The following is a 44696-nucleotide window of genomic DNA, read 5'->3' as shown; positions in this document are numbered from 1 at the left end:
ACTCTTCAATTAAAAGTGTTTGATGCTCAAAGAATCGTTACTGTTAGTTCGTAATGAATTAACTGTTTCAGTCACTCTTCAAGACTTTAATCTTTTTTTTGCCTTTCGGCATGTCGATAGTGTCTTGCGAGTGCCCACACAGATTGTCTGATTAATTTGTTAAAGAGCATGGCAACCGAATCTTTCGTTCCGGGTTGCGAGGCTGCGTATCTTACGCTTTTTGCCTCCGGAGTCAAGCGATTATTTTCGCTTTCCTTCCGCTGGCCTGCGTGGCTGTGTTCAGCTCAGCGTCGGTCAGTGGTGGCGCATTATAGGGAGTTTTTCGGCCCTGACAATAGTTTTTTTGCATTTTCTTTTCGTTCGTTTCTTTTTTCCTCAAAACGCCGTAATAATCAACAAAAAGATGACTTTTAGGTCTCTTTTTGAGGCTCTAGCTGTAAAAATGTCTGAGAAAAATGATCCACTTGGGCCCAGTCGGTGTATTCAATCTCTTTTGTTGTATCTGTTTCCCCTCCGGTCATACGCATAATGAGCTGAATCATTATGCGATCAAACCAACGGTAGCGAGGATAAAGTAGTGCTCCGGCAAAAACATCGCACAAATCTGGCTGCCAAGGGCTTTTTACCAAAAACTTATGAACATACGCATTCGTCTCGGGCGTTCTTTTTTCTGGTTTTCTTGCTGTTAAATTGACACTGAAGAAAGCTGTCGGTAGTTGATTCAATTGCTTTTGATGACGAACAACAAACTTATGTAATGCCGAATTAAAGTTCCCGTAGCGTATTGAAGCCCCGATCATCACCTTATTATAAGGAAGCAAATTCATATGATTGACTGTCGCAAGATCTCTCAAGTCACAATTGATACCTGTCCGGCGAATATTTTCTGCAATACGCATGATTATTTTCTTAGTCTGTCCATCCTGTGTGGAATAGAGCAATAGGTAATTCATAAATACGCCCTTTTATCTTCTTAGATTAATCGCGCCAGAAAGTTGGCGTAAATAAGACTAATAAAGTGAAAACTTCCAAACGCCCGAACAACATTGTCACCACTAAAACCCATTTCGCTGTCGGGTTCATTGTAGTGAAGTTATCAGCTACCGTACCCAATCCCGGCCCAAGATTATTCAGTGTTGCGGCAATAGCAGAGAACGCAGAAAACTCATCCACTCCTGTAGCGATCAGTAACAACATGCTAATAATGAAAACCAATGCATAAGCGGAGAAAAACCCCCAAACTGCTTCAATAATTTTTTCAGGTAATGCCCTACGCCCCAATTTAATTGTGTATACCGCATTAGGATGAACTAAACGCTTCAATTCGCGGGAGCCTTGTAGAAACAACAACAAGATGCGGATGACTTTCAAACCACCACCAGTCGATCCGGCACATCCGCCAACAAATGCAGAGCACAGTAGCAGAAATGGCAGAAACAGTGGCCACTTAGCAAAACTGTCCGTCGTAAACCCTGCTGTAGTTGCCATCGATACAACCTGAAAGAAGGCATGATTCAGTGCATTTAATTTTGATTCATAAACGGAGTGCTGCCACAAAACCAGCATACATATGACGACCAATGCCAGCTGGATACTGATAAACATACGAAATTCAGGATCACGCCAATAGACTTTTAGGCTTCTTCCTGAAAGCACTGCGAAGTGCAAACCAAAGTTACAGCCAGAGATCAGTAGAAAAATTGCAATAATAGTATTAATCGTTGGGCTATTAAAAAAACCTACGCTGGCATCATGGGTCGAGAACCCCCCTATCGCAATAGTAGAAAAGCTATGAGAAATGGCATCAAAAACTGACATCCCGGCAGCCCATAAGGCAACCGCACAGGCAATGGTTAACAAAACATAAATCAGCCAGAGAGTCTTTGCCGTTTCAGCAATACGAGGACGCATTTTATTATCTTTCAGTGGCCCCGGCATTTCAGCACGATAAAGCTGCATTCCCCCGACCCCCAGCAAAGGCAGGATCGCAACCGCCAGTACGATGATTCCCATTCCTCCCAACCATTGCAGCATTTGCCGATAAAAGAGAATGGCTTTAGGGAGGGAATCAAGACCAACGAGTGTCGTTGCTCCTGTCGTCGTCAATCCTGAGAAAGATTCGAAAAAAGCATCAGTAATAGAAAGATTAGGTTTTTCTGAGAAAATAAAAGGCAAAGCACCGACACTACCCAGTACAGTCCAGAACAGTACAACGATCAAGAAACCTTCCTTAGGCTTCAATTCATATTTTTGTTCCCGATTGGGTACCCAAAGTACCAAACCAATCAGAAGTGCAAAGATGAATGTCTGACTGAAAGCTCTGCCGGCACCATCTCGGTAAATCAATGCCACTAACCCCGGAATAATCATTGTGACAGAGAAAATAATGACAAGTAGCCCGACAATACGGGTTATGGTGCGAAAATGCATTCAGCAGGTTCCTTCGAAATCCGGTATGACAAAATAATCATTCTTTTGATGTTAAAAATAGCGCACCGCGACTTAAATCACGTAATTTATTACCTATTTCATCTGCAAGGGTAGCAGGTAATGAGACTTGCAATGTAACATTTTCCGTATATTCGCTGGCAAGTACTTGCCCTGAAAATTGCTGTAATAACTGTTCTACCATTGAGATTTGTGCATATTCACATTGTATCTGGTACTGTTTTTGTGGAATTTTATACTCTGTTTCCAATAGCTTGAGCGCCTGCTGAACGCCATTACCGTAGGCTTTCACTAACCCGCCAGTACCTAGTTTAATCCCCCCAAAATAACGGACGGATATTGCAGTGATCTCCCCTAAACCGCTTCCTATCAATTGTGCAATCATCGGCTTACCCGCGGTTCCGGTAGGCTCTCCATCATCTGAAAAACCTAACTGCTGAGAATCATCGGGAGCGCCAGCAACAAAAGCCCAGCAGTGATGCCGGGCATCAGGGTATTGCTGTTTGATACGTTGAATAAACGATTTTGCTTCATCAACCCCGCTGGTATGCTCCAGCAGGGTAATAAAACAGCTTTTCTTTATTTCTTCAGTAAAGCTGACTGAAGCCGCTGGAATTAAATAAGGCTTCATTACGGCAACTGTAAATCTCTGGTCATATTTTCAATTTTTCCATCATGGATAACGATATTATCTTCAATACGAATACCGCCATATGGCTTAAGCGCCTCGATCTTCTTCCAGTCAAAGTGTTTGCTGTATTCGCTGACACGCCACGGCGCCAATAAGGTTTCAATAAAATAAAGCCCCGGCTCAATGGTCAAAACCATTCTTGGCTCCAGAACACGTGTGCAACGCAAATAAGGATACATTTCCGGCGCAGCCAGATGAGTTCCGGTATCATCCTGCATAAATCCGGCAGAATCATGTACCTGCAAGCCAAGCGGGTGACCAAGCCCGTGAGGGAAAAACGGCGATGTCAGCCCTTTTTCAACCATAGCCTCTTCACTAATTCCATTAATGATATCGTGCTTTTTCAGCAACCTGGCTATGCGATAGTGCATATTGACATGATAATCGGTATACCGAGTGCCCGCTTTGATCGTGGTTATAATTGCCTGCTGTTCGTCATTCAGTCCTTTAATCAGATAAGCAAACTCACTGTTTGATTTTGCTGCATAAGTTCTGGTGATATCTGCCGCATAGCCATTATATTCTGCACCCGCATCAATCAAAAAACTGCGAATTTCAGCAGGTACAGTTTGCTGCAACTTTGTATAGTGCAAAACAGCAGTATTTTCATTCAAAGCGATAATATTGTCATAAGGAACATCAGTATCACGGTGGCCTGTTGCGATCAGATAGAACATATTGATTTCGAACTCGCTGACACCTGACAAAAACGCATCATGTGCCGCCATATGGCCATTCACTGCTGTCTTCTGCGCTTCACGCATACAGGCCAGTTCGTAATCTGTCTTATAGGAACGATGGTAACTTAAATAATCTAAAACGGCTTTGGGGTTAAGATTATGCTCGGAGATCCCCAGCAATTTAGCACGTTCAACTTGTTCGCCGATGTAGGCCGTATGTTGTTTTGAAAAACCATTCAGTGCTGCGTTGATATCTTCGGCGCTAGCCAGATGGAACATTTCCACTTCTTCCGTCCAGTATCCGTGAGGAAGTGGTTCCACACTGTGCCAATAGTCCACTGGGGAATAAAACCATAATTTGGGCTTATTGACACCATCGATCCATAACCAGCAATTCGGTACTTTGGTTACAGGAACCCATGCCTTGAAATGTGCATTTGCCTTGAACGGGTAATGGCTATCATCGAGAAATACTCGTAATAATTCACCAGAGTGAATAAGCAGGGCGTCAAGCTGACTGCGTGCTAATATTTCTTTAGCGCGCTTTTGCAAAATTTTAATATGTTCTTGATACAGAGATGCCAACTTTTCCATTTTATGAACCTTTGGGTTATCTGGCCGGAATTTGAATTTTACCACAATACATTATTTTTCGTGTCATCACTGAAAATCAACTTAATAAGAATTAACTGATAATATTTATATTTTTCAAAGCAATAATAAAAAATAGCACTTCCCATCATAAATCTTACCTGTGATCCGCCCTACAAAAAATTAATCATTGGTTTGCATTCACTTAACACACTAATCACAATCAACTGCATCTGGTCATACCAGATGGTATGCACTCATTGAGGAGAATGACATGCTCTACCTAAGTGAAACTATTCAAGTAAACTGGCTGAAAGATGGCATTGCAGAACTGATCTTCAATGCGTCAGCCGCAATTAATAAACTGGATACCAAGACTGTTGCATCACTGGATAAGGCAATTGCTACCCTTGAACAACAATCTGAGTTAAAAGGGCTACTAATCCGTTCTGAAAAACAAGCCTTTATCGTCGGTGCTGATATCACAGAATTTTTATCTTTATTCAGCGCTCCGGCAGAAAAACTGCATGAATTACTGAATCTCGCTAATAACATTTTCAACCGAATTGAAGACCTCGCGGTTCCTACAGTCTCCGCAATCAATGGGTATGCGCTTGGTGGTGGTTGCGAATTGGTACTTGCCACTGATTTTCGCGTAGCATCCCCCGATCTTCGTATCGGTTTACCAGAAACTAAACTAGGTATCATGCCGGGTTTTGGTGGCTCAGTTCGTATGCCACGCTTGATCGGAACTGATAATGCCCTTGAAATTATTACAGCCGGCAAAGATATCGGTGCAGAAGAAGCGTTGAAAAATGGCTTGGTTGATGCCGTTGTACCTGCTGAAAAACTGGTTAACTCTGCTGTTTCTATTCTGGAACAGGCTATTAAAGGTGATTTAGACTGGAAAGCCGCCCGCCAACCGAAACTAGTCCCACTTAGCCTTAATACGATTGAACGCACCATGAGCTTCACAGTGGCTAAGGGCATGGTAATGAAAGTCGCAGGGCCTCATTATCCGGCTCCAATTACTGCGGTAAAAACCATTGAAAAAGCAGCGACTCTGAATCGCGATGAAGCATTAAAACTGGAAAGTGATAGCTTCGTTATGCTGGCGCATACTTCAGTTGCCCGTGCTTTAGTCGGGATCTTCCTGAATGATCAGTATGTAAAAAGTCTGGCAAAAAAACATCTGAAAGAAGTTTCAACACCTCAACATGCCGCTGTTCTGGGCGCGGGTATTATGGGTGGCGGTATCGCTTACCAATCAGCACGTAAAGGTGTGCCGGTTCTGATGAAAGATATTAATCAGAAAGCGCTGGATCTCGGCATGAACGAAGCGGCTAAATTGCTGAACAAACAGTTTGAGCGCGGACGTCTGGATGCGATGAAGATGGCTAAGATTTTGTCATCAATCCAACCAACACTGAATTATGCCGGTATTGAGCAATCTCAGATTGTAGTCGAAGCCGTTGTTGAAAATCCGAAAATTAAAGCGGCAGTTCTGGCAGAAGCAGAATCTCATATTAATGATGATTGCATTCTTGCATCCAACACTTCCACTATTCCCATCACTGAATTAGCCAAATCACTGCAGCGACCAGAAAACTTCTGTGGTATGCACTTCTTTAACCCGGTTCACCGCATGCCGCTGGTTGAAGTCATTCGTGGAGAAAAAACATCAGAAAAAACAATTTCTGCTGTTGTTGCCTATGCCAGCAAAATGGGCAAAACCCCGATTGTTGTGAATGATTGCCCCGGCTTTTTCGTAAACCGTGTTCTATTCCCATATCTGGCCGGCTTTGGCATGTTATTGCGAGATGGTGGTGATTTCCGTCAAATCGACAAAATCATGGAAAAAGAATTTGGCTGGCCGATGGGCCCTGCTTATCTGATTGATGTAGTTGGGATTGATACTGCCCATCACGCACAAAGTGTTATGGCCCAAGGTTTTCCTGAGCGTATGAGCCGTGATTATCAGGATGCCATTGATGTCTTGTTTGAAAACGAGCGTTACGGCCAGAAAAATGGTGTTGGTTTCTATAAATACACTCAGGATAGAAAAGGTAAACCGAAAAAAGAGCAGGACGAGATCACCGATCAGTTACTGGCAGGTGTAAGCCAGCCTAAACAGACTTTCTCTGGCGAAGATATCATTGCACGTACCATGATCCCAATGATTAACGAAGTTGTTCGTTGTCTGGAAGAAGGTGTGATTGCCAGCCCTGCAGAGGCAGACATGGCGCTGGTTTATGGTTTAGGTTTCCCTCCATTCCACGGTGGCGTTTTCCGTTATCTGGATACAATGGGAACAGCAGCCTATGTGAAATTGGCTGAAAGCTATGCCCATTTAGGTGCACTTTATCAGGTTCCAGCCGGCCTGAAAGCGAAAGCTGAGAGCAATGAAAGTTACTATCCTGCGGCAGCAAAACTTGCTGTTAATTCAGGTGAAACAGCGTGAGGTCTGAAAACATGGAAAACGTAGTCATTATTGATGGTATCCGTACCCCGATGGGGCGCTCAAAAGGTGGAGTATTCCGTCAGACCCGTGCCGAAGATCTCTCAGCACATTTGATGAAGTCACTCCTTAAACGTAACCCATCAGTACAACCTGAGCAGATTGATGATATCTCTTGGGGGTGTGTACAACAAACACTGGAACAAGGGTTTAATATTGCCCGTAATGCAGCCTTACTGGCCGGGCTTCCGCATTCAGTACCCGCGGTTACCGTTAACCGCCTGTGTGGTTCTTCGATGCAATCATTGCATGATGCTACCCGCATGATCATGACGGGAGATGCCAATATCGCCATGATTGGTGGTGTTGAGCACATGGGCCACGTTCCGATGACTCATGGCGTCGATTTCCACCCTAAATTAAGCCGTAATGTAGCAAAAGCAGCAGGTGTAATGGGCCTGACGGCTGAAATGCTGGCAAAAATGCATGGTATCAGCCGTGAAATGCAGGATGAATTTGCTATGCGTTCACATCAGCGCGCTGCACAGGCGACAGAGTCAAAAGCCTTTGCCAGTGAGATTGCCCCTCTGCACGGGCACGATGCTGACGGAAACATTCAGCTTATTAATTTTGATGAGGTTATCCGCCCGGATACTAATCTGAAAGATTTAGCTGGTCTTCGCCCTGTCTTTGACCCAGTCACGGGTAGTGTAACCGCCGGTAACTCTTCAGCTCTTTCAGACGGTGCATCAGCAATGCTGGTCATGAGTGAAAGTAAAGCACGTGAACTGGGATTGAAGCCTCGTGCCCGTATCCGCTCAATGGCGGTTGTTGGCTGCGATCCTTCTATCATGGGTTATGGTCCTGTTTCGGCAACACAAATGGCATTGAAAAAAGCCGGTCTGACTCTTTCGGATATTGACCTGTTTGAATTAAACGAAGCGTTTGCTGCCCAATCGCTGGCATGTATGAAGGGTCTGAATCTGCTGGATAGTATGGATGACAAAATTAACCTGAATGGTGGTGCTATTGCACTTGGTCATCCATTGGGCTGTTCTGGTACCAGGATCACAACAACCTTGCTGAATCTGATGGAGCGTAAAGATGTCCAGTTCGGATTAGCAACCATGTGTATCGGGCTGGGTCAGGGCATTGCCACGATTATTGAAAGAGTTTAGCTATCGGAGTATCTGACGATTATTTGTGAGTATTTTCCCCTTGTCTGTCTTATCTATTGCATCACTCGAATAAGTTGTTGCCGTAGTTTCCCGCCTGTCAGGGGCGGGTTTTTTTATTATTGCTCACCAGATGGTAGGTATATACACAATGGATTTCAAGATGCGTCGCGGCGGCAAGGGAGTAAATCCCCAAGAGCATAGCTAACTATGTGACTGGGGTGAGCGAGCGCAGCCAACAAAGAGGCAACTTGAAAGACGAAGTGTATAAATCAGATAAACTCGAACGCATCACCATACATACGCTCAAGAGAAGCATCACGCTCACTGCAAAACCGTTCACGGGCAATTTTAGCCATCTCAAAACGGCCGGCGATATAAATATCATACGGAGCTAAATTGCCAAAATCCTCCAGAACAGCACTTAATACAGTTCCCGTTCTTCCCCGCCAATTACCATCAGCCTGCTCAACCACAGGAACGACGGTTAAATTAGAGTAACGTTCACTTAAAGACTGCAATTCACCCAAATCATAGAGATGTTGCAGCTCACGCCCACCCCAATAAATTGCAATTTCGCGTTCAGGATCGTTCTCTAAGGCAGACAGTAAAATAGAACGGGTATATGAAAACCCGGTTCCTCCTGCAATTAATAGCATCGGGCTTTTACTGTCTTCACGAAACCACGCTTGCCCGTGTGGAATATCGATATCAATAACTTTCTGATCCAGGATCCTATCCATCACCGCCATTGCATACAGGTTCAATTCAGAAGCCCCTATATGCAATTCAATCGTCTGGTGTTCTGATGGCGATGATGCCATAGAGAAGGGGCGTTTATCCCTCTCATCCATCACGACCATAAGGTATTGCCCTGCACGAAAAGAAAAAGGCGAATCAGGTAATAAACGAACCCGATAAACTGTATCTGTAATGGAGTCAACCGATGTTACTTTACAGCTTAGTGTTGTCATGCGTTCCCTCTTATCGCTTCAAAATATCTAATTGATCCCAAATTTCATCGACACGGGCCCGGACCTCATCACTCATGACAATCGGACGCCCCCATTCCCTTTGTGTCTCTCCCGGCCATTTATTGGTTGCATCTAATCCCATTTTTGAGCCAAGCCCGGAAACAGGTGATGCAAAATCGAGATAGTCAATTGGTGTATTTTCCATTAAGACAGTATCCCGTTGCGGATCCATCCGCGTTGTTATTGCCCAGATAACATCATTCCAGTCTCGGGCATTAATGTCATCATCACAGACAATCACAAATTTTGTGTACATAAATTGCCGCAGATATGACCAAACACCCATCATGACCCGTTTGGCATGCCCTGCATATTGTTTTTTCATCGTAACGACGGCAAGCCGATAAGAACAACCCTCAGGAGGTAGATAAAAATCGACAATTTCAGGAAATTGTTTTTGCAGGATCGGTACCAGTACTTCATTCAGTGCAACACCCAATACAGCCGGTTCATCCGGCGGACGCCCTGTATAAGTAGAGTGGTAGATAGCATCACGGCGCTGGGTAATGTGGGTAATGGTAAATACAGGAAACATATCGATTTCATTATAATAACCAGTATGGTCACCATATGGCCCTTCCGGTGCCATTTCACCCGGTTCAATATACCCTTCGAGGATAATCTCAGCACTGGCTGGCACTTCTAATTCATTGGACAAACATTTCACAACTTCCGTTTTATGCCCACGCAACAATCCGGCAAAAGCATATTCAGACAGGGTATCAGGCACTGGCGTAACAGCACCTAAAATTGTGGCAGGATCAGCACCCAGAGCGACAGAAACAGGAAAACGCTCCCCCGGATGAGCCTGACACCATTCCTGAAAATCGAGCGCCCCACCGCGATGTGACAGCCAGCGCATAATAAGCTTATTTTTACCCAAAACTTGCTGACGATAGATACCCAGATTCTGGCGTTCTTTATTTGGCCCTCTGGTTACAGTCAGACCCCATGTAATCAAAGGAGCAGCATCTTCAGGCCAACAATGCATCACCGGGATTCGGGTCAAATCAACATCCCCCCCTTCCCAGACCAGCTCCTGACAAGGCGCAGAACTAAGACGCTTGGTTGGCATATTTAAAACTTGTTTGAATTTAGGCAACTTACCAACCAAATCACGAAAACCTTTTGGTGGCTCCGGCTCTTTGAGAAAAGCCAGTAATTTGCCAACATCATGCAGAGCTTTAACATCATCCTGCCCCATCCCCATCGCAACCCGCTTAGGCGTCCCAAACAGATTGCACAAAACCGGCATCGAATATCCTTTTGGGTTTTCAAACAACAAAGCAGGCCCACCGGCACGAAGAGTACGATCCGCGATTTCGGTCATTTCCAGATAGGGGTCAACTTCCATACTAATTCGTTTTAATTCACCAGATTGTTCCAGCAAGGAAAGAAAGTCTCTTAGATCGCGGTATTTCATATTATTCAATTATGCCGATTTTTAAGGGGGAAGGACATTATAAGCTCTCGAATGCAGGTTACAAGGTAAACCCATAACTTACTAAAAATCAATGAATTTATTGTATTTTTGCTAAGACACAGAGAAACGTTGTTCAGCCTCCATTCCTGCTTACCCAATTGCATGAAAAACGTCTGATTACGTAGATAAATTTTAAGCTATTCATTTACACCAATAAAATAGTGCTATCCTCTTAATATGCATTTATTCAAAAAATAAACCATTCTGCAATTTTATCTAAAAAATCATTTTAATTCATAATCATAAGTAAAATGAAACTATTATCGGTTTAATAATGATACACAATGGATTTCAAAATTCACCGTGGCGGCAAGAGAGCATCAAATTTGTCGGGAATGAATTTGCTCAGCCAACAAAGAGGCAACTTGAAAGATAAGGTGTACAAGATGTGGATTTTGGCCCGTAAAACGCTTTACTGCCTATAAAAACATGTCATTTTCTTTAAACACATTTTGCACTTTATATATGATTTGCTTATATCGGTTTTGTTATGCTTCATTTTATAGGTGATTCTGGTATATCGCTTTTGTTATGCTTAGTACATTGTGTAATGGAGTCGGAATATTATGGGAAATTGGTATCTTCTTTATTGTAAACGCGGGCAAATCTCTCGGGCGATAGAAAACCTGGAGAGACAGGATGTCATTTGCCTGACACCCACAGCCAAAATTGAAAAAATTATAAGGGGCAGAAGAACGACCGTAACCGAACCTCTTTTTCCGAACTACCTTTTTGTGAACTTTGATCCAGAAGTGATTCATACCACCACAGTTAATTCAACGCGGGGGGTTAATCACTTTATCCGTTTCAGTACATACCCAGCGGTTGTCCCACAACAATTAATCGATGAATTAATGAATGCGACTGAACAGGAATTCACTGCACCAGAAACTCCTGTTTCCGGTGATACTGTTCTGATAACTGAAGGGATTTTTGAAGGGATTCAGGCAATTTATAATGAACCAGATGGAGAAACTCGTTCAATTCTTCTGCTGAATATTTTAAATAAAGAAGTTTCCAAGGTATTAGATAATAAACAATTTACAAAACTCTAATTCAACCTAATTATAATTAAACCGTCATTAATATCTTTTATTTATAACAAAAGATATTAATGACGGTTTTTTGCTGTTTTAACTATTTTTCCAACTGCTATTTGGGGTCAGTAGCCTTTCTCGGCGGCCCAAGCCTGTCTAGTTCCGCTAAGATTGCCGAAATCTGTTGTTCCCAGTCGGTTGGTTTTATTTGTTTACGAAACCACGGCAATCTCTCTTGGCGTTTAAAATCAACTGAACTGACTGCTTCTTTCCCCTGTAACAAATATTTTGACATAAATGCCAAGATATAAATCTTATCCTCATCCGAGTTGAAAAGACTGAGATAAGGAATGAAAAATTGGTATGTCAATTCATTTTTTTCATTTAGCCCATAACATTTGAAATGCAAAATATTATTAGTAAACGCCACTTCTAATTCTTTATAACGCGATACATACATTTTCCCTTTTTTCCAGGTATAAAAAAGTTTCCTTTCATGATCAATAATGAAATTTGCAGGCTTACGTAATCGTAATAATATGCTAATAAAAAGAATATTGGTGATAAGAAAAAACAACCCAAAGCTTGCATCTATAATCAGGTATCGTCTAGCCCTTTCTTCACCATAATAACTACCCTTAGAATATTTTATATGGAAATAATCCAATAATGATACTTTTTCATCATCTGATATTATCTGTAATGATTTAACATATTCAGGTGCATTGGGATTTAAATAAAATTTCTCTCCATAACGTTTTTTGGCATTCTGTACAGACCAAAGATAACCTTCTTCATTAGCTTTCCATACTGTAACAAAACTATTAATAAAAAAACCAAGACATAACATAAATCCAATCATCAAAGGTATTATAACTTCTTTTCTGGCTCTTATGATATTATGACGAAATTGACATTCCTTGTCATTTATTACGTCCAAAAAACCTGCACGTTTTACAGTTTTATCATTCAACAAAATTATTTTTCCCTCTAGAACAGGATCACCAAATGTAGACAATGGTTCTGTTGGAGGTTTTTTCACTCTAAACATTTTTTTAAGTGTTTTTTTAATTAACTTACTCATTTAATGTAATACCTTATCTTCATATCCATAAGTAGCATTCCAAAATATAATGTTAACAATACACTTAATCGTCAATCATAAAATGATTACAGAGCGTTGGTAGACGCTCTGCTGAAAAAGTCAATATTAGTGAAATATTCTTTAAAACTATTTTCACTCAATGTTTTTTTCTTTGACTTTTTTTATAGATACTAAAACACCTAGAGGACCAAATTTATCCAATTCTGCCAAAATATTTTTAGATTGAAATTCCCAATTTATAGGTTTTGGATTTTTTCTCTGCCAAAGTAACGAAGCTTGTTTTTTAAAATCCACAGAACTAACTGATGATTTACCCTTCAACAAATACATGGAAATGAATTTTAGCATATAGAGTTTTTCAGATTCTGAACTCATCTGAGCAAAACTCAACATAGAAACACTCGGTACAAAAATATGAGAGATTAAATTGTTACTTTCATCCAATCCATACAGTTTTAAATAAAGAATATTGGAAGAGTGAATAATACCAATTTCTTCATAACGAGCTACATACATCTTTCTTTTATACCACGTATAAAATAGGTTTCTATCTCGATCAATAACCAAAGGAGCAGGTCTTCTTTTAAAGAAGAGTTGTCTGATACAGATCAAGTTAAAAATTATAAAAAAAACAAAAATCCTCCATCCGTTATTAGCTTATGTTTCGACCTATCTTCTCTATATAAACTATTCTTTGAATATCTAATATAAAGATATTTTAAAAAAGAAATCTCCTTATCATCTGCTATTATTTTTAGTAAATTAGTATACTCCGGTGCTTTTGGATTTAAAAAAAATTTTTCGCCATATTTTTCTTTTGAATATTCAACAAATTTAAGAAGCGTTTTTGCATTTGCACTCCATGCCTTTAAAAAATCATTAATAAAAAAACAGAGCCCTAACATGAGGCCAAGAGTCACAGGGAGTAAAACTAATAATCTTGCAACATTCATAGCATGGCGTATCTGACATTTTTTATCATTGATACTTTCCAGAAATGAGGTCCATCTAATATTCTCCTGATCTAAAGTATCTGATTTTTCTACTGGTTGTGAGATATTTAATTCGGATAAACATACAGCAGGTAGATCGCGAACCCTGATCTTATTGAATTTATTATAGAACCATTTTTTTATTACATTCTTCATTTAACGTAATTCCTCATCAATATATCCATAAATAGCATTTTCTATTAATGGTTCCTCTCCCCATTTATAACGAATGAGTAATCCACTATCCAGTGCTCAGAACAATCGGGTAACCAAGACATTATTCAGATGACTCCTTGAGCTTTTTGGCTTTTTCCCTGCAATCCTCCGCCATTGCCAAACCTTCATTGGCTGAGCCATCTAAAGATGGAACCGAACCCGGGCTACCTCCCATTACAGAGACATTTCCCTGTAAGGTGATTTTTCCGGTAATTGTGACTCCTTGCCCATCCAGCAGAATCGAACCCGCTTTGCCCTTAATTAGTACGGATTCACTGGCCTGTAACGAGTGCATCTTGGTCAGAGTCTGAATGTTATTAACCACATTCAGCGTATAATTGTTATTGACCTTAGCAGTTTTATCCCTGCCGATTTCTTGCAGGTGATCTGCGAATATCTTCTCCTCCCAGCTATTATTAATGCGGGTTTTGCGATCCTTAGTGATAGTTTCAAACTGATTAAGATCAATCTGAACATGCTGTTCATGCATGATCCGGATGAATTCATCGTTGCCGACTTCATGTTTACGGTTATTCAGTACATGGTGACTTTCATCGTGACCCACACGTTGGGTTTTATCGTGATTTATCTGGATAAGCTGATCTTTCTGAGCGTGGATATAGATCTCTTCACTGCCTTTAGCATCTTCAAAACGCAGTTCATTAAACCCTTCCCCTTTGTGAGTATGTGTTTTAAATGTCGTACGTGTCTTTTCTGCCGGCAGATCCAATGGCGGTCGATTACGTCCGTTGTAGGTACATCCAGTGACTATAGGGCGATCAATATCACCATTAAGGTAGGAAATAATCACTTCCTGACCGATGCGCGGAATTGCCATAAAACCGTAGCCATCACCGTTCCAGCCTTGTGCTACCCGCACCCAGCAGGAAGCTCGGTCATCTGCTTCATCATAACGGTTCCAATGGAAATGGACTTTAATCGCACCATGTTTATCAACATAGATTTCTTCACCTTCCGGCCCCACGACTGTTGCCACTTCATCCCCGTCTGCCAGCGGCTTATGGCGGAATGGTGGACGCCAGTCCTGTCTTCCGGGAATAAACGTAACATTGTTGGTTAAGGTTGTTCCTTCCCCTGCATCACCAGAAGCCTGTGGTTGATGACCATGATGTGTGACAGTAATAACCTGCCAGCGATCATTCATCGACATAATCGGATGGGATTGCAGAACGAAGATCCGACCGGGCCTTAGTTTGATACAGTTAGTACTCGCTTTACCGACTTTGCTCTGGTTCTGTAGCTGCTCCAGACGCAATTGAGTGAAAGGGCGACCTTCTGCATCCATCTGAAAACGCCCATAACTTTCAAAGACAGAGTGGTTGCCACCATTGTCCAACGCTGCCATATGTTGTAGAGGATAAGAAGGCCGGAGGAAGTTATTATCTTTATGGATCGTTTCATCCGGGCACAGATATTCGCCATAATTCCACTGCCATGCAGTTGAATCACTGTTATCCGTGTTTGCCTGTACGTTGTAGGTCAGAGTCAGCGCTGCCAACATGCCAAGATGGGAGTTACTGTAAAACAGTTTGTCTTCCTCGAACCAGAACATGATGCCTTCTTCCGCCGCCAGTCGGCACCAGAATTCATAGGCAGATTCTCGTTTCTGGGTGGTATATTCCCGTATCGAATGCTGTTGATGATCTTTGTAAAATTTGCTGTCTGCTTTAATGCGGTGCTCTTTCAGCAACTGGCTGAGAATATCCGGCACAGATTGATGATGAAAAATCCGGCTATCCTGATTGAGGGTCATTAGCCACATTTCCGGTCGAATAATAAAAGTATAATAAGTACGTCGTCCGTCGGTATTTCCCTGTTCTGCTCCCGCCACAACGCCATTAACGGTTCGCTCAATCACACCATCCCGAATAACTGTCAAAGCGGCGCTGGCGCCTAATTTTCACTGAGTCCAACATTGTCAAAAGAACTGACGACAGTCATCGACAAGTGAAAGAGTTGTGATAACCCTTCCTGTAAGCTGAAATCTACAACCTGAAATGTAGTGAGTGGTAGTGAACCTATCTGACATGTAAAAACTAATCCATCCATTGTGAAAACTCCTTACATAATTGGGCGATAACCCTGAATCATTGAAGGTGACAGATACCATTCCGTCCCTGAAGGTTGACTGAGCACTCGCATCCGCAACCATGTCCCCTGAGCGAGACAGAATGGGAAAAATTGGTAGAGTGAATTGGCAAATCGATACATTTCTCCGGCGTCAGTATAAACAGTTTCATCCAGCATCAGAGTAATCAGCAGGCAACGCACGGGCCTATCTCGGATTATTCGATCTCCCCATTTTGCTTCTATATTGACAACCCCTCCGATCATTCGCTGGATATTTCGGCTAGATGAGCGATTAGCATCTGGGTATAAATCAAAATCCAGTAATAACTGTTTGACGGATACAACCGTCTCCAATAAATGACTGCCGACTGAATAATGTGACAACAAATCCCAGTGACGATGGCTATCAACAACCGGAGGATAAGTTTGTGAAGTTGATGTGATATTTTTTAATTGAAAAACTTCGGGAATATTTTCACCAGACTGACAGATTTCACCTATCGCAAGAGGTTCCTGATATTGTTCAAAACCATAAAAATGGCAGATAAATTCACGCTCAGGAGGTCTACGCATCAGCTCTGCTTTGCTGTCATAAAAAATCAGTTCGTACTGTATTCTGCCTAATGCATCTTTAATGACTTCAAGCGAATAGAACCAAGCCCTATCATATTCAGGATGATAACGCTCCATGCCAGTAAGCAGACCGACCGGATAAAACAAATATTCATCGCCACGTTTTTCTTCTTCTGTATTCGGCTCGTTTTTCAGTTCAATACCTGTAATATGCAGAACTCCCTGATTCGGTATTAGAGGTAAACGATAACGAGCTGTTTCAGGTGTAAAAGGGAGAGTGACCTGACTGTTACGTGCCATATTAACGACAGGAACACAATTCAGTAAAAATGCAGATTCAACCTGAGCGGCTGATAGTGGCAATACTGTATTCAACGATAAAACAACACTGAATTCACGCTGTTCAGCCAGTTTTAGTCGTTTTACCATTGTCGGCAGAGGCAAACTCAGGAATTGGTTAATATGTGGCAGATAAAGTGATTCAACCAGTAGCTGTGGTGCCCAGTTATCCCCTACCGCAGATGACAGTGCCAATCGAGAAGCTCCTGAGCGTGGTTCAAACCGATCGCCACGGGCTTGATAAACCTGCCCATTGTGATGTAATTCAGCTCCATCATAATATTGTGTCAGCCCCAGCATCAAAGTATCAGCCACCTGCTCATCACTACTCAGGAACAAATTAATCGGTTGGGTCAACCACTCTTCTTCCCGGCCGTTATAACGAAATTTTAAAGTGATTTTAGTTGACTGTACCTGATGAGTAATTTCACGTGACACTAATACCAAAGGCTCAATAGAGCATTCACGGCACATTACAAATGGTTGTTGATGATGAGTATAAACTTCAGTTCCTGCTGGTATAGAAAAAGCAAAATCACCCTGTGTTCCACTATCAAATTGCACAATACTGGTTGCAGGAATACCTTTTATTGGTTGTGCCTGTAGTTTTTGTAGTAACGGTTGCGTCAGTTCAGGAAAAGCATCATTCACTTTCTGACTCAAACGAGCCATTAAAGCAGCAAAACCTTCATTAACTCTTTCGGCATCAGGGTCCCTGCCACTGAGTACATCACCAAGATGCGATTTTTCTTCACGTGCAGTTTTTGCAAGTTGCCTTAGGTAATCAAGTTCCCACTGATAATAATATTCAAACGGATTCACCACTAACTCCTTTTGCCTTAAAGCTGCACATCATGAGCATTACCATTTTTGGCTTAGGTAAAATAAAAAGTGCAATAAAAAACATAACCATTCACCTTGCAAGATGATTAGCTTGTTAATTTTAGATAAGGACAATTTAATGTTTCAGTTTATTGAAATAATATTTTCAAGATAAAATAAAGCGCCCTATCATGATTTATTAAAAGAGAAACACGCCTCGAATAATAAACTGTAGTAGGAATATATCAAAAGAAAAAATAGCCTGTTTTTTTATTGATGATTAAAGGTGATTTAAAAATGAGATATAAGTCACATAAGATTATCTTTTATCTTATTACTTACTCAAAGAATATTACCTATTTCCTCCCTGTATTCCTTCAATAAACTAATTCAATAAAATTAATCACCTATGTGAAGTTAAATTATGGGGGGGATAACCTCACCTCAATAAGCAAGTTATTTATAAAAAATCACTTATTCAATAAAAAATATATTTAATCTTAAAAAAATCAGGTTGAAAGCAATCAGTTGATTTTCCGAAAAAAATAATCATATGACACTCTGAATTAATTTACCTGACAAACACCGAGAAAAAATGTTACACAGATCACATTTTAGCACTCCATGAAACCCATTACATGAACAGCAATCCGCCCTCACATTCTCTATAAAAGAAATTGGTTACTCTCCTATAACCATAAACTCTGACTTACTAATTACTAATATATTTTAGTATATTCTCCCAACTATTATTGAAGGTTATATATGAGTCAAATCACCCCTCAGTTAACAAATATGTGGGATAAAAGTCATGAGCCGTGGTTCGTAAAAGATAAGGAACTCCGTTTTATATATGCAAACAAAGCATTTTTTAAACTAAGCAGACTATCTGAAAATTTTGACATTATAGGTTATACAGAGAAAGAGTTAATCACTCCCTTTAGTGGACTTGCTCAATTATTTGAAGATCATGACAAGAAGGTTTTGCAATCTATGCAACGGATATCATCCATCGGATCTTATTTTCAGCATAATACAGAAAAATTAACACCATATTTTTGTGAAAAATACCCATTAATGAGCGAGAGAAATACATGTATGGGTATCATTTGCCATATCAAAAAAGCAAACCATTTCTCAGTGCATAATTATATTAAAAATGATATTTCTGTATCCATCAATCTAACTCCTCCTAGTAACATCTTGACAGAAAAAGAGTGGTTAATAATTTTTTTATTCTGCCGAGGAGTTAATAATAAAAATATGGCTAACGAACTAAAAATATCAGGAAGAACATTAGAGCGATATTTTAAAATTATCTATGAAAAACTATCGATTAACTCAATGATGGAATTGAAAACACTTTGTGAAAGAGATCACTATGATTTATATATTCCTCCCCAATATATCAAATCAATAGGTCACACTCTTCTATATTAAAAACGGTTATTCATTTGGATATAAATCCCTCAAAGGCATTTATGATTATATGAATAAATTGGTATATGATTCGGCTTCATATTTACATTACAGAACTACTGGGGAAAAACATGGCAACTATGAAAGACGTAGCACATCAGGCAGGAGTATCTGTAGCAACTGTCAGCCGGGTTATTAACAATACAACTTATGTTGAGCCGGGTACTCGTGAACGTGTAGAAAAAGCTATGCGTGCATTGAATTATCGTCGAAATTTAACTGCTCTGGCGTTAACAAAAAGGTGTGGAAATATGTTGGGATTACTAACTGGTAATTGGGCTGACCCATTTTTTTCCCTTTTAGCTCGTGGTGTGGAAAAGGTTGCCCGCCAAAATGAAACTAAGCTGATGGTCTGTAATGGCAGACATCAAGCGGAACTCGAAAAAGCAGCCCTAGATTTTTTAATTAATCAGGGATGTGAAGCCATAGTCGCGTATGTCAGCAGAATGAGTGAGGCAGATATATTACGCTATGCCGCCCATACTCCAGGATTAGTCATTATAAATCGCTATGTTCCGGCTATCGCTAACCGCTGTGTTTGGTTAGATAATATAAGTGCTTCTCAGATTGCCACCAATTACCTGATTGAAAATGGTCATCGAAAAATTGCTTATATAACAGCTGATCTGCCTATTGATGATCGAAAACTCCGACTGGAAGGATATTATAACGCAATGGCTCATGCTGGTATTACAATAGATAATGATTGGATTATTAGTGCTCCATTTAACGAAAAAGGTGGAGAACAAGCAGCGGAAAAGCTTTTAAATCGCCGTACCAATTTTACTGCCGCTCTAACATTTAATGATGTAATGGCAGCAGGCATGATGAGGTTTTTACATCGGAGAAAAATTAATTTACCTGAACAGCTTTCAATTGTTGGATTTGATAATATTGTCACAGCCCAATATCTCTATCCTCCTTTAACTACTATACATAACCCAATTGAAAAAATGGCTCAACGGGCCGCCAACATGGCATTACATCTCAGTGCTAAAAAAGAATTACCACCACAAATGAATATGTTCTCAGGAGAACTGATCATCAGAGAATCAGTCTCTTTGATAGAATAGTTTTTGTTGCAATACCCTGCCGTCAATTGGGATATTTATAATGGATAACAAGAAAAAACTGAGTTTGGGACTGGCTATATTGCCCATTGTAGCCATGCTTCTGCTGCTAATTATTGGTTATGGTCAATTAAGCCTCCGAATAGAGTCTTTATTACTAGTCTCAGCAGTAATCGCTGCATTACTGGCTTATTGGCAAGGCTATCGTTGGGATGACATTATTAATGCCATCGTGGCAAAATTAGTCAAAGCAATGCCGGTAATTATGATACTGATTTGCGTTGGTGGATTAATTGGCACCTGGATGCTAAGCGGAACAATCCCTTATATGGTTTATTGGGGATTAAAGCTAATCAGCCCTCAATATATCCTTATTGCTACATTCTTTATTACAAGTGTTATTTCTGTTTGTACCGGAACATCTTGGGGCTCTGCCGGAACAGTAGGCGTTGCTTTAATGGGAATAGCTGCCAGTCTCGATGTTTCATTAGCAGCTACAGCAGGTGCGGTGGTTTCAGGAGCATATTTCGGTGATAAAATTTCACCATTATCTGATTCAACAAATTTTGCAGCTATTGTTGCCGATACTGATCTTTACAGCCATATTCAACATTTACTGTACACCACTATTCCGGGCTTCCTTTTAGCAACCATCGTTTACTTTATCGCTGGTCATACAAGCTTGACAGACAGCTCAGCAACCCCTGAAAAAATAACAGCAATTACTCAAGTTCTTGAAAGCCTCTATCACTTCAACATATTGCTAATTTTGCCACCAGCACTAGTTGCATGGGGAGCCATAACAAAACGTCCGGTGATACCAATCATGCTTGCTGCTTCTGTTCTAGCTATCGCGCTCGGTATAGGGATTCAGGGATTTACAATCAAGCAAGGCCTCAATTCATTAATTGATGGTTTCAATCTCTCCATGTTCCCTGAACAAGAAAGTCATATTATCGGGAATGTGAGTGATATCCCTCTCCTGCTTAATCGCGGAGGCATGTCTTCCATGATGGGAACTATATTACTTATTTTTTGTGCATTCGCATTTGCCGGATCATTAACTCTTACTGGTGCTCTGACCATCATCATTAACTGGCTACTACAAGCTGTTCACACTACAGGACAGCTCATCGCTGCAACCTTAGCTACGACTATTCTGGTCACAGCTACAACTTGTGATGGCAAACTGGCACTGCTTATTCCGGCAGAGCTGTTCAAAGGGGCTTATCAACAGATGGGGCTGGATAATAAAAATCTATCCCGAACAATAGAAGATGGTTGTACTGTCATCGAACCACTATTTCCCTGGACTTCTGCCGGTATTTATATGGCGACAACATTAGGTGTCAGTACTCTTGATTTACTACCGTGGGCAATTCAGTGCTATACCGCTGTATTTTTAGTACTCATCTATGGTTTTACTGGTTTCAGTATTGCAAAAGTAGCACCGAAAAATTCATTGAAGAATAATGAAGCTCAACGTGACACCGTCTGACACTACAAACATACCTGAAACTTTCCGTGAAAAGTTTCAGGTAATAGATTCACTTTGATTACTTTTATATTATTAAAAATTCCCTGGAGCTGGCGACGAAACAAGATAATTAATGATTTTATTCATTTTTGGAAACGTTGAAAGCGTATAAAATACTTTGATAAACATCATTTACGTGGTTCAAATTAAAGCCAGCCATAATTTAATAACAAGTAGTTAATATTTCAAAAGATGTAAATATAAAAACTTTGATCTTTATATCCCTGAAAGATTTATCACCGTTAGTAGCAAAAATTTAACTGGTTATATTAATCAGACATAAAAAAGGAATATTGATATGAGTAAGAAGTCGATCATTTCACCTCAAATAATTAATACGCTTGCAATAAGCAACGAGCCATGGGGTATCAAGGATAAAAATTCATGCTTTATCTATGGTAACAACGCATTGAACAAGATTAAGGGATTTTCAGATTCATTTGATTTTGAGGGGCTCTACGATCATGAACTTCCCTGGGATGGTGCAGAGTTTGCTGAAGCGTATATTCATCATGACCAAAAGGTAATGACAGAAGAAAAATCATACGTTTCACTAGAAACCCATGTTTGGGGAGAAACTCAAACTTTATCATCTTACTTTTGTGAAAAGTCACCTATTTATCATGACAATGGTGACTGTATAGGAATCATCTATCATTTATGGAAAGCTCAGGATTTTTCACTGACCCGCTTATATCATGGGAAACTGCCTGCTTCTATTATGTTCCAGCCCCCAACTAATTTGTTTACTCAACGAGAATGGGATGTGATTTTCCTCTCTTTACATAAATACACTAGCAAACAGATCGGAAAGATACTAAATATCTCCTACCGCACCGTTGAAAACTATACCGCACAAATATATAAAAAAGTTGGTGTCAGCTCTGCTCAACAATTGGAAGAATACTGCCGATTGAATAATTTCGATCTTTACGTACCCGAAAAATTCTTACAACCCGGAAGTCGTATCTTGATTTGATTATCAATAAATAACAATATCAACAAAAAATTGTTCAATTGAATTATAGTTTCAAATCACAGTAAAAATATCTTGAATCAATACCGATAGTTAACACCATATAATGCTACAAATGGCGTTAAAAATATCGGTTTAATCCTTTTTTAACTTCCAATGACTCCGATAAGAAATCCATCCAATCAGTGATCTACCTTCCATTTTTACAACCCAATGCAGATTTACATTGATCATTCTTTGAACGCAATATATTTATTGTTCAACAATAAAAAACAATTAGCCAACAATGAATACAAATTAAATCAACAATAAAACAACGTTCCATTTATGCAGAGGGAAGTAAAATATGCAGCATACTGTCAATTTTTGGCCCCTAATCGGGATTGCAGTCATCATCATTGGTTTTATTATCAGGTTTAATCCTGTTCTGGTTGTAACAATTGCAGGGCTGGTCACAGGGTTAGCGGCCAATATGCCGCTTCTCGATATTCTGGAAAAGCTCGGATCTGGCTTTCTTAATACAATGAACCTATCGCTGACTATTCTATTACCTTTGGTCATCATCGGATTGCTGGAAAGGCATGGTTTAAAAGAGCAGGCTCAACGCGCCATTGCTCATATTAAAAGTGCCACAACCGGGCGTTTATTGATTGTCTATCTGTTTATACGTGAAATTTCTGCCGCTCTGGGTTTAACCAGCCTGGGTGGGCATCCACAAATGGTTCGTCCATTATTGGCACCAATGGCTGAAGGGGCTGCCGAAAATCAATATGGTGATTTACCCAAAAGTGTCCGCTATCGGATCCGCGCTATGTCCGCCGCAACAGATAATACCGGATTGTTTTTTGGCGAAGATATTTTTGTCGCATTCGGCGCCATTATTTTTATGCACAATTTTATGTTGAACTCCGCAGGTATCGAGACAGAACCCCTGCATATTGCCCTATGGGGAATTCCGACGGCGGTTTGTGCGTTCTTCATCCATTCAGTTAGGCTATATCGGCTGGATAACAAACTTGCCAAAGAAATTGCCTCCCTAAGCCATAAAAAACACGCCAGCAAGGAGGCTATATAATGTTTCAGTTACAGTATCTCTATTATCTGGCAGGCGCTATTTTGCTTATTGTGACGGTGATGTCCTGGCGTGATAAAGCCAATCCCCGTCGTTTGACTACAGGACTGTTCTGGGGGCTTTATGGTTTTATTTTTCTGCTAGGAAACTGGAGCTATCGTTTGGCCGAGCTCTGGCTCGATAATGAAGTTCTGGCAACAAGAATCGTACATATCGGAGTAGGGATTTTAGTGGTTGTGATGGCACTGCTGGCTGGATTTGGCGGGGTTCGTTTAGGTAATTATCATCAGCCAACGCCAGAGCAACGGCAGGAAAGTGCAACCCGCCTCGGTAATCGGTTATTTTTACCCGCCTTACTTATTCCGGTTATCACTATGGTGGGGGTTCTTGCGTTTAACCATATTCCCGGATTAGAACGTGCAATTTTTGGCGAAGGCAATCATACAACGCTGGCAACCCTCTTCTCTATCACTCTCGGTTGTCTTATCGCACTGATAATTGCTATCCGTATCACTCGCGAGAAAATTATACAACCTATGCAGGAGACTCGCCGCTTACTGGACTCTATAGGCTGTGTATTCATTCTGCCACAAATTCTGGCTACGCTCGGTTTACTGTTTACAGCAGCCGGAGTGGGAACAATTATCTCTTACCTGACAGAGAGTTATCTGGCAGTTGATAATCGGTTTATCGCGGTCATGGCTTATGTCTTTTGCATGGCACTCTTGACCATGATTATGGGAAATGCTTTTGCCGCCTTCCCTATCGTAACAGCCGGAATTGGGATCCCTATTCTTGTACTTCAACATGGTGGTAATCCGGCCGTAATGGCAGCAATCGGCATGTTTTCTGGTTACTGCGGTACATTGATGACACCAATGGCAGCAAATTTTAATCTTGTTCCCGCAGCGCTATTAGAGTTACCTGATCGAAATGCTGTCATCAAGGCACAGATCCCTACGGGATCTACTTTGCTGATTGCTAATGTGTTTTTACTCTATTTTCTGATGTTCTGACAACAAATGACAGGAAACAGCTATGAAAACAATTTTAGTGACTGCCTTTGAGCCTTTTGGAGGCGATACCACCAACCCTTCATGGGAAGCGATTAAGCGACTACAAGGCAGCCGAGTTACTGATGCAAACATTGAAGTTCATCAGCTTCCCTGTATCTTTGATACATCACTGGCGCAGCTTTATACCATGATTGATAATTATCAGCCGGAATTGGTAATTTCCGTTGGATTAGCGGGAGGCCGGCCTGATATTACAGTCGAACGGATTGCCATTAATATTAACGATGCAAGAATTGCCGATAATGCGGGTAATCAGCCGGTTGATACACCTATTATTGTCGGTGGTCCTGCCGCGTATTTTTCCAGTTTACCTATCAAGGCGATGGTCAGGGCGTTAAATATGTCTGGTATCCCTGCTACTGTTTCCCAAACAGCCGGTACGTTTGTCTGTAACCATGTAATGTATGGCTTATTACATTACCTTACACAAAAATACCCTGCCGCACGTGGAGGATTTATCCATGTTCCTTATTTGCCAGAGCAAGCCACTGAATATACAAATATGCCCAGCATGTCTTTAGAAATAATAACGTCAGCATTAAAAACGGCTATTGAAGTGGCCTGGGAAAATAAATCAGATATTGCTGTGGCGGGTGGAGCGACACATTAACAACTAGCTGGCGTTTTATTTCTGATATCTCACAGCACCATCGCCTTTGCATTGGTGGTATCAGAATTTTTCATATTTTGTACATCAACAATTAAAAAGGGTTCTGTCTTTTGACAGAACCCTTTTTAATTGTTTCCTGTTAGTTAACGTATGCTTTCCTAGAATCTTGTTCATTGCTCATAGCCATTCGTTTATCATCATAAACGTTTAATTATCATATTAATAACATTTCGTTATCATATTAATGTGGCTGAGTTTGGATGTTATATGCCTTTTCTTATCCTTTTATTTTCCGAGCTCCATTTCGGACGGATAATGATTCGAAAGAAAGGCTGCGAATATACCAATCCATATTTATATCGTGGAGGAGTTAAATGTCACAGCCTATTCAAAAATTAGGGAACTCTTCAATCCGTCAAGCAAAATGCCAAGCAGCATTCTTTGACTTAGATAGTACCATTCTTGATATGCATACGATGATTCTCTTCGCCCAATATCTGGGAAAAAAGAAAGTAGTCAAGGAGCAACAAGTTATTGAAATGCTGAGTGCAGTTAAGAATGCGGAAAAAAATGGAGCATCCCGAGAAAAAACAAACGGTTTATTTTTCACTATATTATCTGGAATTAAACAGGATAATTATCTTGAACTTGGGTTTCAATGGTGGAATTCGGCAGAAAAGAAGCTCTTATCCCCGGTTTATCAAGAATATGAAAAACTCAAAATAAATGGTGATCATGTAGTCGCTATTTCCGGCTCGTACTCTTGTTGTGTACAGGCAATCGGAGAATCCCTTGGCATGACTGCCTGGTATGGTTCTGAGCCAGAAATTAACAATCGTATTTTAACTGGAGCCGTTCGCGTTGCTATGGTTGGCGATTGTAAAAGGCGAAAAGTGCTCGAATACCTCTCTACCCATTCAGAAAACATCATATCGTCACTGGCTTTTGGCGATCATCCATCCGACTTTCCAATGCTTTCAGCAGTGAATTCAGCCTGCTATGTACATAGCTATCCGATAGACGCGGCAAGCCTGTCATATGCCAAAACCCAAGGCTGGCGGTTGATTGATGTCAGCGGGAATACTGTTACCACAAATTTTGCTTCAACTAGTAGCTGAGAGCATAGGCGAAGCAGCTTCTAACGAAGTGTAGAGGAAGACCCTCATGACTGAAAATAACAATACACTAATGAACCTGGATTTTGAAAGGACTCTACCCATTTCCCTAGTTCATAAGCCCTCTAATGATTCCGTTCTTTTAACTGATTATGTAGCAATCTCTCCTAATGAGACGATATTAGGTGCTCAAATTCCGAGATCTCATTGTCTCTATCAAGAAAATATCCTTGAATCGAGAGGCTATGATATCGCGGCTCTGGTCGAAATATGCAGACAAGCATGTTTTGCAATAGCTCATAATCAGTTTGGCTTGTCATTGGCAGAAAACCGATACCAGTTTTTGTTCCGAGAACTTAAGGTGACTGTCAACCCTGAGGCACTAGATATACGCCATCCAATCGGTCGGTTTATTAGAGTTGTCGTGAATAGCAAAGTGGAGAAAGAAACCCGCAATGCAGGTCGAACAGCGGGTCTGCAATGGCGATATGTTCTCACCGATCCCACATCTTCAACCGAGATTGCAGTCATTCAGATAAGGCAAAACTTCGTAGACAGAGTACAGTGGAAACGAATTCGCGTTGATATGTGTAAGCAACGCGGAGTTCAGTTTCAGGCTCCTATCGAAGTCCCTGAAGATAGTGAGCTAAAACCAGCTGAAGTTGCTCGCTGGAATCCCCAAAATATTGCATTGCTACGCGTCACTCATAAAGATGGTGGCTATATTGCGCTTGCTAGATTTGATCCGAGGCATCCCGTCTTATTTGACCGACCAACTGCCGATCACATATTTGCTATGACTCAACTGGAAGCGAGCCGACAATTAGCTATATACGCAACAGCCAAAATAAAGAATATCGATGCATTTAGATTGAAAATAATTAAATGTGATGCGCTTTTTATCTCAATGTGCGAACTAAACACCCCAACTGAACTACACGCAAAATTATCAAAGAATGAACAAAATAGCAGTGTAATGACTGTCTCTATACAACTTATTCAGTCGGGCAGAACTGTTTCTGATTTTTCCATAGATGTACAAGAAATTATCTGATTTTTAATAAATCAAACATAAACTCGTCATTTTTTACTAATAGCCATACTTGTAATAGCGTTCTAAACCGGGGCCGATTATGAAAGATTTCAATATAAAAGAACTAATAGAATTTTTGAAACAATCAGGTGAACAAGACGAATTCTCTGAGGTTGAGCTGACAGAACTACATGCAGATACTGAATTTAGTGATATGGGATTTGATTCGTTGGCACTTCTGAATGTAGTAGAACATCTTAAACAAAAGTTTGGGATCGAAATTCCTTATGATATTGCGGTTACCGCAAAAACGCCGAAGGAACTCCTAGCCTTAATTCAGAAAAATACAATTAGCCATACGTAATTGCCAATTAGACTAATTATCTTGCGAGAATAATATGTGTGGAATTGCTGGGTGGGTGGATTTCAAAATAAATATTAAAGAGCAGCTTCCTGAAGTTGCTCAAATGACTCGTACTCTGATTAATCGTGGTCCAGATGCTGAAGGGATCTGGCATTCTGACCACGTTGCGTTTGGGCATCGTAGGCTTGCTATTATCGACCTAGAAGGTGGAAAACAGCCTATGGAAGCTGAGGTTATGACCAGCAACTCTGCTGTCGTTACTTTTTGTGGAGAAATATATAACTACCGTGAACTGCGAGACGAACTGAAGAGCCTGGGACATGATTTTCGCACCAGTAGTGATACAGAGGTTCTGCTTAAGGCATTCTTGCAATGGAATGTAGGAGCAGTAAATAAGCTGAATGGTATGTTTGCGTTTGGTATTTGGGATAGATACAGGCAAGAGCTTATTCTTGCCCGAGACCGAGTAGGAGTGAAGCCTCTCTACTACTTTCCCACAGAGCATGGAATAATTTTTGGCTCGGAGCCTAAAGCTATTCTTGCAAATAAACACGTTCCTCGGCGCGTCACATTAGATGGTCTGCGTGAATTGTTAGATATGGTCAAAACCCCTGGAAAGACCATTTATGAGGGTATGTATGAAGTACGACCCGGAGAAATTATAAAATTCAGCCGACAGGGGTTATTTAAAACAACATATTGGAAACTGGAAGCATCCCCTCATACAGATAGCTACGATGCCACAGTCCAAACAGTAAGGTCGTTGTTAGAAGATACGGTACGTCGACAAATAATTTCAGATGTCCCTATTTGTACGCTACTGTCTGGAGGGCTGGATTCGTCTACAGTGACCGCTATGGTTGCGAAAGAATTAGGATCAACTAAGGTACGATCTTTTTCTGTAGACTTCTCTAAAAACCAAGGTAATTTCGCTGCGGATTCAGTACGTGGCTCACCGGATGCTCCATTCGCTCGAGCTTTATCTGAACACGTTAAGTCTGAGCATTCGGAAATATTACTTGATAGCAAAGAATTACTGGATCCCTCAGTGCGAGCAAGTGTCTTAAAAGCCACAGATATTCCTCCAGCGTACTGGGGAGATATGTGGCCTTCTCTGTACCTCCTGTTCAGAGAAATTCGGCGCTACTCTACCGTCGCACTTTCTGGCGAGGCAGCAGATGAAATATTTGGTGGATATCAATGGTTTCGCAACCCTGCTGCAGTTCAGGCGGATACCTTCCCTTGGCTCACATCCGGCTCATCCCGTTATTTTGGTGGTACTCAGCTCTTTGCTCCAGATTTTCTTCGTCAGCTAGATCAGCAAGCATATCGGCAAGAAGCTTATCAAGATGCGCTAAGGGAAGTTCCCGTATTACCTGGCGAGTCCCCTGAAAATCGACGCATGCGAGAAATCACCTATCTGAATATGACTAGATTTTTACAAACGCTTCTCGATAGAAAAGATCGTATGAGCATGGCGGTTGGTTTAGAGGTACGAGTTCCATTCTGTGATCACCGCCTTATTGAGTATGTCTTCAATACACCATGGCAGATGAAAGTAGCTGACGGACGAGAGAAAAGCCTGTTGCGAGCTGCTGTAGCCGACCTTCTTCCCGATTCCATTCTGAATCGCGTTAAAACGCCGTATCCAGCCACACAGGACCCAAGGTATGAAAACGGGTTGAGGCAAGAGCTAAGAGAAGTGATAGAAGACCATAATAATCCGGTCTTACCTTTGCTAAATTTAAATAAAACCAAAACCCAACTTGAACGAGCGGGTCAGGATACGAGTCAACCCTATAATCGCGGTAGTTTGGAGGTTGTTCTATGGATTAATCGCTGGTTGAAAGAATACAACATTGAACTGGCTATTTGAACGGAGTTCGCCAAAGGTTTCGATTCCCGAATAATATCGTAAATACGCCATTTATTCGGGATCAATATTTCATCTGGAGTAATGTATGAGTGCCGATAACTCTGAATTGCTGATTCCAAAAATTATCCTCACCGATGACAAGAATTCAAATATTGCAGTAAATAAAAACATCCTGGCTGTAAGAAAGTTCATCACTTTTTGGCAAAATGGCAATGAATCTCTTGCTCGTGCAGTGATAGCTGAAAACTACCGTGACGGTTCTCTTCCTGTTGGACGCCCTACCGGAATAGAAGGAATATTAGGTGCTGCAAGAGTATTACATACCGCGATCCCAGAGATTAGTTGTGAAATTGAGCAACTCCTGACTCTGGGGGATCGCGTTATTACACATCTTCGTTTTAGAGGTCATTTTACTGGGACGTTTAACTCTACCCAAGGTCAGAACCAACCAGTGGAATATATAGCCATTGATATTTATAGATTAATAGATGGCCTTATAGTGGAAAGCTGGCATCTGGAAGACAACCTATCCCTGTACACTCAACTAGGGGTTATCAATGCAATCCAATGAAATGAGCCGCTCATCCTCAAAAACTGAGCTACCGCGCTTACCTATATTGGCACTTTTGGCGCTTGCCGCCTCGATTTTTATAACTATCTTAACGGAAACACTGCCTGCTGGTCTGCTATTGCCGATTAGTGCTGGCCTCAAAATATCTGAGGCGATGGCTGGGCAGTTAGTTACAGCCTATGCAATTGGCTCTCTTATTGCTGCCATACCGTTAAGCATAGCAACACGGAGCTGGGATCGGCGTCCATTGCTGATACTGACAATGGTAAGTTTCGCAATTATCAATTTGGTCACTGCATTATCGTCTAATTACTGGTTAATACTGGCAGCACGCTTTCTTGCTGGTATGAGTGCCGGCCTCCTGTGGAGCATTATTGCTGGCTATGCTGCTCGTATGGTTCCAGACGAATTAAAAGGGCGGGCAATCGCTATTGCGATGGTAGGAACGCCTCTGGCACTGTCTTTAGGGTTACCTGCGGGTACATTTCTGGGAGAAGTTTTAAACTGGCGCACTGTATTTGCTGTGATGTCAGCAGCCAGTATATTGCTGATCATCTGGATCCGATGGAAAATGCCTAATTTACCCGGTCAAGATATCAGAACAAAATTGACCCTGAGGAAGGTATTCGTGCTGCCAGGAATGCGATCAATCTTGCTGGTGCTAATTTGTTTCATTCTTGCTCACAATATCCTTTACACCTATATTGGCCCATTTGTTGTCCCATCTGGGTTGAGTGATGAACTCAGCAGAGTCTTACTCGTATTTGGCATTACCTCTTTAATTGGTATTACATTCGTTGGTAGTCAAGTCGACAAACATCTACGGAAGCTCACTTTCGCTAGTATCTTATTATTCATTTTATCAGCAGCCAGTCTCGCTATTGGCTACGAAAGCCAAGTAGTCATTTATGTCGCTATCGCTTTATGGGGATTGGGATATGGCGGATCATCAACGATTTTTCAGACTGCAACAGCGCATACAGCAGGAGCAGATATTGATGTTGCTCAAGCGATGACAGTTGTGGCATGGAACCTATCAATAAGCGCAGGGGGGATATTGGGCGGCTTACTTTTATCCTTCGGCCCACATGCGTTGCCGATAACCATCTTACCACTTCTTTTTGTTGCACTACTGACGGTTTGGAATGCATCTAATCACGGCTTCAAATGAGAATATCTCATTACTATGCGCACGATGTTGACTTCAAGCCAGCTACTGGTGTTAGTTGTCTGACTAATATTGAATTTACCGTGGCGATAGATAGCATCTATCGCCACAGCTAACAGCTTTAATTGTATACCATTCACGAATAAGCTCTACTGCATAGTCTTAGCAATCGCAATGGAGAAGTATGATGGATACACTCAAGAGTCTGAAAGTGTTCTGCGAAGTTGTAGAAATGAACTCCTTCAGCGGTGCAGCAAAGCAACTCGGCATCTCTACTGTCATGGTAAGCAAGCACATAGCACATCTAGAAGTAACCCAGCAAACAAGGCTTCTTAATCGAACAAGCCGTAGTATTAGTCTGACAGATTCAGGCAGACTCTACTACAAAAGTTGTCGTGAAGCTCTGGACATTCTTGAAGAAGCTGAAGTCATGCTGGGGCACCACAATGGATCCGTCAGTGGAACTCTCCGTGTCACAGCTCCTCAATGGTTTTCTAATCCCCAGTTTGCGCATCTGATTATAGATTTTCAGGACGCCTATCCCAAGGTTAATTTCGAGTTGATATTGGACAATCAAAGACTGGACTTAGTTGCCGGGCGATATGATCTTGCTCTTCGTGTCACTGATAAGCTATCGCCTACACTAATAGTACGCCCACTGACAAAAATAGATTTTATGTTGGTCGGCTCACCTTCTTACTTTGCCAAGATGGGACACCCTCAATCAATGCAAGATTTAAACTTGCATAGTTTAATTCTGCCTATTTTGTCTGAAATTGACGGTCTCGAAGTTCGTAAAGATCAGGAAGTGAGTAATATCGGCGGTATTCGTCCACTACGAACCAATGACACAACATTATCACTGCAATTAGCTTTAACTGGCTCCAGATTAGCTTATTTACCTTACTGGATAATTGCAGATGAACTGAAAACAGGAAGATTACAGTTAGCAATTAATAATGTTTCTTTCTCTCGAACTCTTTATGCTGCATACAAAAATCGCAGCTTTCTAGCCCCCAAAATTCGGGCGTTCATTGATTTCTTGGCAGTGAGATTAGCTGACCTTGAGCTCACTAATTGTAGCGATCTGTAAACGAAAAATACAAAACCTGTAAGACACGTTAGCACTGACTTTTATCATTTATAGCTACCGATATTAATTGAGTAAATAATGAACTCAAAACGTCAACAGTCTCAGCATATTAAGGAGATTGCAGATGAAATTAGCCACTGTTTACAGTGGCTAATCAGTCAGTGATGCGGGTAATAGTAAGAGATTCAGAAAGGTAACAACTGGTAAAAATTAAACAGCCAAATAACAATTACCGCAAAAATTGCAGCGATAATATCATCCAGCATGATACCAACCCCGCCTTTAACGTAGCGGTCAAACCAGCGGATTGGCCAAGGTTTCCACATATCAAAAATACGGAATACCACAAAAGCGACTAAAACCCATTGCCAGTTGAGAACAGGGATCGCCATTAAGGTAATCCACATTCCGATAAACTCATCCCAAACCACACAGCCCGGATCATCTACTTTCATGGCATCGGCTGCTTTCTGACAAATCACACAACCGATTATTGTACCCAACAGAATAGCCAGCCAGATCCCCCATTGCGGTAACTGTACCAAGAGTAACCAGAATGGAATAGCCGCCACGGAACCCATTGTGCCCGGCATTATCGGCGATAATCCGCTACCGAATCCGGTAGCCAGCAAATGCCACGGATTGCTCATCTTCAGGTGGCGTTTTGCGTCATCCATGCGTTCCCTCCGTCTGGTCATCCTCTGCATGTTCTGATGGATAGTGAGCTTCCTGCGGTTTTTTGTCAGTTCTGAAATGGTCAAACCCTTTCAGATCCAGCTCAACTTCTTCGTTATTGTTAAAGTAGCGGATACCTTCTGATTCTGGCCTGATTTGCCCGATACAACAAAAACTCGCGCCTGTATGTGCCAATGCCATATTTAATGCACCACGATTCAGTTCCGGTACAGTAAAGCACAACTCATAATCTTCCCCACCACTCAAAGCCCAGTTTAAGGCTTGCTCTGGCGTTGCATATTTCTGCACTGCTTCAGAATAAGGCAGAGCATCAAGATTAATGCGTGCACCACACTGGCTGGCGGTCAGGATATGATTCAAATCAGAAATCAGCCCATCAGACAGATCAATCGCTGATGAAGCTAAATCACGCAGTGCCTGCCCTTGCAAGACTCGCGGTTGTGGACGAAGATGGCGTTTAACCAACCAGTTGTGGATCGATATTTCTTCGATTTTCAGACGATCCTGCAACAAAGCCAGCCCTGCCGCACTATCGCCCAACGTTCCGGTGACATAAATCCAGTCACCGTTTTTAGCACCCGTACGACGTAATGCTCTACCAGCGGGAACCAGACCATGTACAGTCAACGTCAGACTCATCGGGCCTTTGGTTGTGTCTCCGCCAATTAACTGCATTCCGTAATAGTTCAGTTGTTCAAACAGACTATCACTAAACCGCTTTAACCACTCCTCATCGACAGAAGGCAAGGTTAAAGCCAATGATGCCCAGGCGGGGTCTGCCCCTACAGCAGCTAAATCACTGATATTGACAGCCAGTACTTTATACGCCAAATCTTCTGGAGCAATATCAGGCAGAAAATGAACACCAGAAACTAATGTATCTGTTGTCACTGCCAGTTCTTGTTTTTCTGCAACGGTCATCAGCGCACAATCATCACCAATCCCTAGATTTACATCACGTCGGCGGATAACATGGCGATTGAAATAACGTGCAATGAGGTCAAATTCACCACATGCCATAATAGAATTCCAAAAAGTGACTGACGATAAGAACATGAGGCCGGGAAACCGGCCTCATGTTTAAAATCATCGAGTTATAATAGGGGCTATTGGCAGGCAATCACTTTTTTTTACGTGCTACCGGGCCAGCTTTGTCCAATACCCCGTTCACGAATTTATGGCTGTCTTCAGCACCGAAGGTTTTCGCCAGTTCGATACCTTCATTGATAGCCACTTTGTAGGGGACATCATCACGAAAGCTTAGTTCAAACATCGCAACGCGCAAGATAGCCTTTTCCACCTGACCCAACTCTTCGAGCTGGCGGGAAAGATAAGGAGCCATCAAGGCATCCAATTTTGTCGCATTGACCGCTACCCCGGACAGCAATTCACGGAAATAGGTGACATCAACACCGTTTACGTCCTGCTCTGACAGAAACTGCAATTCAACATCCGCGATGCTGTTTTTAGATAATTGCCATGAATAAATTGCCTGAACAGCACACTCACGAGCACGACGACGAGCAGCAGGTTTCACAAAATTCCCCTTAATTAAAACTAAAACTTAAGCCTTAATGGCTTTAATTACATTGATCATTTCCAATGCGGTCAAGGCAGCTTCTGCGCCCTTATTACCCGCTTTAGTACCCGCGCGTTCAATTGCCTGTTCAATATTTTCGGTTGTCAGCACACCAAATGTGACAGGAATATTGCTGGACATTGCCACGCTAGACAGGCCAGAGCTACACTCGCCGGCAACATATTCAAAGTGGGCCGTACCGCCACGGATAACAGTACCCAAAGCGATCACCGCATCATATTTTTTGGACTCAGCCAGTGCCTTAACGGTCAACGGCAATTCATAAGCCCCCGGAACCCATACTACGGTGATATTGTCCGAAGAAACCTGACCGATGCGTTCCAGCGCATCCACGGCCCCTTCCAACAGGCTGTCATTAATGAAGTTGTTAAAGCGGGCGATCGCAATAGCGATGCGGGCTTCAGGAGCTGCAACAACACCTTTGATTACGTTCATAGCCTTCCTTATATCTTATTCATATCCGCAGGGGCGCGGATCTTATCACATTCTTTTTCTCTGCGTCTTGATTTATGTTCAAACTTAAATCAGAGCGGTTTTAAACGAAGACGGACATCAGGCCCAATCTGTTGGACATCTATCAGCGTGAATTCAGGCGCATCCGATAACTTTTGCAGTTCAGGGATGGCGAACAGCCCACGGGCACTATTTCCTAATACCTTGGGAGCAATATAGAGGATAAGCTCATCCACCAGCCCCAGAGACAGTAATGCACCAGCCAGCGTTGGACCACATTCCGCCCAGACAGAGTTTACCTGACGTTTACCAAGCTGCATCATCAACAGCACTAAATCAACACCTGTACCGTGTACCGGCAGTAATATTTTTTCTATATTATCAGTCCATTGCTGTTCATTTTTATCAGCACTATCTGCTCTATCTGAACCATCTAAGTCAGTGTGTGCTAACCAACATTGACCGGTTTGCTGAACTACCTGATGCTGCGGAGTGACTCGATTTTTACTATCGACAATGATACGAACAGGCTGACGCAAAGATTCCTGCGGATAGACGGCCTGTGTTTCTGCGTCCAGTTCATTCCAGCGGACTGTCAGTGACGGATCGTCTGCCAGTACCGTTGCACTGGTACTCAGGATTGCACTGCATTGTGCTCGCAGTTTCTGTACATCCTGCCGGGCGGCTGGTGAAGTGATCCACTTACTTTCACCCGACGCCAGTGCGGTACGCCCATCCAGTGATGCTCCCAGCTTCAATTGCAGATAAGGAAACCCGGTGCGCATACGCTTGAGGAACCCTTTATTCAGCATTTCGGCCTGTTCCATCATCAAGCCATGTTCAACCGCAATACCTGCCTGCTGCAATTTATATAAACCGCGTCCCGCTACCTGTGGATTCGGATCCTGCATTGCCACTACAACGCGGCTGATGCCTGCTGCAATCAGGGCATCAGAACAGGGAGGGGTTTTACCGTGGTGGCTGCATGGCTCAAGAGTCACATAAGCGGTTGCACCTTTTGCTTTTTCACCGGCCATACGAAGCGCATGGACTTCGGCATGGGGCTCACCCGCACGTAAATGAAAACCTTCCCCGACAATCTGATCATCTTTAACGATCACACAACCTACATTCGGATTCGGGGATGTGGTAAAACGCCCCTGATACGCCAATTCCAGCGCATGGGACATATATGTTTCATCAAGAGTCATATAGCAGCCTCTAGTCTTGTAGTCTGGCGATCTCTTCGCCAAATTCCCGGATATCTTCAAAACTACGGTAGACAGATGCAAAACGGATATAAGCTACTTTATCGAGCTTTTTCAGTGCATCCATCACAAAATTTCCAATCATTTTAGAGGGGATTTCACGTTCTCCCGTTGCTCTAACCTGAGATTTAATGTGGCTAATTGCTGTTTCCACATCATCGGAGCTGACAGGGCGCTTTTCCAGTGCTTTCTGCATACCACGACGCAATTTTTCTTCGTCGAAAGGCTCCCGAACATCATCACTTTTAATCACTCTGGGCATGACCAGTTCTGCAATTTCAAACGTGGTGAATCGTTCATGACATTCGAGACACTGACGGCGGCGGCGCACTTGTGAGCCATCCCCTACCAGACGGGAATCAATAACTTTTGTATCAACGGCTGCGCAAAATGGGCAATGCATATTGTTTCCTGACAGTTAACCGAACAGGAAGACAGTTTACCCTGAAGTGATAATGAAAAACACCCTGTAAGTGAGCACTCACAGGGTGTTTAAATTAGACGGTTTATGTTATTAAAAGCTATGCAATTACATACAGAAACATAATTAAGGAAGAATGGAAGGCTGATCTGCCCCTTCTTTCTCTACTTTCTGCACAATCATATGCTCACGCTTCATGCCCAGTTTTAACGCCAATGCAGAAGCAACATAAATGGAAGATGCCGTACCAATGGAAACCCCGATTAACATCGCCAGTGAGAAGCCTTTCAGCATTTCGCCACCGAAGATATAAAGCATTACCACTACCAGCAATGTTGTTGCAGAAGTCATGATCGTACGGCTCAGGGTTTGAGTCAGAGAAACATTCGTAATTTCATACGACGTACCACGACGTATCTTACGGAAGTTCTCACGAATACGATCCGAAACCACAATACTGTCATTCAGTGAATAACCGATAACAGACATCAACGATGCGACGATAGTCAGGTCAATTTCAATGTGGAATAACGACAATACGCCCAATGTAATGATAACGTCATGCGCCAGTGCGATAACAGCACCTAGCGCCAGACGCCATTCGAAACGGAATCCGACATAAATCAGGATACAGATTAGCGCCACCAACAGAGCCATTGCCCCAGTCTGGGCTAATTCGCTTCCCACACTTGGGCCTACAAATTCAACTCGTTTAACAACTGCGTCTTTATCTATATCCGCGTTAATGACCGAGATGATTTTATTACCCAGCTCCTGACCCGCGTTACCTGTTGCCGGAGGCATACGAACCATCACATCACGGCTGCTGCCGAAGTTTTGCAGAAGTGGATCAGCAAAACCATTTTTCGCCAGACTCTCACGCATCTTGTCCAGATCTGCGGGTTTGCTCAGGTTTATCTCAATTACCGTACCGCCGGTAAAATCAAGCCCCCAGTTAAACCCACGCGTTGCCATCATAGCGATGGAAGCAACCAACAGCAGCAATGAGATAGTAAAAGCAACGTTGTCCCAGCGCATAAAGTCAATGACTTTACGCCCATAGTTTAATTGTTCAACAGTATAATCCTGTGCCACAACGTGCTCCTTAAATTGACAGCTTATTGATGCGCTTACCACCATACAGCAAGTTCACGATTGCACGTGTTCCTACAATGGCAGTGAACATTGACGTCGCGACACCAATACTGGTTGTGATTGCAAAGCCCTTGATAGAGCCTGTTCCCACAGCATACAAGATCACAGCGGTAATCAGCGTCGTCAGGTTGGCGTCAATAATACTGGAAAACGCACCTTTATAACCTTCATGTATCGCCTGCTGTACAGTACGCCCGTTGCGCAGCTCTTCTTTAATACGCTCGTTTATCAAAACGTTCGCATCGACGGCAACGGCCAGAGTCAGTACGATCCCTGCAATACCCGGCATCGTGAGTGTCGCCCCCGGCAGCAGAGACATGACACCAACAACCAGTACCAGGTTCGCCAACAGTGCGCTACTCGCGATCAGACCGAATTTACGGTAGTAAACCACCATGAACAGTACGGAGGAAATCAGCCCCCAGAGACAGGCTTCAAGCCCCTGTTCGATGTTCTGCAAACCAAGAGTTGGACCGATTGTACGCTCTTCAACAATCTGAATGGGTGCAATCAGCGCACCGGCACGCAACAATAACGATAGCTGACGAGCTTCGTTCGGGTTACTAATCCCTGTAATACGGAAACTATTACCCAGACGAGACTGAATAGTCGCAACGTTGATGACTTCTTCATGTTTAGCCAGGAGCGCACGACCGTTAGCATCTTTCTTACCGCTGTCTTTATACTCCACAAACAGGGTAGCCATCGGCTTCTGTAAGTTATCTTTGGTGAAGTTAGACATTGCAGTACCACCGGCACTATCCAGTGAGATATTGACCTGCGGATAACCGTTCTCATCAGTGCTCGAGGTTGAATCGGTGATATGGTCACCGGTCAGGATCACGCGCTTATACAGCACAACAGGATTGCCATCGCGGGTATATTTCAGCTCTGAATCGCCCGGAATACGGCCCGATACAATGGCACTCTGATCAACATTGGTGTTTACCAGACGGAATTCCAGTGTTGCCGTTGCACCAAGAATTTCTTTCGCGCGGGCGGTATCCTGAATACCCGGTAATTCAACAACAATACGATCCGCACCCTGACGCTGTACCAGAGGCTCAGCAACGCCTAACTGGTTAACACGATTACGCAGGATTGTGATGTTCTGCTGAACGGCATAAGAGCGGGCTTCGCGCAGACGCTCATCCGTCATAACCGCTTTCAGCGTACTGTTATTACCAGTAGAGAATACAAGGTCACGGTGACGAGGTTCGAGGTAGTCTTCTGCTTTAGAGCGGGCATCATTATCACGGAAACGGATTTCTACACCGTAATTTTCTGCCTTGCGGATAGTGGAATAAGCAATGCCCTGTTCACGCAGTTCGGAACGCAGGCTATCAATATTCTGTTCCTGAAGCTTGCTCAGGGCGGTGTCCATATCGACTTCCATCAGGAAGTGAACCCCACCACGCAAATCCAGCCCCAGTTTCATCGGCTCTGCACCGATTTTACTTAACCAGACAGGTGTCGCAGGCGCAAGGTTTAATGCCACGACATATTGTTCGCCCAAAGCCGAAACCAGTGCTTCACGGGCGCGGAGCTGAACATCAGTACTATTAAAACGAGCAAGGATTGCGCCATTTTCCAGCGCAATGGACTTACTCTGAATATGATCTTTATCTAAAACATTACGGACTTGGTCCAGCGTTTTTTCACTGGCGGCGATACCTCGCGCGCCAGTGATTTGTACAGCCGGATCCTCACCATAAAGGTTGGGAAGTGCATAAAGCAGACCGATGAGGATCGCAGCGATCAGCATCAGATACTTCCACAAAGGATAACGGTTCAACACGGCAGTTCCCTTCGGGAAAATCGGAAAATTAAATAGCTTTCATTGTACCTTTCGGCAGAATGGCAGCAACGAAATCACGCTTGACAGTTATTTCTGTGGTGTCATTCAGGGCAATAACAACGTAGCCCGTTTCAGACACTTTAGAGACACGACCAACCAAACCACCAGAAGTCAGCACTTCATCTCCCTTGGAGATGGAATCCATCAGTTTTTTATGTTCTTTGGTGCGTTTTTGTTGTGGACGCAGGATCATGAAATAGAAAATCAGGCCGAAAACAACCAGCATGATAATCAGAGAATATGGGTTTCCCTGAGCTTGTGCTGGTGCGCCAGCAGCTGCCGCAGCTTCAGAAATAAAAAAACTCATCAAATATCCCTCATTGTTATCGAAAACACTTATTTTGCGAAAAAACAGTTTACAAACAAACAGATTACGAAAATTGGTTATCGAAAAAATTGCTATCGAAAATCGACAGTGGCTCGATCAAAAACCAGCCCAATATGCTACACACATTGAGGCTGGTTAGTCACGCCAAATTATACATTTAACGGTGGAACGGGTTTACCGATCCGCTGATAAAACTCTTCAACAAACTGTTCCAGTCTGTCTTCTTCAATGGCTTGACGAATTCCAGCCATCAGACGCTGATAATACCTTAAATTATGTATCGTATTCAGCCTTGCACCAAGAATTTCGTTACAACGATCAAGGTGATGCAGATACGCACGACTATAATTCCGGCAAGTATAGCAGTCACAATGCTCATCTAATGGCGATGTGTCTTCTTTATGCTTCGCATTGCGGATCTTGATCACACCTTCCGTTACAAAAAGATGACCATTTCGGGCATTACGGGTCGGCATAACACAGTCAAACATATCAATGCCGCGACGAACACCTTCAACCAAATCTTCCGGCTTACCAACGCCCATTAAATAGCGTGGCTTATCCTGCGGAATTTGTGGGCAGACATGTTCCAAAATGCGATGCATATCTTCTTTTGGTTCACCCACAGCCAGACCACCCACTGCGTAACCATCAAAACCGATTTCCACCAGCCCTTTGACAGATACATCACGCAAATCTTCATAGACACTGCCCTGAATAATACCAAACAGCGCATTTTTATTGCCCAGCTCATCAAAACGCTGGCGGCTGCGTGCTGCCCAACGCAGTGACATTTCCATAGAACGTTTGGCATAATCCCAGTCCGCTGGGTATGGCGTACATTCATCAAAAATCATAACGATATCGGAACCCAGATCGTGCTGGATTTCCATTGATTTTTCCGGGCTGAGGAAAACAGGCGTTCCGTTAATAGGATTGCGGAAATGAACACCTTCTTCCTTAATCTTACGCATAGCACCGAGGCTAAAGACCTGAAAACCGCCGGAGTCAGTCAGAATCGGGCCGTGCCACTGCATAAAGTCATGCAAATCGCCATGCAGCTTCATAATTTCCTGACCCGGACGCAACCAAAGATGGAAAGTATTTCCCAGCAGGATTTGTGCTCCTGTATCTTTAACCTCTTCCGGTGTCATGCCTTTAACTGTGCCGTAAGTTCCCACTGGCATAAAGGCAGGTGTTTCCACTACACCACGATCAAAAATCAGACGGCCACGGCGGGCATGCCCATCCGTTTTTTGTAACTCAAATTTCACTTAACCTCCAGACATCAGAAAAACAGTCTGATGTTTGACTTAAAATGATGCATTCTAAACACTAATGACGCCACTGTACACGCCAGCCTTGTGATATACGGTATGTCAATATTTACGAATTTTTGTGCCATTCTTACTTCCTTGTGACACAATTTTGTCAAAGTTGACACATCATTAAAAAAGTTTGAAGGATATTAGGAAATTTTTGTGTGCCAAATGTGCCTCACCTTTTTGCTAACCTTCTGATATAGCTTCGGTCCAGAGGGTTCAAAAAAACTGCATGAAGCAGCTTATTTGAATTGACGGGTTTTAATCCAATATCAATGGTGTCAGCCTGCATTCATAAAGTGCCGCCAATGTTTCTGGTAAAAATAAAAAACACCAATAAACCAGAGATGAAACTTCCACCAATCCCATCAGTTATTTGATAAATTTGATTAATTACCTGCCTGTCATTGTATGTCATCCTGCAATAAAACATGCATCTATCAAATATCGTTTAAGACAGTTATTTCAGTATCGATAAACCACGTTATTGATATTCACTGGCGGAGAAGTCGTCCAACGCCTTTATGTTACTTGGCAATGTGTATTGTTGATTAAATGAGGGAATAACTATGCAAAATCAAAAGACTGACGTCGTTGTTTCAGAAGATAGTAACCTTGCTGTCGTTACAACACCGGAATATGTCAAAAAAGCGATTGCAGAACACGCTCAAAGCCGCAACCATCCAGATGCCACTCTACAAGATAAAGGTTTTACTATTCTGAGTAATGATACCGGCAGTGATAGCGAGACGATGGCGGCAACACCAAAAGCAGTTAAAACGGCTTATGAGTTGGCGAATACGGCAAACAATAACGCTAATAATGCGAACAATGCGGCTAATAGTGCAAATGACAATGCTAATACTCGCTTAGCAAAGGATCAGAACGGGGCTGACATACCGGATAAGAAAGAATTTGTTAAAAACCTTGGAATAGAAACAGTCATGGAAGGATTATCCTTGCCTGTTGGCGTTCCTGTACCCTGGCCAACAGAAACACCACCAGAGGGTTGGCTGATATGTAATGGTAACTCATTTGATCCTGTAAGATACCCGAAACTTGCGCTTGCTTATCCCTCTGGTGTACTACCCGATCTGCGAGGAGAGTTTATTCGCGGTTGGGATAATAGCCGAGGAGTGGATACTGGCCGACATTTACTTTCTAATCAAGCAGCAGATATTGCGCCACATAACCACAGAATTCACCGCATGTGGTCTAGATCCACTGCTGGAGCTGAGAATTTAGGGACAGGAAACGCCATTTTTAATAGCGTTCAAAAAAACATTAACTATGGTGCTGATCCCAGAGGATTAGGCATTGCCATAGGGATGGGATCTGGTGGTTATGGTTATATGGATAATGCGGTGGCTAACTCAACAGGAAAAGAAACTCGCCCCCGTAACATAGCCTTTAATTATATAGTCAGAGCTGCTTAATTATGAATAACCATTTAACCCGCAATTTTCTGCGGGTTAATCATTCCCTCAATCCATCTATTCAGATTGATCAATATCAGTGGCAACCTCTACCATCTCTTTTGCAGCTATTGAGTTGCGATTAATAAACATCGCATCACCATAACTAAAGAAGCGATACTTTTCAGTTACTGCTTCCTTATAAGCGCTCATGGTATTTTTATAACCCGCAAATGCAGAAACCAACATGATTAAAGTGGATTCCGGCAAATGGAAATTGGTAATCAGAGTGTCAACAACCTGATATTCAAACCCCGGATAGATAAAAATTTGGGTATCATCAAAAAACGGGGCAATCAGCCCATCCTGACAAGCTCGGGCCGCACTTTCCAGCGAGCGGACGGATGTTGTCCCCACAGCTACAACTTTATTACCACGGGCCTTACATGCCAGTACCGCATCAACAACATTCTGCGGTACTTCTGCATACTCAGCGTGCATTATATGGTCTTCGATGGTATCCACACGCACCGGCTGAAAAGTCCCCGCTCCGACATGCAGAGTGACAAACGCCATTTCGACACCTTTTTCACGTAAGGCAGCCAAAAGCGGCTCATCAAAGTGCAATCCGGCAGTCGGTGCAGCAACGGCGCCCGGACGCTCATTGTATACCGTCTGGTATAATTCCTTATCTGATTCTTCATCAGGGCGGGCAATATAAGGCGGCAATGGCATATGACCGATTTCATCCAGAATGGTCAATACATCACGCTCATCATCGAAACAAATCTCAAATAAAGCATCGTGGCGGGCCAGCATGGTAGCCTTAACGATCTGATTACCATCAAGCGCTTTATCTTCGCCGAGGATCAGTTCAGTACCCTCTTTTGGAGCCTTGGATGCACGAACGTGAGCGAGTACTCGCTTATCATCCAACATCCTTTCGACCAAAACTTCTAATTTGCCACCTGTTGCCTTACGGCCAAACAGGCGGGCAGGAATAACCCGGGTGTTATTGAAAACCAGCAGATCACCTGCTTCCAGTTTATTCAGCACATCAGTAAAAATACCGTGAGTCAGCTCCCCCGTTTCCCCATCAAGGGAGAGCAAGCGGCAGCCACTGCGCTGTGGTTGGGGATAATGAGCAATTAACTCTTCTGGCAGTTCAAATGTAAAATCAGCGACACGCATTTTATCTGTATCATTCAAAAAAACAGGCGGACTAGTCTAGTGCTGCACGGGCAATGGTGCAAGAAAGAAGCATATTAGTTTAACTATTTGCGTTATACTCTCACCATGAATTTTCTCGCACACCTCCATTTAGCTACATTATCTGAAAGCTCTCTGCTGGGTAATTTAATGGCGGATTTTGTCCGTGGAGCCCCGGAAGGCCGGTTCGCTCCTG

At 42.4% G+C, this 44696-nt stretch carries 40 protein-coding genes and 1 pseudogene (1 of these 41 cut by a window edge); 19 read left to right on the top strand and 22 right to left on the bottom strand.

Going from position 1 to position 44696, the window contains the following annotated elements:
* Window positions 1–410: 410 nt before the first annotated feature.
* From hemG to pepQ, 4 genes are read right to left on the bottom strand one after another with little or no spacing between them, the layout of a single operon-like run.
* A complete protein-coding gene (gene hemG, locus Xsto_RS06525; protein WP_099124443.1) occupies window positions 411–953 on the bottom strand; it encodes a menaquinone-dependent protoporphyrinogen IX dehydrogenase in 543 nt (180 codons plus the stop codon).
* A gap of 25 nt (window positions 954–978) precedes the next feature.
* On the bottom strand, window positions 979–2430 hold the full coding sequence (gene trkH / locus Xsto_RS06520; protein WP_099120811.1) for a Trk system potassium transporter TrkH: 1452 nt from the start codon (window positions 2428–2430) through the stop codon (window positions 979–981).
* A 37-nt stretch (window positions 2431–2467) separates the two neighbouring features.
* On the bottom strand, window positions 2468–3079 hold the full coding sequence (locus Xsto_RS06515; RefSeq protein ID WP_099124442.1) for an IMPACT family protein: 612 nt from the start codon (window positions 3077–3079) through the stop codon (window positions 2468–2470).
* Window positions 3079–4413, bottom strand: coding sequence for a Xaa-Pro dipeptidase (gene pepQ, locus Xsto_RS06510; protein WP_099124441.1), 1335 nt, complete (start codon window positions 4411–4413; stop codon window positions 3079–3081). Before pepQ ends, Xsto_RS06515 begins: the two co-directional genes overlap by 1 nt.
* A 271-nt stretch (window positions 4414–4684) precedes the next feature.
* Here pepQ and fadB point away from each other — a divergent pair, with 271 nt between their 5' ends.
* The gene (gene fadB / locus Xsto_RS06505; RefSeq protein WP_099124440.1) at window positions 4685–6871 is read left to right on the top strand and encodes a fatty acid oxidation complex subunit alpha FadB; all 2187 of its coding nucleotides are present in this window, start codon (window positions 4685–4687) and stop codon (window positions 6869–6871) included.
* Window positions 6872–6882: 11 nt separating this feature from the next.
* The gene (gene fadA, locus Xsto_RS06500) at window positions 6883–8046 is read left to right on the top strand and encodes an acetyl-CoA C-acyltransferase FadA (RefSeq protein ID WP_099124451.1); all 1164 of its coding nucleotides are present in this window, start codon (window positions 6883–6885) and stop codon (window positions 8044–8046) included.
* A 269-nt stretch (window positions 8047–8315) separates the two neighbouring features.
* On the opposite strand, the gene fre is transcribed toward fadA, so the two are convergent.
* Together fre and ubiD are read right to left on the bottom strand one after the other, a co-directional pair.
* Window positions 8316–9017: an NAD(P)H-flavin reductase gene (gene fre / locus Xsto_RS06495; RefSeq protein WP_099124439.1), complete on the bottom strand. Its 702-nt coding sequence runs from the start codon at window positions 9015–9017 to the stop codon at window positions 8316–8318.
* A gap of 10 nt (window positions 9018–9027) precedes the next feature.
* Window positions 9028–10500 carry a 4-hydroxy-3-polyprenylbenzoate decarboxylase gene (gene ubiD / locus Xsto_RS06490; RefSeq protein WP_099124438.1) on the bottom strand — a complete coding sequence of 491 codons (1473 nt, stop codon included), beginning with the start codon at window positions 10498–10500 and terminating at the stop codon, window positions 9028–9030.
* Between the two features lie 626 nt (window positions 10501–11126).
* Here ubiD and rfaH point away from each other — a divergent pair.
* Window positions 11127–11615: a transcription/translation regulatory transformer protein RfaH gene (rfaH, locus tag Xsto_RS06485; RefSeq protein ID WP_099124437.1), complete on the top strand. Its 489-nt coding sequence runs from the start codon at window positions 11127–11129 to the stop codon at window positions 11613–11615.
* Between the two features lie 97 nt (window positions 11616–11712).
* On the opposite strand, the gene Xsto_RS06480 is transcribed toward rfaH, so the two are convergent.
* The 5 genes and pseudogenes from Xsto_RS06480 to Xsto_RS06460 all read right to left on the bottom strand — a co-directional run bounded on the left by Xsto_RS06480 (window position 11713) and on the right by Xsto_RS06460 (window position 17735).
* The gene (locus Xsto_RS06480) at window positions 11713–12681 is read right to left on the bottom strand and encodes a hypothetical protein (protein WP_099124436.1); all 969 of its coding nucleotides are present in this window, start codon (window positions 12679–12681) and stop codon (window positions 11713–11715) included.
* A gap of 153 nt (window positions 12682–12834) precedes the next feature.
* Window positions 12835–13218: a hypothetical protein gene (locus Xsto_RS06475; RefSeq protein WP_099124435.1), complete on the bottom strand. Its 384-nt coding sequence runs from the start codon at window positions 13216–13218 to the stop codon at window positions 12835–12837.
* A 104-nt stretch (window positions 13219–13322) separates the two neighbouring features.
* The gene (locus Xsto_RS06470; protein ID WP_099124434.1) at window positions 13323–13850 is read right to left on the bottom strand and encodes a hypothetical protein; all 528 of its coding nucleotides are present in this window, start codon (window positions 13848–13850) and stop codon (window positions 13323–13325) included.
* A gap of 121 nt (window positions 13851–13971) precedes the next feature.
* Window positions 13972–15980: pseudogene (tssI, locus tag Xsto_RS06465) on the bottom strand (type VI secretion system tip protein TssI/VgrG).
* A gap of 12 nt (window positions 15981–15992) precedes the next feature.
* Window positions 15993–17735 carry a type VI secretion system baseplate subunit TssF gene (locus Xsto_RS06460; RefSeq protein WP_169926596.1) on the bottom strand — a complete coding sequence of 581 codons (1743 nt, stop codon included), beginning with the start codon at window positions 17733–17735 and terminating at the stop codon, window positions 15993–15995.
* Window positions 17736–18500: 765 nt separating this feature from the next.
* On the opposite strand from Xsto_RS06460, the gene Xsto_RS06455 reads away from it, so the two are divergent.
* The 14 genes from Xsto_RS06455 to Xsto_RS06390 all read left to right on the top strand — a co-directional run bounded on the left by Xsto_RS06455 (window position 18501) and on the right by Xsto_RS06390 (window position 32775).
* Window positions 18501–19175 (top strand): helix-turn-helix transcriptional regulator, encoded by a 675-nt coding sequence (locus Xsto_RS06455; RefSeq protein WP_099124432.1) that lies wholly within the window; start codon window positions 18501–18503, stop codon window positions 19173–19175.
* A 110-nt stretch (window positions 19176–19285) separates the two neighbouring features.
* Entirely contained in the window at window positions 19286–20287 is a 1002-nt protein-coding gene (locus Xsto_RS06450; protein ID WP_099124450.1) for a LacI family DNA-binding transcriptional regulator, read from the top strand.
* A 40-nt stretch (window positions 20288–20327) separates the two neighbouring features.
* Window positions 20328–21782: a Na+/H+ antiporter NhaC gene (gene nhaC, locus Xsto_RS06445; protein ID WP_099124431.1), complete on the top strand. Its 1455-nt coding sequence runs from the start codon at window positions 20328–20330 to the stop codon at window positions 21780–21782.
* 337 nt (window positions 21783–22119) lie between these two features.
* Window positions 22120–22800, top strand: a complete 681-nt coding sequence (locus Xsto_RS06440) for a helix-turn-helix transcriptional regulator (RefSeq protein ID WP_099124430.1) — start codon at window positions 22120–22122, stop codon at window positions 22798–22800.
* 343 nt (window positions 22801–23143) lie between these two features.
* Window positions 23144–23872, top strand: coding sequence for a DUF969 domain-containing protein (locus tag Xsto_RS06435; RefSeq protein ID WP_099124429.1), 729 nt, complete (start codon window positions 23144–23146; stop codon window positions 23870–23872).
* Window positions 23869–24885, top strand: coding sequence for a DUF979 domain-containing protein (locus Xsto_RS06430; protein WP_211284295.1), 1017 nt, complete (start codon window positions 23869–23871; stop codon window positions 24883–24885). Before Xsto_RS06435 ends, Xsto_RS06430 begins: the two co-directional genes overlap by 4 nt.
* Window positions 24886–24907: 22 nt before the next feature.
* Complete coding sequence (gene pcp / locus Xsto_RS06425; protein WP_099124427.1) at window positions 24908–25555, top strand: pyroglutamyl-peptidase I; 648 nt, start codon at window positions 24908–24910, stop codon at window positions 25553–25555.
* A 374-nt stretch (window positions 25556–25929) separates the two neighbouring features.
* On the top strand, window positions 25930–26673 hold the full coding sequence (locus Xsto_RS06420) for an HAD family hydrolase (protein ID WP_099124426.1): 744 nt from the start codon (window positions 25930–25932) through the stop codon (window positions 26671–26673).
* Between the two features lie 46 nt (window positions 26674–26719).
* Window positions 26720–27724 carry an AfsA-related hotdog domain-containing protein gene (locus Xsto_RS06415; RefSeq protein ID WP_099124425.1) on the top strand — a complete coding sequence of 335 codons (1005 nt, stop codon included), beginning with the start codon at window positions 26720–26722 and terminating at the stop codon, window positions 27722–27724.
* A gap of 79 nt (window positions 27725–27803) precedes the next feature.
* The gene (locus tag Xsto_RS06410; RefSeq protein WP_099124424.1) at window positions 27804–28067 is read left to right on the top strand and encodes an acyl carrier protein; all 264 of its coding nucleotides are present in this window, start codon (window positions 27804–27806) and stop codon (window positions 28065–28067) included.
* A gap of 34 nt (window positions 28068–28101) precedes the next feature.
* The gene (asnB, locus tag Xsto_RS06405) at window positions 28102–29943 is read left to right on the top strand and encodes an asparagine synthase (glutamine-hydrolyzing) (RefSeq protein ID WP_099124423.1); all 1842 of its coding nucleotides are present in this window, start codon (window positions 28102–28104) and stop codon (window positions 29941–29943) included.
* 85 nt (window positions 29944–30028) lie between these two features.
* Window positions 30029–30514: an ester cyclase gene (locus Xsto_RS06400; protein WP_099124422.1), complete on the top strand. Its 486-nt coding sequence runs from the start codon at window positions 30029–30031 to the stop codon at window positions 30512–30514.
* Window positions 30501–31685 (top strand): MFS transporter, encoded by a 1185-nt coding sequence (locus tag Xsto_RS06395; RefSeq protein ID WP_244590349.1) that lies wholly within the window; start codon window positions 30501–30503, stop codon window positions 31683–31685. Before Xsto_RS06400 ends, Xsto_RS06395 begins: the two co-directional genes overlap by 14 nt.
* 181 nt (window positions 31686–31866) lie before the next feature.
* Window positions 31867–32775: a LysR family transcriptional regulator gene (locus Xsto_RS06390; RefSeq protein WP_099124421.1), complete on the top strand. Its 909-nt coding sequence runs from the start codon at window positions 31867–31869 to the stop codon at window positions 32773–32775.
* A gap of 185 nt (window positions 32776–32960) precedes the next feature.
* Here Xsto_RS06390 and pgpA read toward each other — a convergent pair whose 3' ends face one another.
* From pgpA to tgt, 10 genes are all read right to left on the bottom strand, one after another.
* The gene (pgpA, locus tag Xsto_RS06385; RefSeq protein ID WP_099108723.1) at window positions 32961–33452 is read right to left on the bottom strand and encodes a phosphatidylglycerophosphatase A; all 492 of its coding nucleotides are present in this window, start codon (window positions 33450–33452) and stop codon (window positions 32961–32963) included.
* The gene (thiL, locus tag Xsto_RS06380) at window positions 33445–34491 is read right to left on the bottom strand and encodes a thiamine-phosphate kinase (RefSeq protein ID WP_099124420.1); all 1047 of its coding nucleotides are present in this window, start codon (window positions 34489–34491) and stop codon (window positions 33445–33447) included. Before thiL ends, pgpA begins: the two co-directional genes overlap by 8 nt.
* Window positions 34492–34591: 100 nt before the next feature.
* On the bottom strand, window positions 34592–35008 hold the full coding sequence (nusB, locus tag Xsto_RS06375; RefSeq protein WP_086954179.1) for a transcription antitermination factor NusB: 417 nt from the start codon (window positions 35006–35008) through the stop codon (window positions 34592–34594).
* A gap of 27 nt (window positions 35009–35035) precedes the next feature.
* Window positions 35036–35506 (bottom strand): 6,7-dimethyl-8-ribityllumazine synthase, encoded by a 471-nt coding sequence (ribH, locus tag Xsto_RS06370; protein ID WP_099108726.1) that lies wholly within the window; start codon window positions 35504–35506, stop codon window positions 35036–35038.
* Window positions 35507–35595: 89 nt separating this feature from the next.
* The gene (gene ribD / locus Xsto_RS06365) at window positions 35596–36735 is read right to left on the bottom strand and encodes a bifunctional diaminohydroxyphosphoribosylaminopyrimidine deaminase/5-amino-6-(5-phosphoribosylamino)uracil reductase RibD (RefSeq protein WP_099124419.1); all 1140 of its coding nucleotides are present in this window, start codon (window positions 36733–36735) and stop codon (window positions 35596–35598) included.
* A 10-nt stretch (window positions 36736–36745) separates the two neighbouring features.
* Window positions 36746–37195, bottom strand: coding sequence for a transcriptional regulator NrdR (nrdR, locus tag Xsto_RS06360; RefSeq protein ID WP_099108728.1), 450 nt, complete (start codon window positions 37193–37195; stop codon window positions 36746–36748).
* Between the two features lie 144 nt (window positions 37196–37339).
* On the bottom strand, window positions 37340–38308 hold the full coding sequence (gene secF, locus Xsto_RS06355; protein WP_099108729.1) for a protein translocase subunit SecF: 969 nt from the start codon (window positions 38306–38308) through the stop codon (window positions 37340–37342).
* A 10-nt stretch (window positions 38309–38318) separates the two neighbouring features.
* A complete protein-coding gene (secD, locus tag Xsto_RS06350; RefSeq protein ID WP_099124418.1) occupies window positions 38319–40166 on the bottom strand; it encodes a protein translocase subunit SecD in 1848 nt (615 codons plus the stop codon).
* 28 nt (window positions 40167–40194) lie between these two features.
* A complete protein-coding gene (yajC, locus tag Xsto_RS06345; RefSeq protein WP_047962359.1) occupies window positions 40195–40533 on the bottom strand; it encodes a preprotein translocase subunit YajC in 339 nt (112 codons plus the stop codon).
* 170 nt (window positions 40534–40703) lie between these two features.
* The gene (gene tgt / locus Xsto_RS06340; protein WP_099108731.1) at window positions 40704–41828 is read right to left on the bottom strand and encodes a tRNA guanosine(34) transglycosylase Tgt; all 1125 of its coding nucleotides are present in this window, start codon (window positions 41826–41828) and stop codon (window positions 40704–40706) included.
* A 617-nt stretch (window positions 41829–42445) separates the two neighbouring features.
* On the opposite strand from tgt, the gene Xsto_RS06335 reads away from it, so the two are divergent.
* Window positions 42446–43312 carry a phage tail protein gene (locus Xsto_RS06335; protein ID WP_099124417.1) on the top strand — a complete coding sequence of 289 codons (867 nt, stop codon included), beginning with the start codon at window positions 42446–42448 and terminating at the stop codon, window positions 43310–43312.
* 57 nt (window positions 43313–43369) lie between these two features.
* On the opposite strand, the gene queA is transcribed toward Xsto_RS06335, so the two are convergent.
* Window positions 43370–44482 carry a tRNA preQ1(34) S-adenosylmethionine ribosyltransferase-isomerase QueA gene (gene queA, locus Xsto_RS06330; RefSeq protein ID WP_099124416.1) on the bottom strand — a complete coding sequence of 371 codons (1113 nt, stop codon included), beginning with the start codon at window positions 44480–44482 and terminating at the stop codon, window positions 43370–43372.
* 105 nt (window positions 44483–44587) lie between these two features.
* Between queA and Xsto_RS06325 the strand changes: the two genes are divergently transcribed.
* On the top strand, window positions 44588–44696 hold the 5' portion of the coding sequence (locus tag Xsto_RS06325; RefSeq protein ID WP_099124415.1) for an acyl carrier protein phosphodiesterase. Its footprint extends 515 nt past the window's final position; only the first 109 of its 624 coding nucleotides appear in the window; it begins with the start codon at window positions 44588–44590; the stop codon falls past the right edge of the window.

It is taken from the genome of Xenorhabdus stockiae, from assembly GCF_002632825.1.
Lineage (GTDB): Bacteria > Pseudomonadota > Gammaproteobacteria > Enterobacterales > Enterobacteriaceae > Xenorhabdus > Xenorhabdus stockiae.
This window is presented reverse-complemented; position numbering and strand designations above follow the sequence as displayed.

What these genes read in the sequence shown, in the direction of transcription:
- pepQ (WP_099124441.1), bottom strand. Translation starts at nt 4,413, where the DNA reads ATGGAAAAGTTGGCATCTCTGTATCAAGAACATATTAAAATTTTGCAA.
- Xsto_RS06390 (WP_099124421.1), top strand. Translation starts at nt 31,867, where the DNA reads ATGATGGATACACTCAAGAGTCTGAAAGTGTTCTGCGAAGTTGTAGAA.
- fadA (WP_099124451.1), top strand. Translation starts at nt 6,883, where the DNA reads ATGGAAAACGTAGTCATTATTGATGGTATCCGTACCCCGATGGGGCGC.
- Xsto_RS06400 (WP_099124422.1), top strand. Translation starts at nt 30,029, where the DNA reads ATGAGTGCCGATAACTCTGAATTGCTGATTCCAAAAATTATCCTCACC.
- pgpA (WP_099108723.1), bottom strand. Translation starts at nt 33,452, where the DNA reads ATGGATGACGCAAAACGCCACCTGAAGATGAGCAATCCGTGGCATTTG.
- Xsto_RS06475 (WP_099124435.1), bottom strand. Translation starts at nt 13,218, where the DNA reads ATGTATGTAGCTCGTTATGAAGAAATTGGTATTATTCACTCTTCCAAT.
- asnB (WP_099124423.1), top strand. Translation starts at nt 28,102, where the DNA reads ATGTGTGGAATTGCTGGGTGGGTGGATTTCAAAATAAATATTAAAGAG.
- fre (WP_099124439.1), bottom strand. Translation starts at nt 9,017, where the DNA reads ATGACAACACTAAGCTGTAAAGTAACATCGGTTGACTCCATTACAGAT.
- ribH (WP_099108726.1), bottom strand. Translation starts at nt 35,506, where the DNA reads ATGAACGTAATCAAAGGTGTTGTTGCAGCTCCTGAAGCCCGCATCGCT.
- rfaH (WP_099124437.1), top strand. Translation starts at nt 11,127, where the DNA reads ATGGGAAATTGGTATCTTCTTTATTGTAAACGCGGGCAAATCTCTCGG.
- pcp (WP_099124427.1), top strand. Translation starts at nt 24,908, where the DNA reads ATGAAAACAATTTTAGTGACTGCCTTTGAGCCTTTTGGAGGCGATACC.
- ribD (WP_099124419.1), bottom strand. Translation starts at nt 36,735, where the DNA reads ATGACTCTTGATGAAACATATATGTCCCATGCGCTGGAATTGGCGTAT.
- yajC (WP_047962359.1), bottom strand. Translation starts at nt 40,533, where the DNA reads ATGAGTTTTTTTATTTCTGAAGCTGCGGCAGCTGCTGGCGCACCAGCA.
- queA (WP_099124416.1), bottom strand. Translation starts at nt 44,482, where the DNA reads ATGCGTGTCGCTGATTTTACATTTGAACTGCCAGAAGAGTTAATTGCT.
- Xsto_RS06440 (WP_099124430.1), top strand. Translation starts at nt 22,120, where the DNA reads ATGAGTAAGAAGTCGATCATTTCACCTCAAATAATTAATACGCTTGCA.
- Xsto_RS06435 (WP_099124429.1), top strand. Translation starts at nt 23,144, where the DNA reads ATGCAGCATACTGTCAATTTTTGGCCCCTAATCGGGATTGCAGTCATC.
- Xsto_RS06455 (WP_099124432.1), top strand. Translation starts at nt 18,501, where the DNA reads ATGAGTCAAATCACCCCTCAGTTAACAAATATGTGGGATAAAAGTCAT.
- Xsto_RS06395 (WP_244590349.1), top strand. Translation starts at nt 30,501, where the DNA reads ATGCAATCCAATGAAATGAGCCGCTCATCCTCAAAAACTGAGCTACCG.
- Xsto_RS06420 (WP_099124426.1), top strand. Translation starts at nt 25,930, where the DNA reads ATGTCACAGCCTATTCAAAAATTAGGGAACTCTTCAATCCGTCAAGCA.
- Xsto_RS06335 (WP_099124417.1), top strand. Translation starts at nt 42,446, where the DNA reads ATGCAAAATCAAAAGACTGACGTCGTTGTTTCAGAAGATAGTAACCTT.
- Xsto_RS06480 (WP_099124436.1), bottom strand. Translation starts at nt 12,681, where the DNA reads ATGAGTAAGTTAATTAAAAAAACACTTAAAAAAATGTTTAGAGTGAAA.
- trkH (WP_099120811.1), bottom strand. Translation starts at nt 2,430, where the DNA reads ATGCATTTTCGCACCATAACCCGTATTGTCGGGCTACTTGTCATTATT.
- nhaC (WP_099124431.1), top strand. Translation starts at nt 20,328, where the DNA reads ATGGATAACAAGAAAAAACTGAGTTTGGGACTGGCTATATTGCCCATT.
- nrdR (WP_099108728.1), bottom strand. Translation starts at nt 37,195, where the DNA reads ATGCATTGCCCATTTTGCGCAGCCGTTGATACAAAAGTTATTGATTCC.
- Xsto_RS06450 (WP_099124450.1), top strand. Translation starts at nt 19,286, where the DNA reads ATGGCAACTATGAAAGACGTAGCACATCAGGCAGGAGTATCTGTAGCA.
- Xsto_RS06470 (WP_099124434.1), bottom strand. Translation starts at nt 13,850, where the DNA reads ATGAAGAATGTAATAAAAAAATGGTTCTATAATAAATTCAATAAGATC.
- ubiD (WP_099124438.1), bottom strand. Translation starts at nt 10,500, where the DNA reads ATGAAATACCGCGATCTAAGAGACTTTCTTTCCTTGCTGGAACAATCT.
- thiL (WP_099124420.1), bottom strand. Translation starts at nt 34,491, where the DNA reads ATGGCATGTGGTGAATTTGACCTCATTGCACGTTATTTCAATCGCCAT.
- hemG (WP_099124443.1), bottom strand. Translation starts at nt 953, where the DNA reads ATGAATTACCTATTGCTCTATTCCACACAGGATGGACAGACTAAGAAA.
- Xsto_RS06515 (WP_099124442.1), bottom strand. Translation starts at nt 3,079, where the DNA reads ATGAAGCCTTATTTAATTCCAGCGGCTTCAGTCAGCTTTACTGAAGAA.
- fadB (WP_099124440.1), top strand. Translation starts at nt 4,685, where the DNA reads ATGCTCTACCTAAGTGAAACTATTCAAGTAAACTGGCTGAAAGATGGC.
- Xsto_RS06415 (WP_099124425.1), top strand. Translation starts at nt 26,720, where the DNA reads ATGACTGAAAATAACAATACACTAATGAACCTGGATTTTGAAAGGACT.
- Xsto_RS06410 (WP_099124424.1), top strand. Translation starts at nt 27,804, where the DNA reads ATGAAAGATTTCAATATAAAAGAACTAATAGAATTTTTGAAACAATCA.